The sequence below is a fragment of the Janthinobacterium sp. SUN137 genome (assembly GCF_030587265.1).
Lineage (GTDB): Bacteria > Pseudomonadota > Gammaproteobacteria > Burkholderiales > Burkholderiaceae_D > Janthinobacterium > Janthinobacterium kumbetense.
This window is the reverse complement of sequence record NZ_JAPWHZ010000001.1, coordinates 1,142,302-1,198,636: the sequence shown is the minus strand read 5'-3', so window position 1 is coordinate 1,198,636 and position 56,335 is coordinate 1,142,302. Positions and strand designations below refer to the sequence as shown.

52 protein-coding genes and 2 tRNA genes (2 of these 54 running past the window's edge) are annotated in these 56,335 nt (G+C 64.2%); 32 read left to right on the top strand and 22 right to left on the bottom strand.

Annotation, left to right across the window (positions count from 1 at the left end):
* The 3 genes in view from O3298_RS05440 to O3298_RS05430 are tightly spaced (at most 45 nt apart) and all read left to right on the top strand, a layout consistent with a single transcriptional unit that may run on beyond the window.
* Positions 1-137, top strand: the final stretch of a protein-coding gene (locus tag O3298_RS05440) for a YeeE/YedE family protein (protein ID WP_289913225.1). Its footprint begins 289 nt before the window's first position; only the last 137 of its 426 coding nucleotides appear in the window; its start codon lies off the left edge, out of view; the stop codon is at positions 135-137.
* Between the two features lie 8 nt (positions 138-145).
* Positions 146-577 (top strand): YeeE/YedE family protein, encoded by a 432-nt coding sequence (locus O3298_RS05435; RefSeq protein ID WP_305058708.1) that lies wholly within the window; start codon positions 146-148, stop codon positions 575-577.
* Between the two features lie 45 nt (positions 578-622).
* A complete protein-coding gene (locus tag O3298_RS05430; RefSeq protein WP_305058707.1) occupies positions 623-1,480 on the top strand; it encodes a ChaN family lipoprotein in 858 nt (285 codons plus the stop codon).
* A 17-nt stretch (positions 1,481-1,497) separates the two neighbouring features.
* Here the strand turns inward: O3298_RS05430 and O3298_RS05425 are convergent, their stop codons facing one another.
* A complete protein-coding gene (locus O3298_RS05425; RefSeq protein WP_251350313.1) occupies positions 1,498-2,325 on the bottom strand; it encodes an IclR family transcriptional regulator C-terminal domain-containing protein in 828 nt (275 codons plus the stop codon).
* A 166-nt stretch (positions 2,326-2,491) separates the two neighbouring features.
* Here O3298_RS05425 and O3298_RS05420 point away from each other — a divergent pair, with 166 nt between their 5' ends.
* From O3298_RS05420 to O3298_RS05335, 18 genes are all read left to right on the top strand, one after another.
* Positions 2,492-3,190, top strand: coding sequence for a 3-oxoacid CoA-transferase subunit A (locus tag O3298_RS05420; RefSeq protein WP_077408447.1), 699 nt, complete (start codon positions 2,492-2,494; stop codon positions 3,188-3,190).
* 10 nt (positions 3,191-3,200) lie between these two features.
* The gene (locus O3298_RS05415) at positions 3,201-3,842 is read left to right on the top strand and encodes a 3-oxoacid CoA-transferase subunit B (RefSeq protein WP_289903580.1); all 642 of its coding nucleotides are present in this window, start codon (positions 3,201-3,203) and stop codon (positions 3,840-3,842) included.
* A 39-nt stretch (positions 3,843-3,881) separates the two neighbouring features.
* Positions 3,882-5,084, top strand: coding sequence for a 3-oxoadipyl-CoA thiolase (gene pcaF, locus O3298_RS05410; RefSeq protein ID WP_305058706.1), 1,203 nt, complete (start codon positions 3,882-3,884; stop codon positions 5,082-5,084).
* 152 nt (positions 5,085-5,236) lie between these two features.
* Complete coding sequence (locus O3298_RS05405; RefSeq protein ID WP_099666574.1) at positions 5,237-6,532, top strand: MFS family transporter; 1,296 nt, start codon at positions 5,237-5,239, stop codon at positions 6,530-6,532.
* A 78-nt stretch (positions 6,533-6,610) separates the two neighbouring features.
* Positions 6,611-7,306 (top strand): fumarylacetoacetate hydrolase family protein, encoded by a 696-nt coding sequence (locus O3298_RS05400; RefSeq protein ID WP_289913231.1) that lies wholly within the window; start codon positions 6,611-6,613, stop codon positions 7,304-7,306.
* An 18-nt stretch (positions 7,307-7,324) separates the two neighbouring features.
* The gene (locus tag O3298_RS05395) at positions 7,325-7,648 is read left to right on the top strand and encodes a thioredoxin family protein (RefSeq protein ID WP_289913233.1); all 324 of its coding nucleotides are present in this window, start codon (positions 7,325-7,327) and stop codon (positions 7,646-7,648) included.
* 519 nt (positions 7,649-8,167) lie between these two features.
* Positions 8,168-9,454 carry an MFS transporter gene (locus O3298_RS05390; RefSeq protein ID WP_099376599.1) on the top strand — a complete coding sequence of 429 codons (1,287 nt, stop codon included), beginning with the start codon at positions 8,168-8,170 and terminating at the stop codon, positions 9,452-9,454.
* 245 nt (positions 9,455-9,699) lie between these two features.
* Entirely contained in the window at positions 9,700-10,719 is a 1,020-nt protein-coding gene (locus tag O3298_RS05385; RefSeq protein ID WP_099666577.1) for an ABC transporter substrate-binding protein, read from the top strand.
* Between the two features lie 83 nt (positions 10,720-10,802).
* Complete coding sequence (locus O3298_RS05380) at positions 10,803-12,977, top strand: iron ABC transporter permease (RefSeq protein WP_289913234.1); 2,175 nt, start codon at positions 10,803-10,805, stop codon at positions 12,975-12,977.
* The gene (locus O3298_RS05375) at positions 12,974-14,059 is read left to right on the top strand and encodes an ABC transporter ATP-binding protein (RefSeq protein ID WP_099666579.1); all 1,086 of its coding nucleotides are present in this window, start codon (positions 12,974-12,976) and stop codon (positions 14,057-14,059) included. Before O3298_RS05380 ends, O3298_RS05375 begins: the two co-directional genes overlap by 4 nt.
* Positions 14,056-14,889 carry an inositol monophosphatase gene (locus tag O3298_RS05370; RefSeq protein ID WP_099666580.1) on the top strand — a complete coding sequence of 278 codons (834 nt, stop codon included), beginning with the start codon at positions 14,056-14,058 and terminating at the stop codon, positions 14,887-14,889. Before O3298_RS05375 ends, O3298_RS05370 begins: the two co-directional genes overlap by 4 nt.
* Before the next feature lie 111 nt (positions 14,890-15,000).
* Positions 15,001-16,107, top strand: coding sequence for a porin (locus tag O3298_RS05365; RefSeq protein ID WP_099666581.1), 1,107 nt, complete (start codon positions 15,001-15,003; stop codon positions 16,105-16,107).
* Positions 16,108-16,177: 70 nt separating this feature from the next.
* Positions 16,178-17,167 (top strand): inositol 2-dehydrogenase, encoded by a 990-nt coding sequence (gene iolG, locus O3298_RS05360; RefSeq protein WP_305058705.1) that lies wholly within the window; start codon positions 16,178-16,180, stop codon positions 17,165-17,167.
* 12 nt (positions 17,168-17,179) lie between these two features.
* Complete coding sequence (gene iolC / locus O3298_RS05355) at positions 17,180-19,126, top strand: 5-dehydro-2-deoxygluconokinase (RefSeq protein WP_305058704.1); 1,947 nt, start codon at positions 17,180-17,182, stop codon at positions 19,124-19,126.
* Positions 19,123-20,964, top strand: coding sequence for a 3D-(3,5/4)-trihydroxycyclohexane-1,2-dione acylhydrolase (decyclizing) (gene iolD / locus O3298_RS05350; RefSeq protein WP_305058703.1), 1,842 nt, complete (start codon positions 19,123-19,125; stop codon positions 20,962-20,964). Before iolC ends, iolD begins: the two co-directional genes overlap by 4 nt.
* On the top strand, positions 20,961-21,875 hold the full coding sequence (gene iolE, locus O3298_RS05345) for a myo-inosose-2 dehydratase (RefSeq protein WP_305058702.1): 915 nt from the start codon (positions 20,961-20,963) through the stop codon (positions 21,873-21,875). Before iolD ends, iolE begins: the two co-directional genes overlap by 4 nt.
* Entirely contained in the window at positions 21,872-22,666 is a 795-nt protein-coding gene (gene iolB / locus O3298_RS05340) for a 5-deoxy-glucuronate isomerase (RefSeq protein WP_305058701.1), read from the top strand. Before iolE ends, iolB begins: the two co-directional genes overlap by 4 nt.
* Before the next feature lie 13 nt (positions 22,667-22,679).
* A complete protein-coding gene (locus O3298_RS05335; protein ID WP_305058700.1) occupies positions 22,680-24,179 on the top strand; it encodes a CoA-acylating methylmalonate-semialdehyde dehydrogenase in 1,500 nt (499 codons plus the stop codon).
* 22 nt (positions 24,180-24,201) lie between these two features.
* Here the strand turns inward: O3298_RS05335 and O3298_RS05330 are convergent, their stop codons facing one another.
* The 12 genes from O3298_RS05330 to O3298_RS05275 form a co-directional block, all read right to left on the bottom strand.
* Complete coding sequence (locus tag O3298_RS05330) at positions 24,202-25,770, bottom strand: histidine-type phosphatase (RefSeq protein ID WP_305058699.1); 1,569 nt, start codon at positions 25,768-25,770, stop codon at positions 24,202-24,204.
* A gap of 91 nt (positions 25,771-25,861) precedes the next feature.
* Positions 25,862-27,481, bottom strand: coding sequence for a histidine-type phosphatase (locus tag O3298_RS05325; RefSeq protein ID WP_305058698.1), 1,620 nt, complete (start codon positions 27,479-27,481; stop codon positions 25,862-25,864).
* Positions 27,482-27,560: 79 nt separating this feature from the next.
* Positions 27,561-28,961, bottom strand: a complete 1,401-nt coding sequence (locus O3298_RS05320) for an alkaline phosphatase family protein (RefSeq protein WP_305058697.1) — start codon at positions 28,959-28,961, stop codon at positions 27,561-27,563.
* A 232-nt stretch (positions 28,962-29,193) separates the two neighbouring features.
* Complete coding sequence (locus O3298_RS05315; protein WP_354004636.1) at positions 29,194-30,180, bottom strand: LacI family DNA-binding transcriptional regulator; 987 nt, start codon at positions 30,178-30,180, stop codon at positions 29,194-29,196.
* A 182-nt stretch (positions 30,181-30,362) separates the two neighbouring features.
* The gene (locus tag O3298_RS05310) at positions 30,363-32,843 is read right to left on the bottom strand and encodes a TonB-dependent receptor (RefSeq protein ID WP_305058696.1); all 2,481 of its coding nucleotides are present in this window, start codon (positions 32,841-32,843) and stop codon (positions 30,363-30,365) included.
* 78 nt (positions 32,844-32,921) lie between these two features.
* Positions 32,922-33,926 (bottom strand): FecR domain-containing protein, encoded by a 1,005-nt coding sequence (locus tag O3298_RS05305; protein ID WP_305058695.1) that lies wholly within the window; start codon positions 33,924-33,926, stop codon positions 32,922-32,924.
* Positions 33,923-34,450: a sigma-70 family RNA polymerase sigma factor gene (locus O3298_RS05300; protein ID WP_251351776.1), complete on the bottom strand. Its 528-nt coding sequence runs from the start codon at positions 34,448-34,450 to the stop codon at positions 33,923-33,925. Before O3298_RS05300 ends, O3298_RS05305 begins: the two co-directional genes overlap by 4 nt.
* A 183-nt stretch (positions 34,451-34,633) precedes the next feature.
* Positions 34,634-34,710: transfer RNA gene (locus O3298_RS05295), tRNA-Met, on the bottom strand.
* 59 nt (positions 34,711-34,769) lie between these two features.
* Positions 34,770-34,846 (bottom strand) — tRNA-Met (locus tag O3298_RS05290).
* Positions 34,847-34,937: 91 nt separating this feature from the next.
* Entirely contained in the window at positions 34,938-35,897 is a 960-nt protein-coding gene (gene miaA, locus O3298_RS05285) for a tRNA (adenosine(37)-N6)-dimethylallyltransferase MiaA (protein WP_289898879.1), read from the bottom strand.
* Positions 35,898-35,961: 64 nt separating this feature from the next.
* Entirely contained in the window at positions 35,962-37,869 is a 1,908-nt protein-coding gene (gene mutL, locus O3298_RS05280) for a DNA mismatch repair endonuclease MutL (RefSeq protein WP_305058694.1), read from the bottom strand.
* A 38-nt stretch (positions 37,870-37,907) separates the two neighbouring features.
* The gene (locus O3298_RS05275) at positions 37,908-38,846 is read right to left on the bottom strand and encodes a peptidylprolyl isomerase (protein WP_099666596.1); all 939 of its coding nucleotides are present in this window, start codon (positions 38,844-38,846) and stop codon (positions 37,908-37,910) included.
* 248 nt (positions 38,847-39,094) lie between these two features.
* Here O3298_RS05275 and O3298_RS05270 point away from each other — a divergent pair, with 248 nt between their 5' ends.
* Positions 39,095-39,745, top strand: a complete 651-nt coding sequence (locus O3298_RS05270; RefSeq protein WP_071075583.1) for a VTT domain-containing protein — start codon at positions 39,095-39,097, stop codon at positions 39,743-39,745.
* A 99-nt stretch (positions 39,746-39,844) separates the two neighbouring features.
* On the opposite strand, the gene O3298_RS05265 is transcribed toward O3298_RS05270, so the two are convergent.
* The gene (locus O3298_RS05265; RefSeq protein ID WP_251351786.1) at positions 39,845-40,036 is read right to left on the bottom strand and encodes a hypothetical protein; all 192 of its coding nucleotides are present in this window, start codon (positions 40,034-40,036) and stop codon (positions 39,845-39,847) included.
* On the opposite strand from O3298_RS05265, the gene O3298_RS05260 reads away from it, so the two are divergent.
* Positions 40,035-40,934 carry a carbonic anhydrase gene (locus O3298_RS05260; protein ID WP_369811472.1) on the top strand — a complete coding sequence of 300 codons (900 nt, stop codon included), beginning with the start codon at positions 40,035-40,037 and terminating at the stop codon, positions 40,932-40,934. The two genes, O3298_RS05265 and O3298_RS05260, sit on opposite strands and share 2 nt — an antisense overlap.
* A 98-nt stretch (positions 40,935-41,032) precedes the next feature.
* Here O3298_RS05260 and O3298_RS05255 read toward each other — a convergent pair whose 3' ends face one another.
* The 3 genes from O3298_RS05255 to tsaE are packed head-to-tail and all read right to left on the bottom strand — an operon-like array spanning position 41,033 to position 43,736.
* A complete protein-coding gene (locus tag O3298_RS05255; RefSeq protein WP_305058692.1) occupies positions 41,033-41,869 on the bottom strand; it encodes a D-hexose-6-phosphate mutarotase in 837 nt (278 codons plus the stop codon).
* A 14-nt stretch (positions 41,870-41,883) separates the two neighbouring features.
* On the bottom strand, positions 41,884-43,284 hold the full coding sequence (locus O3298_RS05250; RefSeq protein ID WP_305058691.1) for an N-acetylmuramoyl-L-alanine amidase: 1,401 nt from the start codon (positions 43,282-43,284) through the stop codon (positions 41,884-41,886).
* On the bottom strand, positions 43,248-43,736 hold the full coding sequence (gene tsaE, locus O3298_RS05245) for a tRNA (adenosine(37)-N6)-threonylcarbamoyltransferase complex ATPase subunit type 1 TsaE (RefSeq protein ID WP_225242536.1): 489 nt from the start codon (positions 43,734-43,736) through the stop codon (positions 43,248-43,250). The genes O3298_RS05250 and tsaE overlap by 37 nt, the downstream gene beginning before the upstream one ends.
* A gap of 78 nt (positions 43,737-43,814) precedes the next feature.
* Between tsaE and queG the strand changes: the two genes are divergently transcribed.
* A complete protein-coding gene (gene queG / locus O3298_RS05240; protein WP_099666599.1) occupies positions 43,815-44,906 on the top strand; it encodes a tRNA epoxyqueuosine(34) reductase QueG in 1,092 nt (363 codons plus the stop codon).
* 7 nt (positions 44,907-44,913) lie between these two features.
* Here the strand turns inward: queG and O3298_RS05235 are convergent, their stop codons facing one another.
* A complete protein-coding gene (locus tag O3298_RS05235; protein ID WP_305058690.1) occupies positions 44,914-45,258 on the bottom strand; it encodes a DUF3052 family protein in 345 nt (114 codons plus the stop codon).
* A 146-nt stretch (positions 45,259-45,404) separates the two neighbouring features.
* Here O3298_RS05235 and O3298_RS05230 point away from each other — a divergent pair, with 146 nt between their 5' ends.
* Positions 45,405-46,058, top strand: a complete 654-nt coding sequence (locus O3298_RS05230; RefSeq protein ID WP_305058689.1) for a PadR family transcriptional regulator — start codon at positions 45,405-45,407, stop codon at positions 46,056-46,058.
* Between the two features lie 23 nt (positions 46,059-46,081).
* Positions 46,082-46,918: a siderophore-interacting protein gene (locus O3298_RS05225; protein WP_305058688.1), complete on the top strand. Its 837-nt coding sequence runs from the start codon at positions 46,082-46,084 to the stop codon at positions 46,916-46,918.
* A gap of 46 nt (positions 46,919-46,964) precedes the next feature.
* Here O3298_RS05225 and O3298_RS05220 read toward each other — a convergent pair whose 3' ends face one another.
* Positions 46,965-47,549 (bottom strand): response regulator transcription factor, encoded by a 585-nt coding sequence (locus O3298_RS05220; RefSeq protein WP_034780029.1) that lies wholly within the window; start codon positions 47,547-47,549, stop codon positions 46,965-46,967.
* A gap of 32 nt (positions 47,550-47,581) precedes the next feature.
* Positions 47,582-49,600 (bottom strand): PAS domain S-box protein, encoded by a 2,019-nt coding sequence (locus O3298_RS05215; protein ID WP_305058687.1) that lies wholly within the window; start codon positions 49,598-49,600, stop codon positions 47,582-47,584.
* A gap of 145 nt (positions 49,601-49,745) precedes the next feature.
* Between O3298_RS05215 and O3298_RS05210 the strand changes: the two genes are divergently transcribed.
* The 6 genes from O3298_RS05210 (at position 49,746) to O3298_RS05185 (ending at position 54,850) form a co-directional block, all read left to right on the top strand.
* Positions 49,746-50,738 (top strand): TRAP transporter substrate-binding protein, encoded by a 993-nt coding sequence (locus tag O3298_RS05210; RefSeq protein ID WP_305058972.1) that lies wholly within the window; start codon positions 49,746-49,748, stop codon positions 50,736-50,738.
* A 123-nt stretch (positions 50,739-50,861) separates the two neighbouring features.
* Complete coding sequence (locus O3298_RS05205) at positions 50,862-51,434, top strand: TRAP transporter small permease (RefSeq protein ID WP_305058686.1); 573 nt, start codon at positions 50,862-50,864, stop codon at positions 51,432-51,434.
* A complete protein-coding gene (locus O3298_RS05200; protein ID WP_305058685.1) occupies positions 51,431-52,711 on the top strand; it encodes a TRAP transporter large permease in 1,281 nt (426 codons plus the stop codon). The genes O3298_RS05205 and O3298_RS05200 overlap by 4 nt, the downstream gene beginning before the upstream one ends.
* A gap of 425 nt (positions 52,712-53,136) precedes the next feature.
* Positions 53,137-53,649, top strand: coding sequence for a methylated-DNA--[protein]-cysteine S-methyltransferase (locus O3298_RS05195; RefSeq protein ID WP_305058684.1), 513 nt, complete (start codon positions 53,137-53,139; stop codon positions 53,647-53,649).
* Positions 53,646-54,563 carry a site-specific tyrosine recombinase XerD gene (xerD, locus tag O3298_RS05190; protein ID WP_251351763.1) on the top strand — a complete coding sequence of 306 codons (918 nt, stop codon included), beginning with the start codon at positions 53,646-53,648 and terminating at the stop codon, positions 54,561-54,563. The genes O3298_RS05195 and xerD overlap by 4 nt, the downstream gene beginning before the upstream one ends.
* Positions 54,564-54,643: 80 nt before the next feature.
* A complete protein-coding gene (locus O3298_RS05185; RefSeq protein WP_070257461.1) occupies positions 54,644-54,850 on the top strand; it encodes a hypothetical protein in 207 nt (68 codons plus the stop codon).
* Between the two features lie 65 nt (positions 54,851-54,915).
* On the opposite strand, the gene O3298_RS05180 is transcribed toward O3298_RS05185, so the two are convergent.
* Both O3298_RS05180 and O3298_RS05175 read right to left on the bottom strand, forming a co-directional pair.
* Positions 54,916-56,193 (bottom strand): TolC family protein, encoded by a 1,278-nt coding sequence (locus tag O3298_RS05180; protein WP_305058683.1) that lies wholly within the window; start codon positions 56,191-56,193, stop codon positions 54,916-54,918.
* Positions 56,180-56,335, bottom strand: partial view of an efflux RND transporter permease subunit gene (locus O3298_RS05175; protein ID WP_305058682.1) — the 3' end only. 2,949 nt of this gene lie beyond the right edge of the window; 156 of the gene's 3,105 nt are visible here — the last part of the coding sequence; its start codon lies beyond the right edge, outside the window; it ends in the stop codon at positions 56,180-56,182. The genes O3298_RS05180 and O3298_RS05175 overlap by 14 nt, the downstream gene beginning before the upstream one ends.

The window sequence follows — 56,335 nt, the reverse complement described above, 5'->3', positions numbered from 1 at the left end:
GCGTGCGCTATGGCGCCGGCTGCACCAGCGGCCACGGCGTGTGCGGCCTGTCGCGCCTGTCACTGCGTTCGCTGGCGGCCACCATCGCCTTCATGGCGGCCGGTTTCCTCACCGTCTATCTGTTGCGCCATCTGTGAGCAAGCTTATGAGCAAGCTGATCCTTTCCCTGTTGAGCGGCCTCGTCTTCGGCCTGGGCCTGATCGTTTCCGGCATGAGCAACCCGGCCAAGGTGCTCGGCTTCCTCGACCTGGCCGGCGCCTGGGACCCGTCGCTGGCGCTGGTGATGGGCGGCGCCATCGGCGTGGCCATGCCTGCCTTCTGGCTGGCGCGGCGGCGCAGCACGGCGCTGCTGGGCGAACCCATGCAATTGCCAGTATCGCGGCGCATCGACCGGCGCCTGCTGCTGGGCAGCTTGGCCTTTGGCGCGGGCTGGGGCATCGCCGGTTTCTGTCCCGGCCCCGCCCTCGTCTCCCTGCTGGCGGGCCAGCCGAAGGCGTGGCTGTTTACCGGCGCCATGCTGGCCGGCATGCTTCTCTTTGAAGTGCTGGAGCGCCGCAAGCTGCCGGCGCCGGCCTGAGACGGTACAATCTGGCGCATCGCCACTTGAAGATACCCGCCTGACATGAAAACCGTGATTTTCCGCGCCGGCGCGCGCGCCGCCCTGTTGTGCAGCGTGCTGGCGCTGGCCGCCTGCGGCAGCTTGCTGAAGAAAGACGCTCCGCCCGCTCCCGTGCCCGTGGCCGACACCTTGCCCAATCCGCAAGTGTTGCTGCTGGGCGAAGTCCATGACAATGCACAAGGCCAGCGCCTGCGCGTCGAGGAATTGCGCCGCCGCCTGGCGACCGGCTGGCGTCCCGTGATTGTCATGGAACAGTTCGACCGCGAAAACCAGGCCTTGCTGACGCGCGCCGCGCGCGATTGCGCCGACCCCGACTGCATCATCCGCGTGATGGAACAGCCGCGCTGGGACTGGAGCTTGTACCGGCCCGTGCTGGACCTCGTCATCAGCTACCAGCTGAGCCTGGTCGCCGGCAACCTGTCGCCCGCCGATGCCTCGCGCATCGTGCGCGACGGCATCCAGTGGGCCATGCCGCCGGCCATGGTGGCCACGTACCTGGCCGCGCCCGTGCCGGCCGATATCCTGGACGGGCAAGAGAAGGAAGTCCAGGCGGCCCGCTGCAATATGCTGCCCGACATGATGATCAAAGGTGTCGTCAACGCCCAGGTGGCGCGCGATATCTGGATGGCCAAGCTGATCCGTGACCAGGCGCCGCGCGACGTGGTGTTGATCGCCGGCAACGACCACGTGCGCAAGGATATCGGCGTGCCCCGCTGGCTGAAGCTGGCCGACCCGCAGCTGAACGTGCGCAGCATCGGTTACCTGGAGCAGGGCGGCAGCGGCTACAAGGGCACGTTTGACCTGACGCAAACGATGCCCGCGCAACCGCGCCCGGACCCGTGCGCCAAATTCAAGAAATAAGGTTCAAGCAATAAGCGCTACTGCTGCACCCGCACCAGGGCGCTGACCCGGCTTGCCGTATCGAGCAGTTTCGGCAAGCTGTGTTCCAGCAGGTGCGCGACGGACGGCCCCGCCGTCTGGCCGCTGACGTTGATGGCCGCCACCACCTTGCCGGCCCGGTCGAACACGGGCGCGGCGAGGGCGATCAAGCCCTGTTCCAGCTCTTCCTGCACCAGGCACCAGCCCTGGCGCCGCACTTGCGCAATCTCTTCCATCAAGACGTCGATATCGACCTTGGTCGCCGGCGTGATTTTCAGCAGCGCCATCTTCGACAGCCGTTCGCGCAGCACCTCGGGCGCCAGGCCCGCCAGCAAAACCCGTCCCATCGAGGTGCAGTAGGCGGGCAGGCGGCTGCCGATGCCCAGGTTGATCGACATGGTGCGGTGCGCGGACAGGCGCACCACATACACGATGTCGTCGCCGTCGAGCACGGTGGCCGAGCACGACTGGCGCAAGGTCTGCATCAATTCTTCCAGCAGCGGCTGCGCCTGCGTCCACACGGGCAGCGACGACAAATAGGCATAGCCGAGGTCGAGCACCTTCGGCGTCAGGCGGAACAGCCGCCCATCCGCTTCCACGTAGCCAAGATGCAACAAGGTGTGCAGGATGCGCCGCGCGCCCGCGCGCGTCAACTGCGCCCGCTCCGCCACTTCGCTCAGGGTCTGTTGCGGCGCGTCCGCGCCAAAACTGCGCAGCACGGCCAGGCCCCGCGCGAACGATTGCACATAGCTGTCGCCAGGGCGGGGCGCGCCGTCGGCATCGAGGGTTTCTTCGGCGGAAAGGGGCGTGCTGCTGCGTGCGGTCATGGCGATTCCAATTGATCAAGGTGGCAATTATAGCCATGGCGCTAGCGAAAACGGCAAATTGACAAGCGCCCCGATCAGGCATATTCTCACGAATAAGTTCTAAATACGAATATTTGTTCGCTATACGAACAAATGTCTGATGAGTTTGATTTGAAGGGGACAGGCAATGATCGACAAACTGCGTTCCAGCGTGCTTGATGCGCTGGCCGATATCCACGATGGCGCCACCGTCATGATTGGCGGCTTCGGCGGCGCGGGCCAGCCGGCCGAGCTGATCGACGGCTTGATTGCTCAGGGCGCGCGCGACCTCGTCATCGTCAACAACAATGCGGGCAATGGCGACACGGGCCTGGCCGCCCTGCTGAAAAACGGGCAAGTGCGCAAGATCATCTGCTCGTTCCCCCGTCAGGCCGATTCCCACGTGTTCGACGCGCTGTACCGCGCGGGCAAGCTGGAGCTGGAGCTGGTGCCGCAGGGCAATCTGGCCGAGCGCATCCGCGCCGCCGGCGCCGGCATCGGCGGCTTTTTCACGCCCACGGGTTACGGTACGGATTTGGCGAAGGGCAAGGAAACGCGCGAGATCGACGGCCGCATGTATGTGTTCGAGTCGCCGATCCACGCCGACTTCGCCCTGATCAAGGCGGAGCAGGGCGACCGCTGGGGCAACCTGACTTACCGCAAGACGGCGCGCAACTTCGGCCCCATCATGGCCATGGCCGCGAAAGTCAGCATTGCTTCCGTGCATGAAGTTGCCGAGCTGGGCAGCATCGATCCCGAGCACGTCATCACGCCGGGCCTGTTCGTGCAGCGCCTGGTGCAAGTGCCGCGCACGGCCACCGGCCCCGCCGGCTTCAAAGCTGCCTGAGGAATATCAAGTGAATAAATGGAATCGAGATCAAATGGCGGCCCGCGTGGCGGCGGACATCCATGAAGGCAATGTCGTCAACCTGGGCATCGGCTTGCCGACCCTGGTGGCGAACCACTTGCCGGCCGGCGCGGACATCATCTTGCACAGCGAAAACGGCGTGATCGGCATGGGCCCCGCGCCCGCGCCGGGCGAAGAAGACTACGACCTGATCAATGCGGGCAAGCAGCCCGTCACCCTGCTGGCGGGCGGCAGTTACTTCCACCACGCCGACAGCTTCGCCATGATGCGCGGCGGCCACCTGGACATCTGCGTGCTGGGCGCGTTTCAAGTCTCCGCCACGGGCGACCTGGCCAATTGGCACACGGGCGCGTCCGACGCCATTCCCGCCGTGGGCGGGGCCATGGACCTGGCCATCGGCGCGAAAAAAACCTGGGTCATGATGGAATTGCTGACCAAGACGGGTGAAAGCAAGCTGGTGCAGGCATGCACGTATCCGCTGACGGGCATCGCCTGCGTCAGCCGCATCTACAGCGACCTGGCCGTGCTCGACCTGTCGCCCGCCGGCGCCACGGTCGTCGAACTGGTGGATGGCTTGAGTTTCGAGCAGTTGCAAGCGTTGACGGCCGTGCCGCTGGCGGACGGACGTTAATTCACCGCCCATTCAATACACTTTCTTGGAGGAAAGAACATGACCCATGCTTACATTTGCGACGCGCAGCGCACGCCGTTTGGCCGCTATGGCGGAGGACTTGCCGGCGTGCGCGCCGACGACCTGGGCGCTGTGCCCATCCGCGCCTTGATGGCGCGCAACCCGAATGTGGACTGGAACGCCGTCACCGACGTGCTGTACGGCTGCGCCAACCAGGCGGGCGAGGACAACCGCAACGTGGCGCGCATGGCGGCCCTGCTGGCGGGCTTGCCCGACAGCGTGCCGGGCGCCACCCTGAACCGCCTGTGCGGCTCGGGCCTGGACGCCATCGGCAGCGCCGCCCGCTTCATCAAGAGCGGCGAAGCGGGCTTGCTGATCGCCGGCGGCGTGGAAAGCATGAGCCGCGCGCCGTTTGTCATGGGCAAGGCGGACAGCGCCTTTTCGCGCGGCATGAAAATGGAAGACACGACCATCGGCTGGCGCTTCATCAATCCCTTGATGAAGGCGCAGTACGGCGTCGATTCGATGCCGGAAACGGCGGAAAACGTAGCGTCGGACTTCGGCATCAGCCGTCTTGATCAGGATGCGTTCGCCCTGGCCAGCCAGGTGAAAGCGCTGGCGGCGCAGCAGGCGGGCGTGTTCGACAGTGAAATCTGCCCCGTCAGCATCGCCCAGAAGAAGGGCGACCCTGTCATCGTTGCCCGCGACGAGCATCCACGCGCCACCACGCTGGATACCCTGGCCAAATTGAAACCCGTCGTGCGCGCGGACGGCACGATCACGGCCGGCAACGCGTCCGGCGTCAACGATGGCGCGGCGGCCCTGCTGCTGGCCGACGAAGCCAACGCGGCCCGCTTTGGCCTGACACCCCGCGCGCGGGTCGTGGCCATGGCGACGGCCGGCGTGGCGCCCCGCATCATGGGCATCGGGCCCGCGCCCGCCACCCTGAAAGTGCTGGCCATGACGGGCTTGACCATGGCCGACTTCGACGTCATCGAATTGAACGAAGCATTCGCCGCCCAGGGCCTGGCCGTGCTGCGCCAGCTGGGTTTACCCGACGACGACCCGCGCGTGAACCCGAATGGCGGCGCCATCGCCCTGGGCCACCCGCTGGGCGCGTCGGGCGCGCGCCTGGCCATGACGGCCGTCAACCAGCTGCACCGCACGGGCGGGCGCTATGCCTTGTGCACCATGTGCATCGGCGTGGGCCAGGGCATCGCGCTGGTGCTGGAACGGGTCTGATTCCGCCCGCCCGCAGGTGAAAAAAGTTGCCGGCGATACGTATTAACGCGTATGCCGGCCGGCTTTTTGACCCTGATCAAGGGCGTATGATGCAAAACCAGCCTGGGCAACCCGGCTGGCGTTGGCTTTTTCACACGAACAAGAAGACTGATATGACATCCCACGATACTCCGCATGACGTTGCGCAGCTGACATCCCAGCAGCGCATCAAGGCCATCATTGGCGCTTCCTCCGGTAACCTGGTCGAATGGTTCGACTTCTATATTTACTCGTTCTGCGCGCTGTACTTCTCGCACGCCTTCTTCCCTTCCGGTAACCCGACGACGCAGCTGCTGCAGACGGCCGGCATCTTTGCCGCCGGCTTCCTCATGCGTCCCGTGGGCGGCTGGCTGTTCGGCCGCATCGCCGACAAATACGGCCGCCGCCAGTCGATGATGATTTCCGTGCTGATGATGTGCGGCGGCTCGCTGATGATCGCCGTGCTGCCTACGTATGAAACCATCGGCGCTTTCGCCCCGTTCCTGCTGCTGGTGGCGCGCCTGTTCCAGGGCTTGTCCGTGGGCGGCGAATACGGTACCAGCGCCACTTACATGAGCGAAGTGTCGGAATCGGGCAAGCGCGGTTTCTTCGCCTCGTTCCAGTACGTGACCCTGATCGGCGGCCAGTTGCTGGCCTTGCTGGTGCTGGTGGTCTTGCAGCAATTGCTGACCCTGGAAGAATTGCGTGCCTGGGGCTGGCGCATCCCGTTCGTCTTCGGCGCCCTGGCGGCCCTCGTGTCGCTGAACCTGCGTAAATCCCTGACGGAAACGACCACCGCCAGCGAGCGCAAGGACAAGGACGCTGGCAGCTTGCGCGGCTTGCTCAAGCACAAGCGCGCTTTCATCACCGTGCTCGGCTTTACGGCCGGCGGCTCGCTCGTGTTCTACACGTTTACCACCTACATGCAGAAATACCTGGTCAACACGGCCGGCATGGATACCAAGACGGCCAGCGCTGTCATGACGTGCGCCTTGCTCGTCTACATGATTTTGCAGCCCGTGTTCGGCGCCTTGTCGGACCGCATCGGCCGCCGCACCTCGATGCTGTTCTTCGGCGGCCTGGCCACCCTGTGCGTGTTGCCGATCATGCATGCCTTGAAAGACATCACCAGCCCGTACGCGGCGTTTGGCCTGATCATCATCGCGCTGGCCATCATCAGCTTCTATACGTCGATCAGCGGTTTGATCAAGGCGGAAATGTTCCCCGTCGAAGTGCGCGCGCTGGGCGTGGGCCTGTCGTATGCGGTCGCCAACGCCATGTTCGGCGGTTCGGCCGAATACGTGGCGCTGCAGTTCAAGGCCTGGCACGTGGAAGAGTATTTCTATTGGTACGTGACCATCATGTGCCTGATTTCCTTCATCGTGGCCATCCGCATGCCGGACCCGAGCCGCTCGGGACTGCTGAAGTAAGCTTGCCGTAAAATAAGGGGACACTGCGGTGTCCCCTTTTTCATCACCGCCTTTTTATCGTGCCGAACAGGAGTTTCCATGTCGTATGTCATTGCCGCAGCCATCCAGCCCAGCGTTCCCGTCAGCGGCAGCGTTGATACTTTTCCCGTTCACCGCATCTATTGCGTGGGCCGCAACTATGTCGACCATGCCCAGGAAATGGGCCACACGGGCCGCGAGGCGCCGTTTTTCTTCATGAAACCTGCCGACGCCGTGCTGCCCGTGCCTGCCGGCACGACGGGCGAGTTGCCGTATCCGGCGCAGACGCAGGATTTCCAACACGAGATGGAACTGGTGGTGGCCATCGGCAAGGGCGGCAGCGATATCGGCGTGGCCGATGCGCTGGATCACGTGTGGGGCTATGCGATCGGCCTGGACATGACGCGCCGCGACGTGCAGGGCGCGGCGAAAAAGCAGGGCCGTCCGTGGGAGACGGGCAAGGCGTTCGAGCACTCGGCGCCCATCGGTTCCATCACCCCGGCCGCGCAGGCGGGCGACGTCAGCCATGCCGCCATCACCCTGCACGTGAATGGCGAGTTGCGCCAGGGCAGCAGCATCGACATGCTGATCTGGAATGTGGCGGAAACCATCGCCGACCTGTCGACCTACTTTACCTTGCAGCCCGGCGATCTGATCTACACGGGCACGCCGGCCGGCGTGGCGGCCGTGCAGCGCGGCGACGAGCTGGTGGGGGCCATCGATGGCCTGGAGACCTTGCGCGTGAAAGTGGTCTAAGTTGTCAAGGAGACTGGCATGATGAATGACACGTATGCTGTGGCGCAACCCACGCGGGCCGGGATCGACGCCCTGGCGGGGCCGGCCCTGCTGGAATTTGGCACGGGCTGGTGCGGCCACTGCCGCGCCACCCAGGCGCCGCTGGCTGCCGCCTTTGCACAGCACCCCGAGGTGCCGCACCTGCGCGTGGAAGACGGCCCCGGCCGCGCCCTGGGACGTTACTTCCGGGTGAAACTGTGGCCGACCTTGATTTTCCTCAAGGATGGCCAGGAAGTGGCGCGCCTCGTGCGCCCGCTCGACAGCGCGGAGATCGCCAAGGCGTTCGCCCTGATCGACGCGTAGGCGGTTTCCATCATTTCTTGCCGCACCGCACCACTGCGCGTATCATAAGCCGCTTACAGCAAGATCAACCGCATCCTTCGTGATGCAGGCGCGATCATCGCCGGCCCGCTCCACCCGGAGGGGCCGCAGGCAAGGATTCACCACAAATGACCGATGCCGCGATGCCGACGCGCGGGTCTGGTACGGAATGCCTGGCGATACGCCGGGCCTGATACACGTCGCCCATCCCCTGACGCCTTTCCTGCCGTGCCCCGGGTAACCGGATGGCGCACGACCGTTGTTTCTCTAAATCAGCACTGATCGCAGCGCGATAGCGCGCGTTTGTTCACCGTTGTCTGCCGTTAACAACGGCGTGTTGCTGCGTGGAATTTGTTTGCGAATTTAATAGCAAATTCACAGCAAATACGTCCGCGCACGGCTATGATATGTGAACCGCGCGCCTAGACAACGTGCTGTGCTGCTGCCTGAAAAAACATCCAGAGAATGGCCTTTAGACACCCTCCCCAAGGAGCGCAGTAAATGAGCACCCCCCCCAAGAAAAATTCCCCCGGCACGGTGCTGTTCGCCAGCCTGATCGGCACCACCATCGAGTTCTTTGACTTTTATATCTACGCCACCGCCGCCGTGCTGGTGTTTCCGAAACTGTTCTTCCCCGCCGGCGACCCGTCGGCCGCCGTGCTGCAGTCGCTGGCCACGTTCGCCATCGCCTTCTTCGCCCGTCCCATCGGTTCGGCCGTGTTCGGCCACTTCGGCGACCGCATCGGCCGCAAGGCGACCCTCGTGGCCGCCTTGCTGACCATGGGTATCTCCACCGTCATCATCGGCTTGCTGCCGACGTATGCCGCCATCGGCACCCTGGCGCCGCTGCTGCTGGCGCTGTGCCGTTTCGGCCAGGGCCTGGGCCTGGGCGGCGAGTGGGGCGGCGCGGTACTGCTGGCCACGGAAAACGCGCCACCGGGCAAGCGCGCCTGGTACGGCATGTTCCCGCAGCTGGGCGCGCCGATCGGCTTCTTCCTGTCGGGCGGCATCTTCCTGCTGCTGAGCGAAACCATGACCGATGAGCAATTCTTCAGCTACGGCTGGCGCATCCCGTTCCTCGCCAGCGCGCTGCTGGTCATTGTCGGCCTGTACGTGCGTCTGAAGATCACGGAAACGCCGGACTTCCAGAAAGTCATCGACAAGAACGAGGTCGTCAAACTGCCGGTGGCCACCGTGTTCCGCCAGCATGGCCGCATGTTGTTCCTGGGCACCATCATCGCCCTGGCCACTTTCGTGCTGTTCTACCTGATGACGGTGTTCGCGCTGAGCTGGGGTACGACCAAGCTGGGTTTCACGCGCAAGGAATTCCTCGTCGTGCAGCTGTTTGCCGTGCTGTTCTTCGCCCTGACGATTCCATTCTCGGCCGTGCTGGCCGACCGCCGCGGCCGCCGCGCCACCCTGATCTGGGTCTCCGTCGCCATTGCCATCTTCGGCCTGGTGCTCGCGCCCATGTTCGGTTCGGGCGTGACGTGGGAAGTGACGGTCTTCATGGCCGTCGGCCTGGGCCTGATGGGCATGACCTACGGACCGCTGGGCACGATGTTGTCCGAACTGTTCCCGCCCGAAGTGCGCTACACGGGCGCGTCGCTGACGTTCAACCTGGCCGGCATCCTGGGCGCCTCGCTGGCGCCGTACATCGCCACCTGGCTGGCCACGAACTATGGCTTGCAGTACGTGGGCTATTACCTGTCGCTGGCAGCCGTGCTGACCCTGGGCGCGCTGCTGATGGTAGGCAAGCCACGCGAGGGCAAGGAAGCCTGGCAGTAACACCCCTCTGACCCCAGCGGTCCCGAAAGCCGCCAGCTGCAACGCTGGCGGCTTTTTTTGTCGGTAAAACACCACGCCGCCCGCCTGCCGAGATTCTTGTTGACAGTCAAAATCGGCTGGTGGTAAGGTGTGCACACGTGTGCAATGCAGTGCAAGTCTTGAAAAAGCACATCCCTGGACAGTGACACCGCAAGATAGCGGTGCGGTCTGAAGTACCACAACGACAACAAACTTGGAGTGAGACGATGAAGATGCGCAATGTTGCGATTGCTATAAGCCTGGCCCTGCCGATGACGGCCATGGCCGCCGAGGAACGCCTGTCCGTGCTGTGTTCGGCCGACATGGAGTGGTGCCAGCTGATGAAGAACCGCTTCGAGGCGGAAAGCAAGATCAAGGTATCGATGATCAGGAAGAGCGCCGGCGAGGCCTACGCGAAGATCCGCGCCGAAGCGTCGAACCCGAAATCGGACATCTGGTGGGGCGGCACGGGCGACCCGCACCTGCAAGCGGCCGCCGAAGGCTATACGGAAGAATACAAGTCGCCCACCCTGCCCAAGCTGCAGCCGTGGGCGCTCAAGCAGGCCGAGACGGCCAAATACCGCACCGTCGGCATCTACATCGGCATCCTGGGCCTGGCCTACAACGAAAACGTGCTGAAGAAGAAAAACCTGCCGCCGCCGCAATGCTGGAAAGACCTCGTCAAGCCCGCCTACAAGGGCGAGATCGAGATGGCCAACCCGAACTCCTCGGGCGCTGCCTACAACGCGCTGGCCACCGTGGTGCAGCTGTTCGGCGAAGAGGAAGCCTTCGATTTCCTGGCGAAAATGGGCCAGAACGTCAGCAAGTATCCGAACGCGGGCGTGGCGCCCGGCGAGGACGTGGGCCGCGGCGAAGCGGGCGTGGCCATCGGTTTCATGCATGACCTGATGAAGCTCACCGTGGCCGGTTTCCCCGTGAAAGTCTTGCCGCCCTGCGAAGGCACGGGTTACGAGATCGGCTCGATGAGCATCGTCAAGGGCGCGAAAAACATGGAGCAGGCAAAGAAATTCTATGAATTCGCCCTGCGTCCCGACGTGCAGAGCGAAGCCGTGAAAGCGCTGGCGTTCCAGATCCCGTCCAATGTGGCCGCCACCATTCCCGCCGCCTCGCCCCGCCTGGAAAACATCAAGACCATCAACTACGACTTCGCCAAGTATGGCGCCTCGGACACGCGCAAGCGCTTATTACAGCGCTGGACGACGCAGATTTATTCTGCCGGCAATTAAGGCGTAAAGACTGTCATCGTACCGAACCTGCCGCATGCCGCAATGGCCATGCCGGCGGGTCTACTTAGCTGGATAGAGACCTCATGAAAAAGATATTTTACGGCTGGCTGCTGGCCGCCCTGGCAGCGTTGTGCCTGTTGCCCTGGCAGCAACAGGAAGCGGGATTGTTTGCCGGCGAATGGTTGCGCGACGGCCAGTTCTTCAGTGACCGTGGCGCACCGGCCGTGCTGCACCTGCTGTCGTTCGGCGCCTGGCCGCTGAGCGTGTTCTTCGCCCTGATCGCCGCCAGCGCCGCGCTGGTGGCCGGCAATGTGCCGCGCAAGACCCTGGGCCTGGGCCAGATCGCCATCGGCGGCGCCGGCTTGCTGTGGCTGGCATGGCTGGGCTGGGGGCCGCTGGCCGCCAGCACGGGCCTGGGCTTTGGCGCGCTGCTGCTGGCGCTGTGCCTGCTGTTCCTCCTCACCTCGGGCGCCGCAGCCTGCGGCGTCTGCCGCGGCGACGCCTTCGTCGCCGGCGCCATCGGCCTCATTATTTGCCTGATCTCCCTGTTCGTGCTGTTCCCCGTCGCGCTGATCCTCGTCAGCGCCGGCCAGCCCATGGATGATGGCGGCACGGGTGCCGCGGCCCTGGCGCGCCGCCTGGCGGACCCCGGCATCTGGAGCCTCAATTGCGTGTCCGGTCCCGGCCGCTGCGGCGTGGCCTGGAATACCCTGGCGCTGGCGCTGCTGACGGGCGTGTCGGCCACCTTCCTCGGTCTCGTGTTCGCCCTCTTGGTGACGCGCACCAATGGCCGCTGGGTACGCCCGATGCGCGCCATTACGATACTCCCCATCGTCACGCCGCCCTTCGTGCTGGGCCTGGCCCTGATCCTGCTGTTCGGTCGCAACGGCGCCATCACGGGCCTCGTCGGCGACCTGTTCGGTATCGAGCAGAGCCGCTGGCTGTACGGCATGACGGGCGTGTGGCTGTCGCAGATGCTGGCCTTTGCGCCGATCGCCTTTATGACATTAATTGGTGTGGTGGAGGGCGTCAGCCCTTCGCTGGAAGAAGCGTCGGGCACCCTGGGCGCCAGCAGCTGGCAAACCTTCGTCAAGGTGTCGCTGCCCTTGATGCGTCCCGGCATCGCCAATGCCTTTTTGCTGTGCTTTATCGAAAGCATGGCCGACTTCGGCAACCCGATGGTGCTGGGCGGCAATTTCCACGTGCTGTCGACGGAAATCTTCTTTTCCGTGGTGGGCGCCTCGAACGACCAGGGCCGTGCCGCCACCCTGGCCATCGTGCTGCTGACCTTTGCCGTGGGCGCCTTCTTCATCCAGAACTTGTGGCTGGGCAAGAAATCGTATGTGACGGTGACGGGCAAGGCCGACCACGGCGGCCACGCCTCGCTCAACCCGCGCCTGAAAACCACGCTGTGGACCATCGCCCTGCCATGGTTCGCCTTTACGGCCCTGATCTACGGCACGGTAGTGGCGGGCGGCTTCGTGAATAACTGGGGCCAGGACAATGCCTTCACCTTGCGCCACTACATCGACGCCTTCGGCATCACGGCGGGCGCTTCCGGCTGGCACTGGACGGGCCAGGCCTGGCCGTCGCTGTTCACCACCTTGACGATTTCGGCCATCGCCGCGCCCTTGACGGCCTTTGTCGGCATCCTCTCGGCCTGGCTGCTGGTACGCCAGCAATTCGCCCTGAAAAGCGCGTTCGAGTTCGGCACCATGCTCAGCTTTGCCATTCCCGGCACCGTCATCGGCATCAGCTACATTCTGGCGTTCAACTCGGCGCCCATCGAGTTGACGGGCACGGCCACGATTTTGATCCTGTGCTTTGTCTTCCGCAACATGCCGATGGGATTGCGTACGGGCATCGCCGCCATGCGCCAGCTCGACGGCAGCCTGGACGAGGCCTCGATCACCCTGGGCGCCAGCAGCTGGACCACCATGCGCAAGGTCATCCTGCCGCTGTTGCGCCCGGCCATTGCCTCGGCCCTCGTGTATGGCTTCGTGCGCTCGATCACGTCGATCTCGGCTGTCGTCTTCCTCGTCAGCGCCGACTATGACATGGCCACGTCCTACATCATCGGCCTGGTGTCGAACGGCAACTACGGCACGGCGATTGCCTACGCCACGGTCTTGATCGTCGTCATCCTGCTGTGCATCCAATTGATCCACCTGCTGGTCGGCAAGCGCCGCCTTCGCCGCGTCAGCGCCGAAAAAACGCTGCCGGCCGCCGTTCCCAACCTGGAAAAGAGCTACGCATGAACCACTTTACTACCCAAGCAACAGAGCTTGCCGCGCTGGAATTCGACGGCGTCACCAAGCGCTACGGCAAGGCCCTGGCCGTGAACGACGTCTCGTTCACCATCGCGCCGCGCACCATGGTCACCTTGCTGGGTCCCAGCGGCTGCGGCAAGACCTCGACCCTGCGCCTGATCGCCGGCCTGGAACGCGTCAGCGCCGGACGCATCCTGCTCGCCGGCGAGGACGTCACCTTGACCTCGGCCGCCGAGCGCGACGTCAGCATGGTGTTCCAGTCCTACGCCCTGTTTCCGCACATGACGGTGCTCGACAACGTGTGCTACGGCCTCATCGTGTCCGGTGAAACCAAGCCGCGCGCCGTGGAACGGGCGCAGGAAAGCTTGCGCCTAGTGGGCCTGGCCGACTTTGCCGCGCGCTTCCCGAACGAGTTGTCGGGCGGCCAGCAGCAGCGCGTGGCCGTGGCCCGTTCGCTGGTGCTGCAGCCCAAGGTGCTGCTGCTGGACGAGCCGCTGTCGAACCTCGACACGAAACTGCGCCGCCGCGTGCGCGACGAGATCCGCGACATCCAGGTCAAGCTGGGCTTGACGGCCGTGTATGTCACGCATGACCAGGAAGAGGCGCTGGCCATTTCCGACCAGATCATCGTGATGAACCGGCAAGTGATCGCGCAAAAGGGCACGCCGCACGAGCTGTTCGAATCGCCGGCCGACAAATTCGTCGCCGACTTCATCTGTAACGCCAACATCGTCGATGGCGTGATCGAAGCGGTGGCCGACGGCAAGGCCACCTGCGTCATGGGCAAGTTGCGGCTGCGTCTGCCATGCCGCAGCCAGCGCAGCGGCGAAGCGAGTTTCGCCGTGCGTCCGGAAGCAATCCTGCTGTCGCCCGCGCAGCCCGACAGCGCCATGGTGGTGCGCGTGGCGCGCGCCACTTACCTGGGACGCGAAATGCAATACACGCTCGACACGCCGGTCGGCGAACTGTTTGCCGTCTCGCACGACTTGAGCCAGGTTTTCACGCAAGGCACATCGGTCGCCATGACCGTACACGAACATGGCGCAGCCATCATTGGAGGACAAGCATGACAGATATGACACAGGCAGCGGTACTGGCCGACGCGGCTACCCTGGAGCGCTATGCCTACGCCCGGCACATCATCCGCCAGGCGGGCGAGATTGCGCTGGGCATGTTTCACCGCCGCACGGAACTGGTGATCGAGGAAAAAGGCTTGCAGGACATGGTCAGTATCGCCGATCGCATGGTGGAAGACTATGTGCGCGCGCAAATCGCCGCGCGTTTTCCTGACGACGCCGTGGTGGGCGAGGAGCGCGGCGGCGGGGCGTCGGACGCGCGCTGCGTGTGGGTCATCGATCCCATCGACGGCACGGCCTGCTTCGTCAACGGTATGCTGGCCTGGTGCGTGTCGATTGGCGTGCTGGTCGACGGCAAGCCGGCCATCGGCGCCGTGTACGACCCGAATGCGGACGAGCTGTTCCACGCCTGCCAGGGGCAGGGCGCCTACGTGGCGGCGAAGGCCGGCGAAACGCGGCTGCGCGTCAACGACGTGGCCAGCCTGCAGGGCGGCGTGCTGGGCGTGGGCTTTTCGCACCGCGTGGGCACCGATACCTTTTTACCGTTCCTGCTCGATGTGCTGGAAGAGGGTGGCATGTTCATCCGCAACGGTTCCGGCGCGCTGATGATCGCCTATGTGGCGGCCGGACGCCTGATCGGTTATTTCGAGCCGCACATCAATTCCTGGGATTGCCTGGCCGGTATCGTGCTCGTCAACGAGGCGGGCGGGCGCTGCAATGATTTCCTGGCCGATAACGGCCTGGAAAAGGGCAATCCCATCCTGGTGGGCGGCCCCCGCCTGTATCCGCAACTGGCGGCGCTGGCCTTGCCGCGCTGTGCCTGAGCACATTTTATTGAAAGGGAGGACAGGCGTCCGGCGAGGGACGCGCGGAGTGGCAACACACTGTTGAGCATCATGAGTAATCCACCACCATAAAAACAAGCAGGAGACAAAATGAAAAACGGGATGAAAAACGAGATGAACACCATGCAGTTGAACAAGATCGCCGCCGTATTCTTGCTGGCCGTGCCAGGCTGCGTGCTGGCCGAATCGAGCGTCGTCGTGTACGGCCGCATCCATGCGGGATTCGACCGTATCGAAACGTCAAGCTCGGCCACGGCGCCGAATGGCGAATCCATTTCTCGCGTATCGGACAATTCCTCGAAGATCGGCTTCCGGGGAAGGGAAGACTTGGGCAATGGCAACACGGCCTTCTTCCAGATCGAGGGCAATGCCAAGCTGGACGATGGAACGGGCGCCATCAATAGCAAGGATACCTTTGTCGGGCTGGAAAATCCCGCCTATGGCCGCATCGCGCTGGGCCGCTTTGCCACGCCGATTCGCCAGATCAACGGCTACACCAACCGTTTCGTGGGCGAAGGCATCCAGGATGACGCCAACATCTCCCAGCTGGGCGGCGAAGGCTTCAACCGCCGCAGTTCGAACGCCGTCAGCTACCGCACGCCCGTGCTGCAAGGCTTCAGCGCCACGATTTACCGCGCCAGCGAAAACGAGGCATCGAACGGCGACCGCATCTATTCGGGCATCGTGCAATACGTGAACGGCCCCATCAAGGGCGCCGTCGGCTATGAAAAGCACAAGGACTTGCGTCCCGGCTTCAGCGAAAAGATGTTCCGCGCCGTGGGCAATTACAACTTCGGCGGCGGCGACGTGGGCGTGGCCTGGAACCGCATGGTGTATGACGTGGCCGGCGGCGACTTGCAGCGCGACTACTTCACCATCACGGGCGCCTACAAGGCGGGCGGCGGTTCCTTCATCGGCAGGTTCGGCGTGGCGGGCGACGTGTCCGGCAGCGCGCCCAACGGCAGCAGCGTGACCATCAAGGCGACCACCCTGGTGCGCGGCGACGACAGCGGCGCCAAGCAGGCCACCCTGGGCTACGAGTATTACCTGTCCAAGCGCAGCACCGTCTACGCCTATTACACGCAAACGAATAACGACAGGAACGCCAACTACACGTTTGGCGGCAATGCCTTCGCCGCCACCAAGAAGGGGGCCAAGCTCAGCGGTGTGATGCTGGGCGTCATCCACCTGTTTTAACCTTTTTTGCCCGGATTTGCACACGTGTGCATTTCCGGGCGGCATTATTTCGACTATCAAGGAGATGGAAATGATTCAAGTGGCATTGTTCGGCGCCGGGCGCATCGGCCGCATTCACGCCGGCAATCTGGTGCGCCAGCCTGGCGTGCGCCTGAAATACGTGGTCGACGTGCATGCGGGCGCGGCGGCGGAAGTGGCGGCCCTGCATGGCGCCAGCGTCGCCAGCGTGGAAGCGGCGCTGGCCGACCCTGAAGTCAAGGCCGTGCTGATCGCGTCGAGCACGGATACGCATGCGGACCTGATTGTGCGCGCAGCGGCCGCCGGCAAGGCCATCTTTTGCGAAAAACCCGTCGACCTGACCCTGGAGCGTGCGCGCGCCGCCGCCGTTGCCGTCAAGGATGCTGGCGTGCTGTGCATGATCGGTTTCCAGCGCCGCTACGACCCCACATTTGCCGCCGTCAGGCAGCGCATCGCGGCGGGCGAGATCGGTGCGCCTGAGTTGCTTATCGTCACCAGCCGCGATCCGGGCCCGCCGCCCGTCAGCTATATCCAGGTATCGGGCGGCATCTTCAAGGATATGCTGATCCACGATTTCGACATTTTCCGCTGGATACTCGACGATGAAGCCGTCAGCGTGCACGCCACGGGCAGCTGCCTCGTCGACCCCGCCATCGGTGCGGCGGGAGACCTGGACACGGCCGTCGTCACCATCCGCACGGCGAAAGGACGTTTGTGCCAGATCAATGCCTCGCGCCGCGCCGCCTACGGCTACGACCAGCGCTTCGAAGTGCTGGGCAGCCTGGGTATGCTGCAGGCGGGCAACCACAAGCCGACGGAAGTGACGGCCTATGGCTCAGTGAACGTCAGCGTCGACAAGCCGGAAGACTTTTTCCTGGAACGCTACCGCGCCGCCTACGCCAGCGAAATGGCGCACTTTTTCGAGGCCTTTGCCCATGGCGCGCCCTTGCGCACCACCGTCCACGATGGCTTGAAGGCACTGGAACTGGCCGAGGCGGCCACCATGTCATGGCGCGAACAGCGCATCGTGCAATTGTCATAAGGAATGCATGTCATGAAGAATACGACTGAATTTGCCCAGGGCCGCGCGCTGGACGTCATCTGCCTGGGCCGCCTGGCGGTGGACCTGTACGCGCAGCAGATCGGCAGCACCCTGGAAGACGCGACCAGTTTCGCCAAGTACCTGGGCGGCTCGTCGGCGAATATCGCCTTCGGCACGGCCCGCCTGGGCTTGAAGTCCGCCATGCTGTCGAAGGTGGGCGACGACCACATGGGGCGTTTCTTGACGGACACGTTATCGAAAGAGGGTTGCGACGTCAGCCATGTCGGCATCGACCGCGACCGCCTGACGGCCCTCGTCATGCTGGGCATCAAGGATAAAAACACGTTTCCCCTGATTTTCTACCGTGAAAATTGCGCCGACATGGCCATCGAGCCATCCGCCGTCGACGCCGCCTTTATCGCTTCCAGCAAGGCGCTGTTGATCACCGGCACGCATTTTTCGACGGCTGCCATGCACGCCGTCAGCACGCAGGCCCTGAAATTGGCGCGCGCCAACAACGTGCGCACCGTGCTCGACATCGATTACCGGCCCGTGCTGTGGGGACTCTCCGGCAAGGCGGACGGCGAAACGCGCTTCGTTTCCAACGACAGCGTGACGCGCCACCTGCAGGCGATCTTGCCGCAATTCGACTTGATCGTCGGCACGGAAGAGGAATTCATGATCGCCGGCGGTGGCGCCGACATCATGGCGTCCTTGCGCGCCGTGCGGGCCGTGAGCGGTGCCACGCTGGTCGTCAAGCGGGGGCCGCTGGGCTGCGCCGTCATCGACGCGGCCATTCCAGCCGGTCTCGATGTGGCTTTCAACTATCAGGGCGTGCGCGTCGAAGTGCTGAACGTGCTGGGCGCCGGGGACGCGTTTCTCTCGGGCTTTTTGAAAGGCTGGCTGCGCGGCGAGGATTACGAGGCGTGCTGCCGCTATGCAAATGGCTGCGGCGCCCTCGTCGTGTCGCGCCACGGTTGCGCGCCGGCCATGCCGTCGCCTGTGGAGCTCGATTATTTCCTCGCCAATGCGGCGAAACTGACGCAACCGGACCAGGACGCCACCTTGTCGCGCCTGCACCGCACGACGGTGGCGCGCTCGCAGTGGGACGAGCTGTGCGTGTTCGCGTTTGATCATCGCACGCAATTCTTTGAGCTGGCGCAACAGGGCGTTAGTGATGAAGCGCGGATTTCAACGCTGAAGCAACTGTTCGTGCAAGCCGTGGGCCAGACGGAAGCGGCGCGTGGCTTGCAGGGCGGCACGGGCGTGCTGATCGATGACCGTTATGGCGTCGATGCGCTCAACGATGCGACCGGGCGCGGCTGGTGGATCGGCCGTCCTGTCGAGATGCCGGGATCGAACCCGCTGCAATTCGACTGGGGCCGCTCGCTGGCGTCGCGCCTGACGCAGTGGCCCAAGGAACACGTGATCAAGTGCCTGGTGCAGTTGCACCCCGACGATACGCCGGAAAACCGCCTGGAACAGGAAGCGCAGATCAAGGGCTTGTACGACGCGGCGCAGATCACGGGGCATGAGTTGCTGCTGGAAATTATTCCTGCGAAGTCCTTGCCGCAGCACGACGATACCGTGTACCGCGCGGTGAAACGGCTGTACAACCTGGGCATTTACCCGGAATGGTGGAAGCTGGAAAGCATGTCAGCCCAGCAATGGCAAGCCATCGATGCCCTCGTGCACGAGCGCGATCCGTATTGCCGCGGCGTCGTCCTGCTGGGCTTGAACGCGCCGATTGCCGCCCTGGCCGCCAGTTTTGAGCAAGCCAGTGCCAGCACGACGTGCCGCGGCTTCATGGTGGGACGCACCATCTTCCAGGAGCCGAGCCGCCGCTGGCTGGCGGGCGAACTCGACGATGCGGGCCTGATCGCCGCAGTGCGCGCCAACTTCGAGCAGCTCATTGCCCTGTGGCAGCGCACGCGCAACCGCCTGGAGCGTGCAGCATGAGCGCCACGATCAGATTGACCATGGCGCAGGCTTTAGTCCGCTACCTGGCCGCCTTGCGCACGGAAGAGGGCGATGGTTCCTTGATCCCCCTGTTCGGCGGCGCCTTCGCCATCTTTGGCCACGGCAATGTGGCGGGCCTGGGCGAGGCGCTGTACCAATATCGGGACAGTTTCCCCACGTACCGCGCCCACAACGAGCAGGCGATGGCGCACTCTGCCATTGCCTATGCGAAAGCCCACATGCGCCGGCGCATGCTGGCCGTCACCAGTTCCATTGGCCCCGGCGCCACCAATTTGCTGACGGCCGCCGCGCTGGCGCACGTGAATCGCTTGCCGGTCTTGCTGTTGCCCGGCGACGTGTTCGTCTCGCGCGCGCCGGACCCCGTATTGCAGCAGCTGGAAGACGCCACGGATGGCAGCGTGTCGGTGAATGATACCTTTAAACCTTTATCGCGCTATTTCGACCGCATCGTGTATCCGGAGCAATTGCTGACGGCCTTGCCGCGCGCCATCGCCGCCTTGACGGACCCGGCCGCCTGCGGTCCCGTCACGTTATCTCTGCCGCAAGACGTGCAGACGATGGCGTATGACTATCCGGCCGACTTTTTCGAGCCGCGCACCGTGCGTTTCCGCGCCGTGCCGCCCGTCGAGCAGGAACTGGAAGAGGCGGCCGCCTTGCTGAAACACGCGAAACAGCCGCTGATCGTGGCCGGCGGCGGCGTGCTGTACGGCCAGGCCAGCGCCGCCTTGCAGGCGTTTGCCGAGCGCCACGGCATCCCCGTGGCGGAAACCCAGGCCGGTAAAAGTTCCCTGCCGTGGGACCATCCGCTGCAGCTGGGCGCCATCGGCGTCACCGGCTCGCCCGCAGCGAATGCCCTGGCAGCGCAGGCGGACGTGGTGCTGGCCGTGGGCACGCGCTTGCAGGATTTTACGACGGGATCGAATTCCCTGTTTGCGCAAGCGCAACTGGTCAGCCTGAACGTCAACGCTTTCGATGCGCTGAAACGCCGTGGCCTGGGCGTGCAGGCGGACGCGACACTTGGTTTGCAGGGCTTGTCGCGGTACTTGCCTAATTGGAACAGCGCGGGCCACTGGCTGGACCGCGCGCAGCAGGCGGGCCAAGCCTGGCGTGCGACGGTAGCCACGATTACGGGTCTGCGCGACGTGGCCGGCTTGCCGTATGACGGCGAAGTCATCGGCGCCGTGCAGCGCTCTTCTGCTGACTCCACTGCCCGCGACATCGTCGTCTGCGCGGCGGGGACGCTGCCGGCCGAACTGCACAAACTGTGGCGCACCAGCACGCCGGGCGGCTACCACATGGAATACGGCTATTCGTGCATGGGCTATGAAATCGCCGGCGGCCTCGGCGTCAAGATGGCGAAACCGGATGCCGAGGTCATCGTCATGGTGGGCGACGGCAGTTATCTGATGATGAATTCGGAAATCGCCACCTCCGTCATGCTGGATAAAAAACTCATCATCGTCGTGCTCGACAACCGGGGTTACGGTTGCATCAACCGATTGCAGCAGGCGTGCGGCAACGCGTCATTCAACAATATGTTGCCCGACAGCGCACCCGCCATCGACTTCGCCCTGCATGCACGGTCGCTGGGCGCGCTCTCCGAACACGTGGCCAACATTGCCGAGCTGGAACAGGCGATGCTGCGTGCCCGCGCCGCATCGCGCACCTACTTGATCTGCATCAATACGGACGCCACGCGCACGACCGAGGAGGGCGGTTGCTGGTGGGAAGTGGCCGTGCCCGAAGTCTCGACGCAAGCCGGTGTGCAAGCGGCGCGCGCCCGTTATGAACTTGACCGCCAAGGACAACAAAAATGACTACATGGAATGTGAAGATCGGCATCAACCCGATCTCGTGGATGAACGACGATTTACCCAGCCTGGGCGGCGAAACGCCGCTGGAAACAGCCCTCAAGGAAGGCGCCCAGATCGGCTACGTGGGTTTTGAGCTGGGCAACAAGTTTCCCAAGGATGCCCCGGCCCTGAACGCCGTGCTGGGCAAATACAATCTCGCCTGCGTGTCCGGCTGGTATTCGGGACGGCTGGCGCACCGGTCCGTGGAAGAGGAAATTGCCGCCGTCGGGCCGCATCTGCGCTTGCTGGCCGACAGCGGCGCCACCGTCATGGTGTACGGCGAAGTGGCCGACGCCATCCAGGGCGAAGCCCGCCCGTTGTATAAACGTCCGCGCTTCCAGTCGCCGCAGCAATGGCAGGCGTACGCGGACAAATTGACGGCGTTCGCGAAACACTTGCTCGACCACGGCGTGCGCCTGGCCTACCACCATCACATGGGCGCCTACGTGGAAACGCCCGCCGACGTGGACCAGTTGATGGCCTTGACGGGGCCGCAAGTGGGCTTGCTGTTCGACACGGGCCACATCACCTTTGCCGGCGGCGACGCGCTGGCAGTCTTGAACAAGCACATCGATCGCATCTGCCACGTGCATTGCAAGGACGTGCGCCCCAACGTGGTGAAACTGGCGAGAAATGGCCACTGGAGTTTCCTGCAGGCCGTCATCAATGGCGCCTTCAGCGTGCCGGGCGACGGCAGCATCGACTTTCCTGCCATCCTCACGCGCCTGTATCTGCACGGCTACGAGGGCTGGCTGGTGGTGGAAGCGGAGCAAGATCCGGCCGTGGCCCCCAGTTATCAGTATGCCAAGATGGGCCACGATTACCTGGCACGCCTGGTCGACGCCATCCCGCGATTGAAACGGGAGGCGGCATGAGCCCGCTGCTGGTCAAGGCCCGGCCCGGTTCGGCCATCGTCGAAGTGACGCCAGAGTCGGCCGGCTGGACGCACGTGGGCTTTGCCGCGCACCGTCTGGCGGCAGGCGAACAGCTGACGTTGGAGACGGGTAGCCGCGAACTGTGCCTCGTCGTGCTGACGGGCACGGTGACGGTGCAGGCGGGCGGGCAGACCTGGGAAGCGATCGGCAATCGCCAGAGCGTGTTTGAAGACGTCTCGCCCTACGCCGTGTATGTGCCGCTGGAAACCACGGTCGGCATCACGGCCGTGAGCAACGCGGAAGTGGCGCTGTGCAGTGCGCCGGCCACCACCCATCGCCCGGCGCGCCTGATCGACCCGCAGTCGATGACGCGTTCCGTGCGCGGCAAGGGGGCCAATACCCGCTATGTGTGCGACATCCTGCCGCAGACGGCCGAGGCCGATGGCTTGCTGGTGGTCGAGGTGGTCACGCCGTCCGGCCATTCGTCCAGCTATCCGCCGCACAAGCACGACAGCGACAATATCCCGCTGGAAAGTTCGCTGGAAGAAACGTACTACCACCGCCTGAACCCCGAGCAGGGCTTTGCGTACCAACGCGTCTACACGGACGACCGCAGCATCGACGAAGCCATGGCCGTGGAAAACCACGATGTGGTGATGGTGCCCAGGGGTTACCACCCCGTCACCGTGCCGTATGGCTACGACGGCTATTACCTGAACGTGATGGCCGGCCCGAAACGCGTGTGGCACTTTAAAAACGACCCGGCCCATGACTGGCTGATGACGAAATAACAAGGACAAGACAATGACTACCCCGATGATCGGCCACTTTATTGGTGGCAACCCCATGGCGTCGCGCTCCGAGCGCACCAGCGACGTTTTTAACCCCGCCACGGGCGCGGTGACCGCCAAGGTGGCCCTGGCCACTGCCGCCGAGCTGAACGCGGCCGTGGCCGCCGCCCACGCGGCCTTTCCTGCCTGGTCGCAAACCTCGCCCCTGCGCCGCGCTAGAGTCATGTTCAAGTTCAAGGAGTTGCTGGAAGAACATGCGGATCAATTGGCGGCCCTGATCACGGCCGAGCACGGCAAGGTGTTCACGGATGCCAAAGGGGAAGTGACGCGCGGCATCGAAGTGGTGGAATTTGCCTGCGGCATTCCGCAGCTGATGAAGGGCGAATATTCGGAGCAGGTGGCCGGCGGCATCGACGCCTGGTCGATCCGCCAGGCATTGGGCGTCTGCGTCGGCATCACGCCGTTCAATTTCCCCGTGATGGTGCCGATGTGGATGTTTCCGATGGCGATCGCCTGCGGCAATACCTTCGTCTTGAAACCGTCCGAGCGCGACCCGTCGGCCAGCCTGCTGCTGGCGCAGCTGTTGACGGACGCCGGTTTGCCGGACGGCGTCTTCAACGTGGTGCAGGGAGATAAAGAAGCCGTGGACGGCTTGCTGCACCACCCGGACGTGCGCGCCGTCAGTTTCGTCGGTTCCACGCCGATCGCCGAGTATATCTATGCCACCGGCTGCGCCCAGGGCAAGCGCGTGCAAGCCTTGGGCGGCGCGAAAAACCACATGGTCGTCATGCCGGACGCGGACATTCCCCAGACGGTCGACGCCCTGATGGGCGCGGCGTTCGGTTCGGCGGGCGAGCGCTGCATGGCCATTTCCGTCGTCGTGGCGGTCGGCAATGTGGCGGATCAATTGGTCGAGGCGCTGGTGCCCCGCATCGCCGCCCTGAAAATCACGCAAGGCATGGATTTAACAGCGGAAATGGGCCCCGTAGTGACGCAAGTGCACAAGGACAAAATTGCCGGCTACATCGCCACGGGCGTCAAGGAAGGCGCCAAGCTGGTCAGTGACGGGCGCGGTTTCGTCTTGCCCGGCCACGAAAAGGGCTTTTTCCTTGGCGGCAGCCTGTTCGACCATGTCACGCCGGAGATGACGATCTATAAAGAGGAAATCTTCGGCCCCGTCCTCTGCATCGTGCGCGTGCCCGATTTCGCTACCGCGCTGGACCTGGTCAATGCGCACGAGTATGGCAACGGCACGGCTATTTATACGCGCGACGGCAACACGGCGCGCGAATACACGCACCGGGTACAAGTCGGCATGGTGGGCGTGAATGTCCCGATCCCCGTGCCGATGGCCTTCCACAGCTTCGGCGGCTGGAAGCGCAGCCTGTTCGGCGACCACCACGCGCATGGCCCGGAATCGGTGCGTTTCTACACGAAACAGAAGGCCATCACCCAGCGCTGGCCGGCCTCGACGGCGGCGGGGGCGGAATTTGCCATGCCGACCTTGAAGTAAGGTGCGATGGCGGCGCGCAGCGTCAGCGCGCCGCCACGTGGCCGTAGCAGGTTTTCAGTTTCGCATAGTCGTAGAAGACGCTGCCGGGCGCGATGCGGGCGCCGTCGCAGGCGGCCTGGAAGTCGGTTTCCTTTTCGTTGTACAGCAGGCGCACGATCAGCTGGCCTGTGTCGTTGCGGTACACATCCCACTGCATGTTGGCCGCCAGCGGCGAGACGTTCTGGCCGCGCCATGGATTGTTGGCATAGCTGTAGGGCGTCGATGCCGGCAGCGGCGCCAGCGCCTGCTGCAAGCCCATGGCCGAAGCGAGCGGAATGATCATCTCGGCGTGCGTGAAACGCAGCTTGGCCGCGTGGTGCAAATCTCCCCTGGCCAGCGCATCGACTTCCCTGAAAAAATCGTCGCGCAAGGCCAGCGCGAAGCGCCAGGTCACGCCGCTGCTTTCCGTGGTGGCCGGCCCTTTCTGGTAAAAATCCTCGTGGTCGGCGATATAAGCGTAGTAGCGCGCATCCTCGGCGGGCATGTAGCGGCTGAAATCGGCCGGCACTTCATGGCGCATGCCGGCGGCGATCGCGTACAGCTCATACAGTTTCGTCGCGGCTGCATTCAGGCTGCGGATGACGGTCTTGCCGCTGCCCGTCATGGTGCGCGTGAGCTGGCCGTCCGCGCTGGTGAAAGTGTAGCTGCCCGTATCCGCAAAACTGGCGGCGCCGCGCTCAAGCTGGTCGAGGAAGGCGGGCGCAAACAGCCGTTCGAGCACGTGGCGCGCATGCGCGGCCGCTTCCGGTTTTCTGGCCGGGGCGTCCATCAGGGCGTGCAGCTGCTTGGTTCTTTCATAGTACTGGTAGGCCTGGCTGGCGGCATAGGTGGCGTAATGCGGGTTGGCGCGATCGGCGACAAAATCCGTCTGCGGCGCCAGCTTGTGCGCATACAGCAGGAAGCGGTTCACGCCATCGGACTGCGCCACTGCCTTGCGTCCCTGCGGATACGGCGCCGGCGCGGGCGGCAGGTATAGCAAGGGCGCCAGCGCGGGCGCGTGCTCCAGCAGCGACTGCGTAAAAAAGCGCGCACTGTCGCGCGCGCGGTCCACGCCGGAATGGATGGTAACGAGCTGGCGCGGCGCCGTCGCGGCGTCTTGCCCCACTTGCGCGAACAGGGTGGGCAGGCGCGCCAGCATGCGCACGGCCAGTTGCCGGTGTTCCTCGATGCCAGTCCGCGACAGATTGCCGTAGCCGGGCCGCTCGATGCCGGCCACGCCGTAACCGAGCAAGGCGTTCGCCTGCATCAGGGCCAGGATGTCGGGACCCAGTTCGCGCCCCAAAGGTGTGAGCGCATCCTGCGCGGCAGCCTGCCGCCACATCGCATACAGGGCTGCGTCGCTTTTCATGCCGGTTAATCCGCGCGCGCCGTGGCGCGCCACCAACTGCGTGAAGATGGGCTGGAAACCGGCGGGTGGCGCGGCATAGGTGGCCGGGTCCTGCTGCGGCGCATACGGCGTCTTGGTCTGGTAATGGCCTTCCGCGGCCTGGGCGGGAGCGGCGCAGATGGTGAGGGCCAGCAGCATGCTGGACATGGGGAGCGGTGGGGGCATGGCGATCCGTAAGTGACGTGATTGGTTCTTACGTGCAAGCCTAGCAGCAAACGTCCAACAGGCGGGCACGGCTGCCCGCCTGCATTCGTACTTACTGCGCCACGTGGCCGTAGCAGGTCTTCAGCTTCGCATACACATAGAAATGGCTGCCGGCGGCAAAGCGGGCGCCATCGCAGGCGGCCTGGAAGTCCGTTTCCTTTTCGTTGTACAGCATTTTCACGAGCACATTGCCGCCGGCGTCGCGGTACACATCCCACTGCATGTTGGCCGCCATCGGCGCCACGTACAGGCCGCGCCAGGTGCTGTTGTCATAGCTGTAGGTCTGCGCCGCAGGCAGCGCGCCGACGACGCTCTTCAGGCCCATGGCCGTCGCCAGCGGAATGATGGCTTCCGCATGCGTGAAGCGCAGCTTGGCGCCGTGGGACAGGTCGCCGCGCGCGATGGCGTCCACTTCCGTGAAGAAGTCGTCGCGCAGCGCGCGCACGTAGTTCCAGGTGATGCCGGCGCTTTCCGTGGTGCCGGGGCCCTTGTTGTAAAAATCCTGGTAATCCTGCACGAAGGCCTGGTACTTGGCCGCGTCCGACGGCATGTATTGCACGAAGTCGGCTTTCACTTCGTTCGTCATGCCGGCCATGATGGCGTACAGGTTGTACAGCACCGAGGCGGCATCGGCCAGGCCCTTGATGGTGGTGCCGCCGTCGCCCGTGACGGTGTTGGTGAACTTGCCGTCGTCGCTGGTAAAACTGTAGGTACCCGTGTTGGCGAAGCGGTAAGTGCCGTTGTCGATCTTGTCGACGAAGGTCTTGGTGAACAAGCGTTCCAGTACTTCGCGGCCCAGGGTACGCGCCGTGGCATCCGTGTCGATGGCCGTGTATTTGGCCAGGAAACCGGGACTTTCCAGGTAGGCCTGGTAGGCCTGGCTATCCTGGTAAGTCTGGTAATGGCTGTCGAGGGTATCGGTGACGAGGTCCGTCTTCGGCACCAGCTTGTGCGCATACAGCAGGAAGCGGTTGGTGCCATCGGGCTGCGCCACGGGCTTGCCGGCCGGGTAGCCGGTCGGGGCGGGCGGCAGGGTAATCAGCGGCGCGACGTTTGGTGCCGTGGCGGCCAGCGACTGCGCAAAGTACGCGGCGCTGTCCTTGGCGCGGTCCACGCCGGAACTGACGGTGACGATCTGGCGCGGTGCGCTGGCGGCATTGCTACCCAGTTGCGTGAACAGGGCAGGCAGGCGCGCCAGCATGCGCACGGCCAGCTGCTTGTGTTCATTGATGCCCGTCTGCGACAGGTTGCCGTAGCCTGGCGCCGTGATGCCGTCCACGCCGTAGCCGAGCAGCGCGTTGGCCTTCATCAGTTTCAGGATGTCGGCGCCCAGCTTTTGCCCCAGCGGCGTGAGCGCATCGTCGGCTGCAGCCCGTTGCCAGACGTTGTAGAAGGCGGCGTCATACTTCATGCTCGACAGGCCGCGCGAACCGTGGCGGGCCACCAGTTCGGTGAACACGGGCGCGTAGCCGGCAGGTGCCGCTTCATACGTGGCCGCATCCTGCTGCGGCGTGTAGGGCGTCTTGGTCTGGTAGTAGGTGGCGGGGGCGGCCGGCGTCACGGGCGGCGTTACCGGGGGCGTGACGGGGACGGGCGGTGTATCGTCGCCGCCGCCACAGGCGGCCAGGGAAAGCATCAGGAGGGACAGGGGGAGATGGCGTGCGCGCAGCATGGTGTTTCCTTCAGGTGTGGTTAGCCCAGGCGCGCCGTGCAGATGGCGCACCCAGGACAGACAGGCAGGGGAATGGGTATTACAGCTTGAGGGCTTTGGCCAGGCTGTTGGCGCGCGCATCGCGCTCGCTCAAGGGCGCCAGGCCATGGCGTTCCTCGATGAACTTCAGGATCGACACGGTTTCATACTCGGTATGGTCGATATGCCCGCCTTCGCTGAAGGGCGAGATGACCAGTGCGGGGATGCGCGTGGCCGGGCCGAATCGGTCGCCTTTCGGTGGCGCCACGTGGTCCCAGAAACCGCCGTTTTCATCGGTGGTGACGATGATGACGGTGTCCTTCCATTGCGGGCCTTCCATGATGGCGCTGATGATGGCCACGCCTTCGTCGTCGCCGGCCGCCACGCTCGATTTATCCATCCCCGGATGCATGTTCTTCTTGCCCATGGGCTTGTAGAACGAGACGGGCGGCAGCTTGCCTGCCTGGACGTCGGCGAGCATGTCGGAGCGGTCCTTCAGGTGCGTGGCGCGCTGCTGCGGGCTGTCGATGAAGCGCTTGAAGTAGGTGAACGGCTGGTGGTGATATGAGAAATCGTCGGCCTTCTTGCCCGATTTGGTCGAGGCGACGGCGATGTCGTAGCCGTCCGCATAATAGACCCAGGAGATGCCCTTGTCCGTCAGGCGGTCGCCGATGGTGGGCATGGTTTGCGGCGGCAGGAACGTCTGTTTTTTTGTCGGATCGAACAGCAGCGGGCCCTGCATGGTGTTGACGGCGTAGCCGTCCTGCGTCACTTCCGCTTCCTCGCCCTTCTTGTGGCCCGTGCCGCGCTCATCCTGGGCGACGATGGACTTGGGCGCATTCGGGAACACGGGCGTGCAGGCGCAGGTCAGCCACATGTGGTTGAGGAAGGAGCCGCCGTAGGCGGACTGGAAGAAGCGGTCGGCCAAGGTGTAGCGTTGCGCCAGCGCCCACAGTTTGAGCTTGCTGCCGTCGAAATAGCCCATGGGCAGGGCACCCGTATTGCCCTCGACGACGAAGCGGTCATTCTTGCCGTCGTTGATCTGGCGCTTGTGCGTCCAGAACGCGTGGACGGGACTGGCCGTCTTGTCGCCCAGCGAGACGCTCGGCTCCATGCGGAAGGGCGCGTTGGCGATGTCGGCCTTGAAGCGCTGGTCCAGGCCGCCCTTGTCGAGTGCCACGGCGGGCAGCATGGCATAGGGCTTGCCATCGGGGGCGGTCTGCGTGGTGGTGTCGGGCGCGTGGCCATTGGCGATGCCGTCGGCACCGGGGAAGGTGCCGAACAGGTGGTCGAAGCTGCGGTTTTCCATGTACACGACGACGATCTGGCCGATCTTCGCCAGCTTCGGATCGGCGGCGACTGCGGCGGCCATATTGTGCTGCGTGCCGACTGGGGTGGTGCAGGCCGCCAGACCGATGGCCCCGGCGCCGAACAGGGCGATTCTTAGAACGTGGTTCAACATAACAGTCTCCTTGATGGCGCCTCCGTGGATGGGGCGCTTTTTTAGTGGTATGGCCAGAACTGGCCTGTTTGAAGAAATTGCACACGTGTGCAGCACGCGTGTGCAAACAGTAACCCGGATTTTTTTTGATGTCAACAAGTACAGGCGGGGGACGAAAAAGTGTGGAAAACGGGGAACGGCGGGCCGTGGCGGGCGGGTAGACGGCGTTGCGCCATCTGCCGCATTGAATGGCTTAGCGCGTCGTGCCGCGCCGCACCAGGGTGACGGGCACTTCCTTCAATCGGCCCGGCATGGCAAATTTTTCCATGCGCTCGACCAGGCTCTTGACGGCGCGGCGCGCCAGTTCGCCCGCGTCCTGGCGGATGGTGGTCAGCTGGTAGGCGTCCAGCGCGGCCATGGGAATGTCGTCGAAGCCGATCACCTGCAGTTGTGCGGGCACGTCGATGCCATACTTGCTGCGCGCCGCGTCGATGAAGCCGCAGGCGATCAGGTCGGTGGCGCAAAAGACGCCGTCAGGCAGCTTGCCCGAGGCGAGCAGGGCGTCGGCCGCTTCCTGGCCCGCCTGGTAGCCGATGGCGTCGGCCAGGTATTCGCCGGCCGTGCAGCGCTTCTTCGCCACGGCCGGCGCCAGGTGGTCGAGGAAGGCCTGGCCGCGCGCGATGCCGCTGAAACTGCTGGCGCGCGTGTTGATGAAGGCCAGCCGTTTGGCGCCGCTGTCGAGCAGGGTGCTGGCCGCCAGTTCGCCGCCGTGGCGGTTGTCACTGTTGACCACGTCCACGCCTTTCAGGTCGCGCGCGCGGTTGATCATGGCCACCGGCACTTGCCGCTGCAGGTATTCCGTGGCGACGGCGGACGGCGGCGAGCCGGACGTCATGATGACGCCGGAAATCTTGTAGCTGAGGAGGATGCGCAGCAATTCGCTGAGGCGCTCGGGGTCTTCCGCATTCATCAGCAGCGGCACCAGCGCATGTTCGCTCAGGCTGCGCGTGACTTCGCCCAGCAGGGCCACGCGGAACGGGTCCGTGAAGCCCGTGATGACGACGCCCACCAGGTTGCTTTGTCCCTGGTTCATGCTGCGCGCCAGGATGTTGACCTGGTAGCCCAGCGATTGTGCGGCTTCCATCACGCGGGCCCGCGTTTCGGGCGCCACGCTGGCGCCGGGCGTGAACGTGCGCGAGACGGCGGAGCGGGAGACGCCGGCCCGTTTGGCGACGTCCACCGAAGTGACCCAAGACTTGTCTTTTTGTTCCATTGACGGTGTAGATGAATGAGAGGCCGATGCACGATGCGGTGCGGCGCAATGCCGCGCCATCATCTTAGCCGAAAATCCCGGCCGCGGCGCAAACTGAATGCCAGTCCAGCGCCATGGCCAGCGTGCCGGTGCTCAGCCTCTCGATCGTCTTACCACTTCGGCGTGTACTTCAGGGTGAACTGCACGTTGCGCGGGTCGCCATAGTAGTTATTCGACCCGGTGGTGTTGTAGGCCGGGATGATGTAGCGCTTGTCGAAGACGTTGTTGACGTTCAGCGACAGGGCCACTTGCGGCGTGGCTTGCCAGGCCATGCGTGCATTCCAGATCGATACGCCGGCAACCTTGAAGGTGCTATTGGTATCGAGCGTATGGCTTTGCGTGTTGACGCCGGCGCCCACGCTGAATTTGTCCCAGGCGCCGGGCAGCGTGTAGCTGGACCACACGCGCAGCATGTGCTTGGGCGTCCAGGTGGAAAAGACCTTGCCCTGCTCGTCCGGGTCGTTCAGATAGGTCGTCGTCGTATAGGCGTAGCCGGCCGACAGCTGCAAGCCGCGCGCCACTTCGCCCGACACTTCCGCTTCCAGGCCCTGGCTGCGCACCTTGCCCGAGGCGCGCGAGCAGTACCCGTTGGGGCACACCATGCCCGCAGCATAGTCGGTGACGGCACGGTTCTTGTGGTCGTAGCGGAACACAGCCAGCGAGGTGTTGAGCTTGCCATCCATCAGCTCCCCCTTGATGCCCGCCTCGTAGTTGCTGCCCGTGATGGGCTTGAGGACCTTGTCTTGCGCATCGCGGACGCTTTGCGGCGTGAAGATGTCGGCATAGCTGGCGTAGGCCGACCATTGCTGATCGAGCGCGTAGATCAGTGCCGCCGATGGCGTGAACTTGGCGGTGGCGTTGAGCTGTTCTTCAGGACCTTTGGGCGTCGCATACACGAAGTCGTACCAGCTGAAGCGTCCACCCAGCACGGCTTTCAGCTGGCTGGTCAGCTGGCCGTTCCAGCTGCCATACAGGCCTTTCTGGCGTATTTCATAGGTGCTAACGGGACGCACGCCCTTCGGGCGCGCGGCGATGCTGTCGAGGTCTTGCCATGGGCGGTTGTGCCTGATGTTGAAGACGTCCGCACCAGATTCCCAGACGCGGGCGTAGACGTCGTCCGACGCCATCGTGACATAGCTGGCGCCCACGAGGACTTCCTGCGCGATGCCCAGGCCGTCGAATTTGCCGCGCACGTAGGTATCGATGCCGCGCTTGCGGTTGTCGAAATCCATGCCAAAGTCGGCATAGCTCGCGCCGCTGCCGTCGGGATTGATGGGCAAGGCCACGCGCTGGTGCACGGAGCCGGTGTTTTCCTTCATGTTCACGGCGGATGCCTTCAGGCTCCACTGGCTGTTGAAATGGTGTTCCAGATCGAGATACACGTTGGTTTGTTTGGCCTCGCTGCGGTTCCAGTCGGCGCCCGTGAAGGTGGAGCGGGGCAGGTTCAGCGCGCTGCCGTCCGCGTAGCGGGGCAGGCCGATAAAGGTGGGACGGCCGTGGTCGTTGACGTTGCTGATGGCCAGGCCCAGGGTGGTGGCCGGTCCCAGGTCGTAGTCGAGCGCCGCGTACAGGGTGCGGTTCTGGCTCCATACCTGGTCGACGAAGGAATGGGTATCGTCTTCATCGACGATGGCGCGTCCGCGCAGGCTGCCGTCCGCATTCAGGGGCATGCTGACGTCGAGCTGGGCGCCGTAATGGTCCCACGAGCCGGCGCGCGCCGTCATGCTGACACTGCGCTCGGCGGTCGGGCGCTTGCGCACCAGGCTGACGGAGCCGCCGGGACTGCCCGTGCCGACCAGCATGCCCGAGGCGCCGCGCAGCACTTCCAGGCGGTCGTAGATGACCATGTTTTCCTGGCCCCAGTTGCCCAGCGCATAGGTGTTGCGGTCGATGGGCACGCCATCGTACTGCCATTGGTCGATCTGGAAGCCGCGCGCCGTGATCACCACGCCCGGTCCCACGCCATGCACGCCTACCACGCCGGTGACGTTGTTGACGGCTTCGCGCAAGTCCGTGATGCCCTGGTCGTCCAGGCGCTGGCGCGTCAGCACGCTCACGGATTGGGGGATGTCCTTCATCGATTGCTCGCCCTTGCCGATGGTGAGCTTGCGCGCCGTGTAGGAGCCGCTGCCTTCCGTGGTGGCGCCTTGCTCGGCCTGGCCAACGATGGTAATCGAGGGCATGGTGCGTTCGGCCGCTGAAGCAGCGCTGATCGCCGCCGTGGGCGGGGACGCCGGCGCGGCCACCAGCACATAGCCGGTCGGCGTCTTGCCGATGGCGTAGCCGCTGCCGCGCAGCAGCACGGCGAAACCGTCATTGATGGCGTAGCTGCCTTGCAAGCCTGCACTGGTCAAGCCCTGCACCCGGGATGCATCGATGACGATGGACACGCCCGCCTGCTGCGCATAGCGGTTCAGGGCGCCGGCCAGCGGGCCGGCGGGGATGGCGTAGCTGGCGACAGCCGGGGCGGTCTGGGCGACTGCCTGGGCGTGCAGGCCGGCGCTTGCCAGCAGCATGGCCGCCAGGGCGAGCGGGCGCAGACGCGTGCGCAGGGTGTTCGGGGAGGAAACGGCAACGACTTGAGCGTACATGGGGACAGCCTTTTTTGAATGATCTCAGCTGCCTTGACGCACGAGATGCGCAAAGTGGAACCGCGAACGCACAATTTCTTATTTATTTTTTGCGGGGCCGCTGGCGGGGACATCGACCATCACCAGGTAGCGCGTCAGCATGCGGATGCGCAGTTGCGGGAAATTGTCGATCAACAGCTGCAGCGCCTTGTCCGTGTCGTCCAGCGGCAGCACGGCGGCCACACGGATGTCGGCGATCTGCGCGCGGTCGTAATGCAGCTGGCCGGGACGGTGGCGCGCCAGCTCGTCGAGCACCTCGGCCAGCGGCAGGTCGTCGACCACCAACTGGTGCGCGCGCCACGCTTCCTGCACGCTGGCCGCATCGATGGCCGTGATCGGCCCCACTCCATCGTCCGTGATGCGCGTGCGTTGGCCCGCCTGCACCACGACGGCCGGATGTTGCGGCACTTGCGCCAGCACTTTGGACTCCAGCATGCTCAAGATGGTGGCGCCGTCTTCCCTGCGCACGCTGAAACGCGTGCCCAGGGCGCGGATCGCCGCCTGTCGGCTGTCGACGATGAAGGGGCGCTGCGCATCCTTGGCCACGTCGACGAGAATGTCGCCCTGCACCAGTTCCACATGCCGTTCGCCCGCATTGAAGTGCACGTTGACGGCGCTGTTGCCGGCCAGGGTGATCCGGCTGCCATCGGCCAGGGTGTACGTGGACCATTGTCCCGTGGGGCTGCGCAGGTCGGCCAGCAGGTAGGCGGGGCGTTCGCTGAAGGCCAGCGCCCCGGTCAGCGTCAACACGGCCACGGCGCTGGCCGCGGCCAGCTGGCGCAGACGCTGGCGGGGCTTGGGTGCGATGGCGGCCAGGGCGGCGCGCGCGGGGCGATGGTCGCCGCCGGCCGGCTCGCGCACGGCGTTCAATTGACGCAGCAGGTTTTCCATGCCGGCGGCCGCCGTCGCGTGCAGCGGGTCGGCGGCCTTCCATGCGGCGAAGCCGGCCTGCGCGGTGTCGCGTTCGGCCGGGTCGTCGGCGCTCAGGCGCACGATCCACCGTGCGGCCTGTTCGGCGGCGATATCCGTGCGTGGGCTATTCATGCCGCCAGGGCCGGGCAGGCGTGGCGGCAGGCCAACAAGGCTTGCACCAGGTATTTTTGCACCATGCGCGTGGAGACGTTCAGTTGTGCGGCAACGGCGGCCTGCGGCTGTTCTTCCAGGTAGTGCAGCAAAAAGGCGTCGCGCGCCTTGGCGGACAAGCCGGCCAGCGCCGTGGCGATCTGCTCGAGCGCCTGCACGGCCATCAGGACTTCATCCGGCGAGGGCGCGCCGGGCAGGCTGTCGGCCAGCAGGGCCAGTTCCGCCAGGTAGCTGCGCTCGAGTATCTGGCGGCGCGCGCGGTCGAGCAGCAAGCGCTTTGCCGTCGTCGACAGGTAGGCGCGCGGCTCGCGCATGCCGAACAGCGCGTCGCGCGAGGCGATGATGCGCACAAATGTATCTTGCGCCACGTCGGCCGCGCCATGCGGGCAACTGAGTTTTTTGCGCAGCCAGCCGACCAGCCAGCCGTGATGCTCGCTGTAGAGCGACTGCACTTGCTGCTGCAGGCTGGGCTGGATGGCGGACATGGGCGATGAATAATATAAATGAGAATTATTCTCATTGTAAGCGCCAGCGGCGGATTGCCACAATCCCCGATTGCATGTGGATGGGGCTGGTGTTGCGTACAGGCCGCACGCGAGGCGGCGCCGGAAATGAAAAAACCCGCCGCTGCACGGGGCAGAGGCGGGTTCTTCAATACTACAAATTCTTGGTGGTGATAGGTGGACTTGAACCACCGACCCCAGCATTATGAATGCTGTGCTCTAACCAACTGAGCTATATCACCAAACAGACCGGTCAAACCGGATGCTCGTTTTGACCAGGGGAAACCTGATCGATGTTCTTTGGTGGTGATAGGTGGACTTGAACCACCGACCCCAGCATTATGAATGCTGTGCTCTAACCAACTGAGCTATATCACCCAACAGCCGAGCATTATCCAGTCTTCCCTTTTTCTTGTCAATGGTGGCGCAAAAAAATGTGCGTTTTTTTCACGCGCCGGCGCTGGCGTGATTATTTTTGTAACGCCGTCAGCAAGGGCTGGATTTGCGCCAGCATGGCCGCGGCCGGATCGGGTCCCAGGCAATCGATGACGAGGCGTTCCGGCATGGAGCGCAGCCACGTCAGCTGACGCTTGGCCAGCTGGCGCGTGGCGATGATGCCCGTCTCGCGCAAGGCGGCGCGGTCGATGCGGCCGTCCAGGTAATCCCAGGCCTGGCGGTAGCCCACGCAGCGCATCGAGGGCAAGCCCGGATGCAGGTCGCCGCGGCGGCGCAGCTGCTCCACTTCATCGAGCAGGGCGTCGTTTTTCAGCATGAGGTCGAAGCGCGTGGCGATGCGCGCGTGCAGCACGGCGCGGTCCGACGGTTCCAGCGCGAACGACTGCAATTGAAATGGCAGCACGGTTTTTTCGCGCCGGTCCAGCAGGGCCGACATGGGCTGGCCGGACAGGGCGATGATTTCCAGCGCGCGGCCGATGCGCTGCGCGTCCTGCGGCGCCAGGCGCGCGGCCGTGACGGGGTCCTGCTGCGCCAGGCGCGCATGCATGGCGGGCCAGCCGATGGCGGCCGCGTCCTCTTCCAGCTGGGCGCGCAAGGCAGGATCGGCGCCGGGCAAGTCGTCGAGGCCATCGGCCAGGCCCTTGAAGTACAACATGGTGCCGCCGACGAGCAGCGGCAGCTTGCCGCGCGCCGTGATCTCGGCCACCAGGCGCAGGGTATCGTTGCGGAACTGCGCCACGGAGTACGCGTCGAGCGGGTCGATGATGTCGATCAAATGATGCGGTACCTGGGCCAGTTCTTCCTTCGACGGCTTGGCCGTGCCGATATCCATGCCCCGGTAGACGAGGGCGGAATCGACGGAGATGATCTCGGACGGGATGGCTTGCGCGATGGCCAGCGCACTGGCCGTCTTGCCGCTGGCCGTGGGGCCCATGATGGCGACGGCCAGGGGGAGGTGTGGGGTGTTTTTCATGATACTTTTTGATGTACTTGCGATGGGAACCCCAAGGCAAAGGCTAGGGTCTGACCCCAGAATATTATTGGCCGCGCAGGAACAGTTTATCGAGCGCGTTGATCTCGACCTGCACCCACGTCGGCCGGCCATGGTTGCACTGGTCTGCGCGTTCCGTGCTTTCCATCTGGCGCAGCAGGGCATTCATTTCCTGTACCGATAAAATCCGGTTGGCGCGCACGGCCGTGTGGCAGGCCAGGGTGCCCAGCAATTCGTTCTGGCGCTCGATCAGCACGCGCGAGCCGCCGTATTCGCGCACGTCGCGCAGCACGTCGCGCGCCAGCGTTTGCGCATCGGCGTTTTTCAGCAACGTCGGCACGGAGCGCACGGCCAGGGTGGTGGGCGACAGGGCGGCGATGTCGAAGCCCAGCGCCTTCAAGGTGTCCTGGTTTTCATTCGCCGTCGACACTTCGATGGCGTCCGCATAAAACGTCACGGGGATCAGCAAGGATTGCACCTGCATGTCCTGGCCCGAGACTTGCGCCTGCAGCGCGTTTTTCAGCTGTTCATAGAGGATGCGCTCGTGCGCGGCGTGCATGTCGACCAGCACCAGGCCCTTGGTATTTTGCGCCAATATATAAATGCCGTGCAGCTGGGCCAGGGCAAAACCCAGCGGATATTCTTCGCGCGCCATCGCTTCGGGCGAGGCGATGTAGGGCTCCGCCTGCGTGATGGGAGAACTGGCAGCGCCGCCGCCGAACAGGGCGCCGTAGGCCGCCGTGTCCTGGGCTACGCCTGGTGCGTCGGCAAAAAAGGGGCGGGCCGCGCCGGGCGAGGCGGGCGCGAAGGTATTCGTAAATTGCGCGCCGAACGACGTTTGCGTCTGTTCGCGGCGCCAGATGCCAGGTCCACCCAAACCTGCGCCCGCGGTATCACCGCCGAGGCTGGAGGCGGCCGGCAGGGGCGCCGGCACGCTGCCGAAGGCCGTGGCCGACGTTTGCGCCAGCGCGCGCTGCACGGCGTGGAAAACGAATTGGTGCACGGAGCGGCTGTCGCGGAAACGCACTTCGATCTTCGACGGGTGCACGTTGACGTCGACCAGCGCCGGGTCGAGGTCGAGCGCCAGCACGTAGGAGGGAAAACGGTCGCCATGCAGCACGTCCTGGTAGGCCATGCGCACGGCGTGCACCAGCAGCTTGTCGCGCACGAAGCGCCCGTTGACATAAAAGAACTGGCCGTCGGCGCGCGCCTTGGATGCCGTCGGCAAGCCGGCAAAGCCGTGAATGCGCAAGGTGCCGGCCGATTCGTCCAGCGCCAGGCGGGCTTCGGCGAAGTCATTGCCCAGGATGTGGGCGCTGCGCTTGGCCAGTTCGCTGATATTCCACTGGTCGATGGTGCGGCCATTGTGCGACAGCGAGAACGATACGTCCGGCCGCGCCAGGGCGATGCGGCGCACGACTTCGGCGCAGTGGCCATACTCCGTCTGTTCCGATTTGAGGAATTTGCGCCGCGCGGGCGTGTTGAAATACAGGTCTTGCACGTCTACCGTGGTGCCGTGCGCGCCTGACGACGGCGAGACGCTGCCATTGTGCGAGCCGACGATTTCCCACGCGTGGGCCGCGTCGGCCGTGCGTGACGTCACGGTGACGGCGGCCACCGAGGCGATCGAGGCCAGCGCCTCGCCGCGAAAGCCCAGGGTACCCACGTTTTCCAGGTCGTGCAGGGACGCGATCTTCGACGTGGCGTGGCGTGCCAAGGCCAGCGGCAGCTGATCTTTATCAATGCCGCGCCCGTTATCGGTAATCGCGATGCGTTTCACGCCCCCTTCTTCCAGCCGCACCGTGATCTGCGTGGCGCCCGAGTCGAGCGCGTTTTCCAGCAACTCCTTGACGACAGCGGATGGCCGTTCGACCACCTCGCCGGCGGCGATTTGCGAAATCAACTGGTCAGGCAGGGCCTGGATCGGGCGGTGGGGCGTGATGGGAGCGTTCATCCCCTGATTATAACGGGTTGCGAATTGCCGGGCACCGGCTACTTCGCCACCTCCCGCACCGGTATCGGCGCATTGCACACGTCGACATGGCCGGCCGTGACCTTGCTCCACGGGCCGCCGCGGTGGCGCTGGGCTTCCAGCACGGCCTGGTAGGCGGCGCTGTCGGTGCGCATCACTTCCAGGTTGCTGCGCTGCGCCAAAGGCACGCTGGCAGCCAGGCGGATGGCCTTGATCGGCACGTTTTTCTCGGGGCTGTCATAAAAGCCCATGGGGCCCGTGCCGCGGGGCAGGGTGGACAGCAATGGCATGCCGGAGACGACTCTGCCGACGACGGTGATGTCGCGGTCCAGGTGGCGCGGCGACTGGCCGATGACGGCGTACAGCTCCGTGCCGCCGCCGCTGTCGCTGGCGCTGTCGCGCCCCACGCCCACGGTGGCATAGCAGTGCGTGAGCCAGGCCGTGCCGGTTTTCGGATCGCGCGCGGACGGGAAACCGTTCGAATGGCCGACTTGCGGCGCATAGCCGTCGACGTCCGGCAGGCGCGTGAAGCTCTTGACGTTTGTCAAAGGTACCGTAAATTCGCCGGGCAGGGTGCGCTGGGCATGCTGGATCGGTTTTGGATTTTTCTCGTTCGGATCGCCCCACTGCGCCACCCAGTTGTCCTGCGCGCGCGTGATGGCCAGGCCGTCGTAATACTGCTCGGCCACCAGGGCCTTGATGTTGGCCACGTGTTTCGGCGCGAAGTCCGGCGCCAGTTCGATCACCACGCGGCCGGCGGGAATGTCCAGGTACAGGGTGTTGTCCGGGTCCAGCGCACGCCAGTCGGACGGCTTCGAAGCCTTGATCACGTCGGCCAAGGTCGCCTTGGCGGGCAGTTCGGCGGGCGCCTTGATCTGGACGGGCGCCGCGTGGGCAGTCAGATGTGCAAGGCCCAGTACGGTGGCCATGGTCAGGCCGCTCAGTGGGTGTCGATACATGTTTTCTCCTGGTCGGCGCGGGTTGCGCCGTGCAGAAAGTGTATACCGGAATGCCAATATTTCGTTGGAAAAACATTGCATATGGCAATCCTGGCAGTTGCCTGCCGATAAGGCGTTTCCTTAACCTTTACTTAAAATGCCACGCCGCCAAGGGCGCTGCCGAATTAATCACGAAATATCGGCCTGGGGACTGCCGTTGCGCTGGCTGGGTGGTGTATGATTCCGCCGCTACCTTTAGGGAAAAATATATGGATTTTGTGCAATTCCTCGACATGATCGTGCATGTCGACAAGACGCTGGGTCTCTTGATCGAGCAGTACGGTACCCTCGTGTATGCGGTGCTGTTTGCCATTATTTTTTGCGAGACAGGCCTCGTGGTGCTGTTTTTCTTCCCTGGGGATACCTTATTGTTTATCGCCGGCGCGTTTTGCGCGACGGGACAGATGCACCTGGGCTTGCTGATAGCCTTGCTGGTGACGGCCGCCGTCACGGGCAACACGCTCAATTACTGGATAGGCGAGGCCATCGGGCAAAGGGTGTTTACCCACGATTACCGCTGGATCAACAAGGATGCCATGCGCCGCACGCATGAATTCTTTGAAAAGCACGGCGGCAAGACCATCATCCTGGCCCGTTTCGTACCGGTGGTGCGCACCTTCGCGCCGTTCGTGGCTGGCATTTCCGACATGACGCATGCGCGCTTCCAGATGTACAACGTGACGGGCGCCCTGTTGTGGGTGGTCGGTCTGGTGACGGCCGGTTACTTCTTCGGCAATATCCCATGGATCCGCGACCACCTGACCTTGATCGTGCTGATCGGAGTCGGCGCCGCCGTCGTGCCGGTGGTGCTGGGCGGTATGTGGAAACTCTACAAGCGCATGGTCGGCAAGTCGGCGTAAGGCCGCATGGATCCGGGGCCAGCGCGCTGCGGCACAGCCCGCAGCCGGCCCCGGATCCCGTTTTTCTCTGTCTTGTTTCTGTTTTACTCCCGCCCTGATTCAAGTTTTGTTGCTTTCCAGCCGTAAACCAGAGGGTATTCTCACTTTCTGGATTTCCATGCGACATTTGAGCGCCCTGTTAGCTTGCAGCCTTGCCGCGATGGCGGCCATGGCAAGCGCCAAAGATGCCCCCGCTTCGGCGAGCGCCGCTGCATCCGCGCCCATGTCGGCGTCGGCGCGTGCGGCCGCCATGAAAACCCTGACCGAATCGGTGAAGGGCAAGGAGGCCAAGGCGTCTGTCGTCGTCGCGCCGACGGCGCGCGAGAAGGAAGAAGCGGCCGAAGTCGACCTGTCCGAACGCATCGCGGCGCGCCTGGCGGAAATGCGCGCCACCCAGGCGGCCCGCGCCGCCGCCCGCGCCAAGCGCGCCGCCGTGGTGAAGGCCGCGCCGCCGCCACCGCCACCCGTGCCGCGCGGCACGCACTGGTCGTACGAGGGCGACAGCGGCCCGTCCAACTGGAGCAAGATCAATGTCGACTGGGCCAAGTGCGGCAATGGCAGCCGCCAGTCGCCGATCGATATCCGCGATGGCATGAAGGTGGAGCTTGAGCAGATCAGCTTTGACTACCACCCGTCGTCGTTCAATGTGGTCGACAATGGCCACACGGTGCAGGTGGGCGTCAGCGGCGGCAATTACATCACGGTGCAGAACCGCATGTTCGAGCTGCAGCAATTCCATTTCCATCGTCCGTCCGAAGAGCGCATCAATGGCAAGGCATTCGAGATGGTGGTGCATCTGGTGCACCGCGATGCGGAAGGCCGGCAAGCCGTGCTGGCGCTGCTGCTGGAGCGGGGAGCGCCGCAGGCGACCATCCAGACCGTGTGGAACAATCTGCCGCTGGAAAAATTCGAGACCATGCAGCCGACCATCCTGCTCGACCCGGCCGAGATGCTGCCGACGCGGCGCGATTACTACACCTACATGGGATCGATGACGGAGCCGCCTTGCAGCGAAGGCGTGCTGTGGATGGTGATGAAGCAGCCGGTGCAGGCTTCGCCGGCGCAGATGGCGCTGTTCAGCCGTCTGTATCCCTTGAATGCGCGCCCGATCCAGCCTGCCAACGGCCGCATCATCAAGGAGTCGAATTAAGAGCGCCTGAGAAAAGCCCATGGCGTTGTTACCCCGCCTCGTCGTACATGCGTACTGCCTTCGGCGAGGCGCCTAGCCCTGGACTTGTTCAGTCGCTCTTATGTAAATTCAAGGCGCTGGCGGCCGGTCCATTCGGCGCCGGCAGCCAGCAGGTCGGGCTGGATCAGGGCCGGCTCGATGCAGAGGAAGCGCTGGTACTCGTCGTCGTCCAGGTCGGACAGGGCGGCCGCGTCTTGCGCGCCCGGGTTCCACACGACGGCATCCGTAAAGCCCTGCTGTTCCAGGCGCAGGGTATGGCTGCCGGATTGCAGGCTCAAGGCGCCCGGCAACTGGTAGTAGATGCGGTCCAGCTTGTCCGCGAATTGCAGCACCTCTTCCGCCTGCAAGGCGTCTTGCGGCGTCTCGTCCGAATAGCGCACGCGCTGCAAGCCGCCAATGCGCGCCTCGCTCAATTGATCAATCGCAAAATAGCTGTGCAGGGCGGCCGAGAACGGAAACGCCTGTTCGCCCGTGTTGTGCACGGACAGGTGCAGTTCCAGCGATTGCGCCTTGACGGCCACGCGCAGGCGCAGGGTGAAGGCATAAGGCCAGGCGGCGGCGATCGCTTCCGGCAAGTCAGTCTGGGTCAGGACAAATTGCGCCCAGGCTGCGCCATCGGCGTCGCCCGTCGATTCCAGCTGCCACGTCGCCACGCGCGCAAAGCCGTGGCGCATGCCCGTGCCGCGCGCGCCGAACTGGGGGAAGATCACGGGCACGCCGCCACGGATGGCGCGGCTGCCATCGAGGCTCGATGCGCGGCTGCAGAACAGGCGCTCCTGGCCATCGCTGGTCCGCCACGAGACCAGGTGGCCGCCGTACAGGGTGACGGTCGCCTGCGCGCCGTCTGCGGCGCGGATGGTCACGGCCGGCAGCAGGCCAAAAGTGCTGTTGCTCATGCTAGGCTTTCATGTCAGGTCAGGCGGCTTTTCGCCAGCGGCGGATTCTTGGCAAAGTAATTCTTGATGCCCGTGACGATGGCGTCGGCCATCTGGTCCTGGTAGCCGTTGTCGGTCAGCTTGGCTTCTTCTTCCGGGTTCGAGATGAACGCCGTCTCGATCAGGATGGAGGGAATGTCGGGCGCCTTCAGCACGGCGAAGCCGGCCTGCTCGACGGAACCCTTGTGCAGGCGGTTGATTCCGCCGATTTCGCGCAGCACGGCCTTGCCCAGCTTCATGCTGTCATTGATCTGCGCCGTCGTCGACAGGTCGAGCAGCACGCTGGCCAGCTGCTTGTCGTGGTTCTTCACGTTGACGCCGCCGATCAGGTCGGCCTGGTTTTCCTTGTTGGCCAGCCAGCGCGCGGCCGTCGAGGTGGCGCCCTTTTCGGACAGCACGAACACGGACGAGCCACGCGCCGTCGGCTGGATGAAGGCGTCGGCGTGGATGGAGACGAACAGGTCGGCCTGCACCTTGCGCGCCTTTTCCACGCGCATGCCCAGCGGGACAAAGAAGTCGGCGTCGCGCGTGAGCATGACGCGCATGTTACTCTGCAGTTCCAGCTTGGTCTTGAGGCGCTTGGCGATGGCCAGTACCACGTCTTTTTCGCGGCTGCCCCGGCTGCCCATGGCGCCCGGGTCTTCGCCGCCGTGGCCGGGATCGAGCGCGATGGTAATCATGCGCACCACTTTCTGGCCCGGCAGCGGGCGCGCTTCGGGGCGCTGCTCCGGACGGATATCGGGTACGGGCGGCACGATGGGCGCTACCGGCGGCGCCACGGCGGCCACGGGCGGCTTGCCGCTCTCGGGCAGGGGCAGCGCGGGCGGCGGCGTGTGCGTGCCGGCCATGGGCGGCTTGGCCGGGTCGCTCGACCAGTCGCCCTTTTCGATCATCTGCGCGATCAGGTCCGGCTCGCGCACGGGATACAGGTCGAAGATCAAACGGTGGTTGTAGGAGCCGGCCGGCGGCAGGGTAAACAGCTGCGGCGTGACTTCTTCCTTCAGGTCGAACACCAGGCGCACCACGTTGGGCCGGTTCTGGCCCACGCGCACCTGCTTGATATACGGGTCGTTCGACTGGATCTTCGCCACCAGGCCCTTCAGGGTGGGATTGAGTTCCAGGCCTTCGATGTCGACCACCAGCCGTTCCGGATCCTTGACGATGAAGTGGGTCGCCTTGAGGATGCTGTCATTTTCCAGGGTGACGCGGGTGTAGTCCTCGGCCGGCCAGACGCGCACGGCGAGAATTTGCGCCGCCATCGCCGACATGGGCGCGAACACGGACAACAGCAGGGTGCCGCCGGCCTTGAGCACCGTGCGCCGGGTGATGGGCGAGGCGATCAAAGGTTCGGGGCGAATTTGAGACGGTGAAGGCATGACAGACCCAATTCAGAAGACGCTTGCAATTCTACATCACGTCCTGTACCCGCAACGTTCAAATAAATATTCAGGTCCGCCGGCGGCAGCACCGGTTCGGCTTTCTCCGGCCATTCGACGATGCAGATATTGCGGCCGTTGAAGTCTTCGCGAAAACCCGCGTCGAGAAATTCCTCGGCACTGCCCATGCGGTACAGGTCGAAGTGGATGACGTTGACGCTCTGGCCATCGAGCTGCACCGTGTACGGTTCGGACAGGGTATACGTGGGGCTCTTGACGTGGCCCGCATGGCCGGCCGCGTGCAGCAGGGCGCGCGTGAGGGCCGTCTTGCCGGCGCCCAGGTCGCCGTGCAGGTAGATGGCCAGGCCCGGCGCCAGCGCGCGCGCCAGCGCGGCGCCCAGCGCGGCGGTACCGGCTTCGTCGTGGAGGTGGGCTTTGAAGTGTTCGGTCATTATCTTCTGTATCGCATAAAATGGAGGCTGCTGTCATTGTAACCGCCCGCGCGCCTGCCGTTTTCCGTAAAGTCCCCTATGTCCGCCACCGTCACCGATCTCGCCGCCCTGGCGCGCACCATTAAAGAATGGGGGCGCGAGCTGGGTTTTGCCGAGGTGCGCATCGCCGACGTGGACCTGTCGCACATGGAAGCGCCCTTGCAAGCCTGGCTCGATGCAGGGTATCACGGCGAAATGGATTACATGGCCAGCCACGGCATGAAGCGCGCCCGCCCGGCCGAACTGGTGCCGGGCACGGTGCGCGCCATCAGCGCGCGCATGAATTATTTGCCGCCGGCGCTGGGGCCCGACTGGCGCGAACGCGAGGCGGCGCGCGACGCCGATCCCGCAGCGGCCGTGATTTCCGTGTATGCGCGGGGCCGCGACTACCACAAGGTCATGCGTTCGCGCCTGCAGCAGCTGGCCGAGCGCATCAAGGGCGAGATCGGCGACTTCGGTTACCGCGTCTTCAGCGATTCGGCGCCCGTGATGGAAGTCGAGCTGGCGCAAAAAGGGGGCTTGGGCTGGCGCGGCAAGCACACCTTGCTGATCAACCGCCAGGGCGGCTCCTTCTTTTTCCTCGGCGAGATCCTCATCGACGTGCCGCTGCCGGTCGACCCGCCGGAAACGCCACGCTGCGGCCAGTGCTCGGCATGCATCACGGTGTGCCCCACGCAAGCCATCCTGGGGCCGCACAAGCTCGATGCGCGCCGCTGCATCTCCTACCTGACCATCGAATTGAAGGGTGCCATTCCCGTCGAGATGCGGCCTTTGATCGGCAACAAGGTGTACGGCTGCGACGATTGCCAGACCGTCTGCCCGTGGAACAAGTTCGCTCAGCGCGCCGTGGTGCCCGATTTCGACGAGCGCCACAGCCTGGGCAGCGCCGGCATGGTGGAGCTGTTCGCCTGGACGGAAGAAGAATTCAACCGCCGCATGGAAGGCAGCGCGATTCGCCGCATCGGCCACGAACGCTGGCTGCGCAACCTGGCCGTCGGCATGGGCAACGCGGCCGCCAAGGCCCGGGGCCAGGCCGACATCGTCGCGGCCCTGCTGTCGCGCCGCGAGCACCCGTCGGCCATCGTGCGGGAGCACGTCGAGTGGGCGCTGGCCTTGCACGGCGTCGTTTAACCCCCTCTCAAGCCTGCTTCAGGCGCAGCGCCGACCAGTTTGCGTCGATGGCGATCATTGCCACGCTGTCGAGTCCCATGGTTTGCGCAAAATTGCGGATATCGTCGCGGTGGATGTCGCTGCCCGCCTTCACGCCACCCTTGCGGTACGCCACCCAGACCGCGCCGCCGGGCGCCAGGCGCGCCTGCGCCACCGGCAGGAATTGCTCCAGTTCCGCGCGGCTGCGCGCGAACAGCACGATCCAGTCGGCGCTTTCTCCTTCACTCACCCGCCGCTCGGCCGGCAGCTGCGCCAGCAGGGCATCGTGCTCGCCGCCGTCATTGAGCACGGCCAGGGCTTTGGCATTTTTCACATACATTTTTTCAGCGGTGGTTTTGTCAGGCATGGCAGGGGCGTGTCGATTGGAGAAAGACGAGCATAACAAATTTCCCCTTGACTTATCGATATATCGTTATAAAATGGCGATACCTACTAACGATATATCTTTAAAGAGAAAACATGAGAAACTCACACCACGCAGAACACGGCCACGGTGGCCATCATCATCACGGCCATTGTGGCCAGCACCACCATCACGGCGAACACCGCCACGAACACTACCTGCACGGCCGCGGTCCGCGCGGCTTCGACGAGCGCGGCGACGGCATGAGCCCTGGCGGCCCCGGTGGCCGGGGTGGGCGCGGCGAACGGGCCGAGCGCGTCTTCGGCCGCGGCGACCTGCCGCTGATCGTGCTGGCGCTGATCGAGATCAGCCCCCGTCACGGCTATGAAATCATCAAGGCCATCGAAGAGCGTTGCGGCGGCGCCTATGCCCCCAGCCCGGGCGCCGTGTATCCGACCCTGACCCTGCTGGAAGAGCAGGACCACGTGACGTCAAGCGAAAGCGCCAGCGGCAAAAAGCTCTACACGATCACGGACCTGGGCCGCGCCTACCTCGACGAGAACCGTGCCCAGGTGGACGGCATCCTGGCCCGCCTCGACATGTTTGCCCGCGTCCAGGCGCGCAACGCCTTGCCCGAGCGCGTGCGCCAGGCCATGCACACCCTCAAGCATGCGCTGTTGCTGAACAAGACCAACTGGAGCGACGCGGAAGCCGAGCGCGTCTCGGCCGTGCTGGAACAGGCGGCGAATGCCATCGTCGATGGCCACTGAGCCTACTTTACAAGGATAAGCACATGACTACCGCCTCTCCAGCATCACCTGCATCACCACGTCCGCATGCCATCGAGCGCGTGCGGCATGACTTGAAACTGCGCGTGCTCACCGTCGTGCGCACCGAGCAGCTGACGCCGCACATGCGCCGCATCACCCTGGTCGGCGACGACCTGGACGGCTTTGTCTCGCCGGCGCACGACGACCACGTGAAGCTGTTCTTCCCCGCTCCCGGCGAAACGGTGCCCGTGTTTCCCGTGCTGGGCAATGGCGCGAATCCCATCCAGTACGCGGAAGGCGCGCGTCCCATCGCTCGCAACTACACGCCGCGCCGCTACGACGCGGCGCGGCGCGAGCTGGAAATCGACTTCGTGCTGCATGGCGACGGCCCCGCAGCCAGCTGGGCGGCGCAAGCTGCACCCGGCCAGACCCTGGGCGTGGGCGGACCGCGCGGCTCGATGCTGGTGCCGCTTGATTTCGACTGGTATGTGCTGGTGGGCGACCAGACGGCCTTGCCGGCCATTGCCCGCCGCCTGGAGCAGCTGCCGGCCACGGCGCGCGCGACGGCCGTGATCGAGATCGTCGAAGACGGCGAACAGATCGCGTTGGACAGCGCGGCGCAGCTGGACGTGCGCTGGGTGGCGCGCCATGGCCGCAAGGGACCGCTGCTGCTGGAGGAATTGGCGCAGGTCGCCTTGCCGCAGGATGGCGATGGCTACGTGTGGGTGGCGTGCGAGCATGCGCAGGTGCAGGGCTTGCGCGGGCATTTCATCGACGCCGGGGTGCCGAAGCAGCATCTGCACGTGGCCAGCTACTGGAAGCATGGCGTGGAAGAGCACCATGAGCATCACGACGACTGATTAGATACTTGAAACCTCGATCCGGGGTCTGACCCCGGATTTCATTCTACTTCAACAACCCCGCCAGCTCCACTGCCGTCTTGACCTGCATCTTGTCGAAGATATGCGCGCGGTGGACTTCCACGGTGCGCATGCTGATGCCCAGCTTGTCGGCCACCACCTTGTTCATCTTCCCCGCCAGAATCAGGTCCAGCACTTCGCGTTCGCGCGTCGACAGGGTGGCCAGGCGCGCGTGCACGGCGGCCAGTTCGCCCGCCTGGCGCGAGTTGGCCAGTCCCTGCTGCACGCGGTCCATCAGGTCGTTGTCGTTGAACGGCTTTTCAAAGAAATCGAAAGCGCCCCGTTTCAGGCTGTCGACGGCCATCGGCACGTCGCCGTGACCGGTGAGGAAAATCACGGGCAGGCGCGCCGTCAGGTCGCGCTTGACCAGTTGGTCGAACAGGGCGATGCCGTTCATGTCGGGCATGCGCACGTCGAGCAGCACGCAGTCGCCGGCGGCGTCGAAGCTGCCGTCCAGGCTATCGAGGAATTGCTGGGCGCTGGCGTAGTTGCGCGCCTCGATGCTGCGCGAGGCAGCCAGCCAGGACAGGGAGTCGCGTACGACCTCTTCGTCGTCAATGATGTGCAGCATGGTGTCTCCGGATTGTCGTTATGCGTTATTCGTTAAGGCGAGTGCGGTGCTTGCGGCGCGGCCGGCACGCTGAATGTAAAGATCGTACCGCCAGCGGGGTTGGCGCCGAAGGTCAGTGCGCCGCCGTGAAATTCGATGGCGGTGCGGCAGATGTTCAGCCCCATGCCCATGCCTTCGGACTTGGTCGAGAAAAACGGCGAAAACAGCCGCTCGGCCACGTCCTGCGGGATGCCATGTCCATGGTCGATCACGTCCACCGTCACCATGCCTTGCTGCGCATCGTGGCTGGCCCGCAGGCGCATGATACGCCGTCCCGGCGCCGCATCCTGCATGGCTTCGATGGCGTTGCGCGTCAGGTTCAGCAGCACTTGCTCGATCATCACGGGATCGGCGCGCAGCAGCGGCAGGTCCGGCGGCAGTTCTTCCTGGATGGTGACATAGTATTTGCGCGCCTGCAGGTCGATCAGCGCGCGGATGCCGTCGATCAGGGTGCGGATGGCGATATCCTGGCGCTGCGGCTCGCTCTTGCGCACGAAATCGTGCACGCTGCGGATGATCTGGCCGGCCCGCTGCGCCTGCGCGCTGGCCTGTTCCAGCGCCGGCTTCAGGGTGCCCGGATCGACGGGGGCGTCATGCTCGATGGCGCGGCGAATCAGGTTCAGTGCGCCCGTCGTGTAGCTGGAAATGGCCGCCAGCGGCTGATTTAATTCATGCGCCAGCATCGACGCCAGCTCGCCCATGGTGGCCAGGCGCGAACTCGTTTGCAGCTTTTCCTGCTGCTGGCGATTCAATTCCTCGACCCGCTTGCGGTCCGAGATGTCGAGCACGGAACCCATCCAGCCCGTCTGCTGGCCGTTCTTGTCCACCAGCGGGGCCTCGAAGATCAGCACGGGCACGCGCGTGCCGTCCGGGCGCTGGAAATAGGTCTCGAACTGCGGTGTGGGATTGCCGGCCAGCGCCTTGACGAAGCGCTGCTGGTATTCCTCCAGCGCCTCGGGCACCCAGTAGGGCATGGGCGGCAAACGGCCCAGGATTTCCTCGGGCGGATAGCCGACGATCTGGCAGAACGCGGGATTCACGTACGTGACGCGGCCTTCCAGGTCGCGCGCGCGCATGCCCGTTACCAGCGAGTTTTCCATCGCCGTGCGAAACAGCATCTGCTGGCGCAACGCTCCCTCGGCCACCAGGCGGCGAGAAATATGCCGCCACAGGGCCAGCAAGCTCCACAGCAGTCCCAGCGACAGGGCGATGACGGAGCCGACCAGCAGATTGGGCAGCAGCTTGGGCTGGCTTTTCACGCTGTCGGTAAACAGGGTGATGGTGGCGCCGGGCACGTCGAGCGCGCGCTTGTGCGTGTACACGCCGTGGCCGGGGCCGGCCGCGGCGCGCCGCGCCAGCACCTTGTCGTCGCGGTCGATCAAGGAGATCTGGTTATCCTGCGCAAACCACCACGGCACCATTTCATCGAGCAGGCTGCTGATCTGGTAGGTGGCCACCAGGCTGCCCACATAGCGCTGGCCATCGAACAGGGGCTGGTGGTAATCCATCAGCATGGCGCCGGGCGGCGCATCGGGAAAGCCGCTTTGCTGCGAAGGCTGGGCATATTGGCCCCGGTGCAGGCGGCGTGCATTGTCGGCCGCCGTCAGCGAGGCCGCCGAAAACGACAGCGCATGCGGCAGGCTGTTGTCGCTGGTGGCCAGCACCTTGCCGCTGGTGTCGAGCCACAGCACGCGCTGCAGTTCGCGGCCATTGCGCAGCATCTGCTGCAGCCGTTCGTGCACTTTTTCCGCGCCCAGAGAGGCGCTGGCGATGTCCACGCCCAGGTTGAACAGGCTTTCCTCGTTGCGCGCCAGCTGGAAGCGGATGGTTTGCTCCACCCACAGGGTGTCGGCGATCAGTTGCTCCTGGCGCTCGTTGCTTTCCATCTGGCGCGCCTGCCAGGGCAGCCAGAACAGGATGGACAGGAACAGCAGCAGCAGGATGACGGGCAGCAGCCAGCGCATCGGGCTCGATAGCTTGAAGCGGCGCGCAAAGGTGGGGGAAGTCGGCATGGCTGGCAGGGTAGCGGCTTATCGGGAGCCGGCTATTGTGGTTAACCACAATAGCCGGAGTAGTTTCTTTGGCACAATATCCAAGTAGACAAAAAATAAAGTTTTTTAAAAAACCACTCAGGAGACAAAAATGCAACTGCCGCCAATGAAAACCCTGTTCGTCGCGCTGTGCGCCGCCATCGGCGCCACCGCCGGCGTCCACGCCTATGCGCAAGCGCCGATCGTCATCAAATTCAGCCACGTCGTGGCCACCGATACGCCGAAAGGCCAGGCCGCCGAGCGCTTCAAGCAGCTGGCCGAGAAAGCCACGAATGGCAAGGTCAAGGTCGAACTCTACCCGAACAGCCAGCTGTACAAGGACAAGGAAGAACTTGAAGCCCTGCAGCTGGGCGCCGTGCAGATGCTGGCGCCGTCGCTGGCCAAGTTCGGCCCCCTGGGCGTAAAGGAATTCGAAGCGTTCGACCTGCCCTACATCTTCCCCACCAAGACGGCGCTGTACAACGTCACCGAAGGCGAAATCGGCAAGAGCCTGCTGAAAAAACTGGAACCCAAGGGTATCACGGGCCTGGCCTACTGGGATAACGGCTTCAAGGTGATGTCGGCCAACAAGCCGCTGCATACGCCGGCCGATTTCAAGGGCCTGAAAATGCGCATCCAGTCGTCCAAGGTGCTCGACGCGCAGATGCGCGCGCTGGGCGCCAACCCGCAGGTGCTGGCCTTCTCGGAAGTGTATCAGGCGCTGCAGACGGGCGTGGTCGACGGGACGGAAAATCCGCCATCGAATATGTACACGCAAAAGATGCATGAAGTGCAAAAGCACGTGACCGTGTCGAACCACGGCTACCTGGGCTATGCCGTCATCGTCAACAAGAAATTCTGGGATGGCTTGCCGCCCGAAATCCGCGGCCAGCTGGAAAAAGCCATGCGCGAGGCGACCACGTTTGAAAAAGCCATCGCCCAGCGCGACAACGACCAGGCCCTCGACGCCATCAAGAAAGCGGGCAGGACGCAGATCTATACCCTGACGGTGCAGGAGCAGGTCGAGTGGCGCAAGGCGCTGGCGCCCGTGCAGAAGGCCATGGAAGCGCGCATCGGCAAGGATCTGATCTCGGCCATCAACAAGGAAAGCGCGAAGTAAGCCGCAGGCTGTAGCGCGCCGCGCCGCCTGGCGCGGCAGGCAGGGCACCCTGCCAGTCCGTTTGAACGGCTCCTGCGCGTCCTGCGCGGGAGTGCGTGTACCCGCATTCTTTGAAAGTCCACCATGAAATTTCTGGATCACCTGGAAGAGTGGCTGATCGCGACCCTGATGGGCGCGGCCACCTTCATCATCTTCGTCGCGGTCGTGCACCGCTACCTGGCCGGCTTGCCTATCCCCGGCCTGCAAGACTTCCTGATTCAAATCAATACCAGCTGGGCCCAGGAACTGTGCATCTACATGTTCGTCTGGATGGCCAAGTTCGGCGCCGCCTACGGCGTGCGCACGGGCATCCACGTGGGCGTCGACGTGCTGATCAACCGCATGAATCCCCGCTGGCGCGACCGTTTCATCGTTTTCGGCCTGGCCGCCGGCGCCCTGTTTACCGGCGTCGTGGGCACCCTGGGCGCCAGCTTCGTGTGGTCGATAGGCCACACGGACCAGACCTCGGCCGACATGGAAGTGCCGATGTGGCTGGTCTACCTGGCCGTGCCGCTGGGTTCCTACCTGATGTGCTTCCGCTTCCTGCAGGTGATGGTGCATTTCATCAAGACGGGCGCCTTGCCGAAACACGACCACTCGCATGTCGAGGGGCTGGAAGATGAATTGACGGCTGAAGAAAAAGGAGCCAAGGCATGAACGCGCTGATCATCTTTGTATTGCTGCTGGCGCTGATGCTGACCGGCATGCCCATTTCCATTTCGCTGGGCCTGACGGTACTGACGTTCCTGTTTACCATGACCAGCGTGCCCATCGAATCGGTGGCCCTGAAAATTTTCACGGGCATCGAAAAATTCGAAATCATGGCCATCCCGTTCTTTATTTTGGCGGGTAACTTCCTCACGCATGGCGGGGTGGCGCGGCGCATGATCAATTTCGCCAGCTCCATGGTGGGTCACTGGCATGGCGGCCTGGCGCTGGCCGGCGTGATGGCGTGCGCGCTGTTTGCCGCCGTCTCCGGTTCCAGCCCCGCCACGGTGGTGGCGATCGGCTCCATCATCCTGCCGGCCATGGTCAAGCAGGGCTATCCGCGCGGTTTCGGCGCCGGCGTCATCACCACCTCGGGCGCCCTGGGCATCTTGATACCGCCATCGATCGTGATGGTGATGTATTCCGTCAGCACCAACACGTCCGTTGGCAAACTGTTCATGGCGGGTGTGATTCCCGGCATGATGCTGGCCATGCTGCTGGGCCTGACCACGTGGTTCTTGGCGCGCAAACACAATTATCCACGCATGAAAAAGGCCAGCTGGAGCGAGCGTTTCGTGACGTTCAAGAAGAGCGCCTGGGGCTTGCTGCTGATCGTCATCGTCATGGGCGGCATCTATTCGGGCGCCTTCACGCCGACGGAAGCGGCCGCCATGGCTGCCGTGTACGCCTTCATCATCGCCGTCTTCGTCTACAAGGACTTGAAGATCAAGCAAGTGGGCAAGGTCTTGCTCGATTCGGCCGCCATGTCGGCGATGCTGTTGTACATCATCACGAATGCCGTGCTGTTCTCGTTCCTGATGACCAGCGAAAACATCCCGCAAGCGATGGCTGAATGGATTACGGGCAAGGGCCTGGGCGTGATCAGCTTCTTGTTGGTGGTCAACGTGCTGCTGTTGTTGGCTGGTAACGTCATGGAACCGTCGTCCATCGTGCTGATCATGGCGCCGATTCTGTTCCCCGTCGCCATGAAGCTGGGCATCGACCCTGTGCACTTCGGCATCTTGATCGTGGTCAATATGGAGGTCGGCATGTGCCATCCGCCCGTGGGCCTGAACCTGTACGTGGCGTCCGGCATCACGAAGATGGGCATTTCGGAGCTGACCGTGGCCGTGATGCCGTGGCTGCTGACGATGCTGGGTTTCCTCGTGCTGATTACCTACGTACCACAAATCTCGCTGTGGTTGCCAAATTTAATTTACAACTAAAACAGTTGTCCCCGTCATGGTGCAAAAAAAGTCGATCCGGCCGAATAAATGCGCTATGATGGGCAGCCTTAAGGGGAAACACGTATATGCATATGCGCCCTGGTAGCAAGGCTGAAAGACAGAATTGGTAACAAGGTTAGTGGGGGAGTGGTCTATAAAAACGGTATTGATACCGGGGATATATTGAGGAGACACACGTTTCACAGAAGTTGTTGAGTCATAGCTGTCTGCGGCCACAAGCCGGCACCGGCGGACCCAAACGACCGGGAACGTGAAGCAATATTTGAAGCGCACCGACTGGTGCGCTTTTTTTTCGTGCGGGGGAAACGTCCGCCGGCACGCCCAAAGTCGGTGCATAATCACCGGGGCGCAGCCAGATGCGCCGGCAGGTTGTATATATGCCACACTTGAAATTTGATCAGCAGATGAAAAAACAACAGGGCAGTGAACTGTTCAGCGCCATCGTGGCCGCGCCGTTCGGCGCCATGGGCGTGCGCGCGCAGGATGGCCGGGTATGCGAACTGGTGTATTTGCCGCCGCACTTCGCGGAAAAAGATGCGCAGGATGCCGTCTCCGAGCGGGCGTGCCAGCAACTGGCGCGCTATTTCCTTGATCCCGATTATGTCTTCGACCTGCCACTGGCAGACGCGGGCAGCGCCTACCAGCAGCGCGTATGGGCGGCGATTGCCGGCATTCCGCGCGGCCAGGTGCGCACGTATGGCGACGTGGCGCGCCTGATCGGCTCGGCCCCGCGCGCCGTGGGCCAGGCTTGCGGCGCCAACTGGTTTCCCGTGGTCATACCGTGCCACCGGGTCACGGCCGCTGGCGGCCTGGGCGGCTTTGCCCACCACGACGATGCGGCGGGCTTCCACCTGGGCGTCAAGCGCTGGCTGCTGGCGCATGAAGGCGTCGAGGGCATGGGATGGTCCAAACGATGATGAACAGCCTGCTGGCGCCCGACAACACTACCCTGATCGATGAATTTTGCGACAGCCTGTGGCTGGAAGACGGCTTGTCGAAGAACTCGCTCGACGCCTACCGGCGCGACATGCGTCTGTTCGCGCGCTGGCTGGAAGTGAACCGGCCCGGGCGCGAGGGCCTGTACGAAGTATCCACGGCTGATATCGACGCGTATTTCGCGGCCCGCCACGACGAGAGCAAGGCGACGTCGTCGAACCGGCGCTTGTCCGTGCTCAAGCGCTTTTACCAGCTGGCCTTGCGGCACAAGCATATCGCGGCCGATCCGTGCCTGAAGATGGTCTCGGCCAAGCAGCCGGCGCGCTTCGTGCACACCTTGAGCGAAGCGCAAGTGGAAGCCTTGCTGGCGGCGCCCGACGTCAGCACGCCGCTGGGCCTGCGCGAGCGCACCATGCTGGAGCTCATGTATGCGAGCGGCTTGCGCGTGTCGGAGCTGGTGGACTTGAAATCGGTGGAACTGAGCCTGAACGATGGCGTGCTGCGCATCACGGGCAAGGGCAGCAAGACGCGCCTGGTGCCGTTCGGCGAGCAGGCGCGGCTGTGGATTGAGCGCTACCTGAAGGAAGCGCGCGGCGTCATCCTCGATGGGCAGATGGACGATGCGCTGTTCGTCACGCGGCGCGGCGGCGCCATGACGCGGCAAATGTTCTGGGTCATCATCAAGAAACACGCGCTGAGCGCCGGCATCACGGCACCGCTGTCGCCGCATACCTTGCGCCATGCGTTCGCCACGCATTTGCTCAACCATGGCGCGGACTTGCGTGTTGTGCAATTGTTACTGGGGCACTCCGATATTTCCACCACGCAGATTTACACGCATGTGGCCCGCGAACGGCTGAAACTGCTGCATGCGCAGCATCATCCGCGCGGCTAAAAATTTTGTATTTGCTCCAACTGCGTCATAATGTGCCCTATGTGCTTATCTGTAACAATAAAAAACTAAAGAGGTAGTAAATGGCCAAGACAAATTTCCAATACGAAAAACGGCAAAAAGAGCTGGAAAAGAAGAAGAAAGCCGAGGAAAAAGCCAGACGCAAGCTGGAAGCGAAGAACAATCCGAAGCCGGCCGACGGCGGCGAAGGCGATGAGCCGGAAGCGGACGACGCCGACGTCGATGCAGATCCGGCCGCCGAAGGCGACGCACCCGCCCAGCCCCAGTAACTCCCCGTTCCTGACGACCGGTGCGGCATCGCCGCGCCGGTATCTCCTCGTTTCCCCTTCCCCCGCTACAAGTGCGGCCGCTGGCCAAGCGCCAGTTGCAGCTGCGTGCTGGCCATGGCCGCATCGGCGCGCGCCTGCACATAGCCCTGGTACGCGTCATCGGCCGAGCGCTGCGCCGCCAGCCATTCCAGCAGCGAGGCATTGCCGCTGAAGTAAGACAGGCGCATGCCGTCGACCACCTTTTGCGCATCGACCAGCACGCCGTCTCGGTAGCGCGCCAGCCTGTCCTGCGCCGCATGCAGCTGCCGCTGCGCCGTGCGCACTTGCGTCTCCGCCTGTAATTCGGCCTGGCGCAGGGCCAGCATCGCTTGCGTGACCCCCGCTTCGGCTTGCACCACGTCGCCCTTGTCACGCCGCGACAGGGGGATGGGGATGGCCAGCGAGATGGACAGCGCACGGGAGCGGGGCGCGCCATCGACGGGATTGCCGCTGGCGTCGATGCCGTCATGGTAGCCGCGCGCGGCGGCCAGGCCTACGGTCACGGTCGGGTCGACGGCGCGGTTGGCGCGCACCAGCGCCGCACCGTCGCGCAGGTTGTCCAGCGTGGCGCGGGCGATGCGCACGTCGTTGCGGGCCTCGAGCGCCTGCGGCACCAGCACGCCGGCGTCGCCGCCCTCGTACGCGGCGAAGTCGCACGCCAGCTGCGCTTGCGGAAACAGACCATCGAACTGGCGCCCCAGCGGCGGCGACAGGGCCAGCATGGCGCTATCGGCCTCGCTGCGCGCCTGCGCCAGGTCGGCCTGGAACTGGTCGCGTTCCACGCGCGACTGCAGCAGCTCGATGCCGCCTACGTCGCCCGCCTTGCGCCGCACGGTATTCGCCTCGACTACCTTCGACAGGGCCGCCATGGTCTGCTCCTTGCGCGCGAGGACCTCGCGCGTGCGGCAAGCTTCCGTGAACGCGGCGGCGGCCGTGCCATACAGCTCGCTCCTGAAGCCTGCCACCGTTTCCTCGGCCAGCGCGACATTGCTGTGCGCCGCCTTCAAGCGCGCGGTGCGCTTGCCGCCCGTCTCGATGGCCATGCTGATGGCCGGATTCCACGTGACGGGACGGTGTTCGACGCTGCGCACGGTTTCGCGCGTGGCGCCCAGCGTGAATTCCGGGTCGGGACGCAGGCCGGCGATGCCGATGCCGGCCTTGGCCGAGGTGATGCCTTCCTGCTGCGCCTGCAATTCCAGACTGTGGCTTTCCACGGCGGACAGATAGGTTTCAAAGCTCAAGGGCGCGGCGAAGGCGCAGGGGGCCAGCAGCCAGGCCGCCAGCAGCACATTAAAACGTGTCATGGGTCTCTCCTTCGGTGTCGATCCGGCGTTTTTGCAGGTGCGCCTCGATCAGGTAATACAGGGCCGGCAACAGCAGCAAGGTCAGTGCGGTCGCCGTCACCAGGCCGCCCACCACCACGGTGGCCAGCGGGCGTTGCACGTC

Excerpts from the sequence above, each read along its gene's own strand:
- iolC (WP_305058704.1), top strand. The coding sequence starts at position 17,180 with ATGAAGAATACGACTGAATTTGCCCAGGGCCGCGCGCTGGACGTCATC.
- O3298_RS05215 (WP_305058687.1), bottom strand. The coding sequence starts at position 49,600 with ATGCCGACTTCCCCCACCTTTGCGCGCCGCTTCAAGCTATCGAGCCCG.
- O3298_RS05380 (WP_289913234.1), top strand. The coding sequence starts at position 10,803 with ATGAAAAAGATATTTTACGGCTGGCTGCTGGCCGCCCTGGCAGCGTTG.
- O3298_RS05230 (WP_305058689.1), top strand. The coding sequence starts at position 45,405 with ATGAGAAACTCACACCACGCAGAACACGGCCACGGTGGCCATCATCAT.
- O3298_RS05250 (WP_305058691.1), bottom strand. The coding sequence starts at position 43,284 with ATGCCTTCACCGTCTCAAATTCGCCCCGAACCTTTGATCGCCTCGCCC.
- O3298_RS05185 (WP_070257461.1), top strand. The coding sequence starts at position 54,644 with ATGGCCAAGACAAATTTCCAATACGAAAAACGGCAAAAAGAGCTGGAA.
- O3298_RS05325 (WP_305058698.1), bottom strand. The coding sequence starts at position 27,481 with ATGCTGCGCGCACGCCATCTCCCCCTGTCCCTCCTGATGCTTTCCCTG.
- O3298_RS05320 (WP_305058697.1), bottom strand. The coding sequence starts at position 28,961 with ATGTTGAACCACGTTCTAAGAATCGCCCTGTTCGGCGCCGGGGCCATC.
- O3298_RS05195 (WP_305058684.1), top strand. The coding sequence starts at position 53,137 with ATGAAAAAACAACAGGGCAGTGAACTGTTCAGCGCCATCGTGGCCGCG.
- O3298_RS05225 (WP_305058688.1), top strand. The coding sequence starts at position 46,082 with ATGACTACCGCCTCTCCAGCATCACCTGCATCACCACGTCCGCATGCC.
- O3298_RS05275 (WP_099666596.1), bottom strand. The coding sequence starts at position 38,846 with ATGTATCGACACCCACTGAGCGGCCTGACCATGGCCACCGTACTGGGC.
- O3298_RS05300 (WP_251351776.1), bottom strand. The coding sequence starts at position 34,450 with ATGTCCGCCATCCAGCCCAGCCTGCAGCAGCAAGTGCAGTCGCTCTAC.
- O3298_RS05205 (WP_305058686.1), top strand. The coding sequence starts at position 50,862 with ATGAAATTTCTGGATCACCTGGAAGAGTGGCTGATCGCGACCCTGATG.
- iolG (WP_305058705.1), top strand. The coding sequence starts at position 16,178 with ATGATTCAAGTGGCATTGTTCGGCGCCGGGCGCATCGGCCGCATTCAC.
- O3298_RS05180 (WP_305058683.1), bottom strand. The coding sequence starts at position 56,193 with ATGACACGTTTTAATGTGCTGCTGGCGGCCTGGCTGCTGGCCCCCTGC.
- O3298_RS05395 (WP_289913233.1), top strand. The coding sequence starts at position 7,325 with ATGATGAATGACACGTATGCTGTGGCGCAACCCACGCGGGCCGGGATC.
- xerD (WP_251351763.1), top strand. The coding sequence starts at position 53,646 with ATGATGAACAGCCTGCTGGCGCCCGACAACACTACCCTGATCGATGAA.
- O3298_RS05335 (WP_305058700.1), top strand. The coding sequence starts at position 22,680 with ATGACTACCCCGATGATCGGCCACTTTATTGGTGGCAACCCCATGGCG.
- iolE (WP_305058702.1), top strand. The coding sequence starts at position 20,961 with ATGACTACATGGAATGTGAAGATCGGCATCAACCCGATCTCGTGGATG.
- iolD (WP_305058703.1), top strand. The coding sequence starts at position 19,123 with ATGAGCGCCACGATCAGATTGACCATGGCGCAGGCTTTAGTCCGCTAC.
- O3298_RS05305 (WP_305058695.1), bottom strand. The coding sequence starts at position 33,926 with ATGAATAGCCCACGCACGGATATCGCCGCCGAACAGGCCGCACGGTGG.
- O3298_RS05330 (WP_305058699.1), bottom strand. The coding sequence starts at position 25,770 with ATGCCCCCACCGCTCCCCATGTCCAGCATGCTGCTGGCCCTCACCATC.
- pcaF (WP_305058706.1), top strand. The coding sequence starts at position 3,882 with ATGACCCATGCTTACATTTGCGACGCGCAGCGCACGCCGTTTGGCCGC.
- O3298_RS05430 (WP_305058707.1), top strand. The coding sequence starts at position 623 with ATGAAAACCGTGATTTTCCGCGCCGGCGCGCGCGCCGCCCTGTTGTGC.
- O3298_RS05220 (WP_034780029.1), bottom strand. The coding sequence starts at position 47,549 with ATGCTGCACATCATTGACGACGAAGAGGTCGTACGCGACTCCCTGTCC.
- O3298_RS05310 (WP_305058696.1), bottom strand. The coding sequence starts at position 32,843 with ATGTACGCTCAAGTCGTTGCCGTTTCCTCCCCGAACACCCTGCGCACG.
- O3298_RS05200 (WP_305058685.1), top strand. The coding sequence starts at position 51,431 with ATGAACGCGCTGATCATCTTTGTATTGCTGCTGGCGCTGATGCTGACC.
- O3298_RS05265 (WP_251351786.1), bottom strand. The coding sequence starts at position 40,036 with ATGGCGGCCGCACGCGCCGACGCCGACATGGGCGCGGATGCAGCGGCG.
- queG (WP_099666599.1), top strand. The coding sequence starts at position 43,815 with ATGTCCGCCACCGTCACCGATCTCGCCGCCCTGGCGCGCACCATTAAA.
- O3298_RS05405 (WP_099666574.1), top strand. The coding sequence starts at position 5,237 with ATGACATCCCACGATACTCCGCATGACGTTGCGCAGCTGACATCCCAG.
- O3298_RS05270 (WP_071075583.1), top strand. The coding sequence starts at position 39,095 with ATGGATTTTGTGCAATTCCTCGACATGATCGTGCATGTCGACAAGACG.
- O3298_RS05370 (WP_099666580.1), top strand. The coding sequence starts at position 14,056 with ATGACAGATATGACACAGGCAGCGGTACTGGCCGACGCGGCTACCCTG.
- O3298_RS05260 (WP_369811472.1), top strand. The coding sequence starts at position 40,035 with ATGAAAACCCTGACCGAATCGGTGAAGGGCAAGGAGGCCAAGGCGTCT.
- mutL (WP_305058694.1), bottom strand. The coding sequence starts at position 37,869 with ATGAACGCTCCCATCACGCCCCACCGCCCGATCCAGGCCCTGCCTGAC.
- O3298_RS05385 (WP_099666577.1), top strand. The coding sequence starts at position 9,700 with ATGAAGATGCGCAATGTTGCGATTGCTATAAGCCTGGCCCTGCCGATG.
- O3298_RS05425 (WP_251350313.1), bottom strand. The coding sequence starts at position 2,325 with ATGACCGCACGCAGCAGCACGCCCCTTTCCGCCGAAGAAACCCTCGAT.
- O3298_RS05255 (WP_305058692.1), bottom strand. The coding sequence starts at position 41,869 with ATGAGCAACAGCACTTTTGGCCTGCTGCCGGCCGTGACCATCCGCGCC.
- O3298_RS05435 (WP_305058708.1), top strand. The coding sequence starts at position 146 with ATGAGCAAGCTGATCCTTTCCCTGTTGAGCGGCCTCGTCTTCGGCCTG.
- tsaE (WP_225242536.1), bottom strand. The coding sequence starts at position 43,736 with ATGACCGAACACTTCAAAGCCCACCTCCACGACGAAGCCGGTACCGCC.
- O3298_RS05400 (WP_289913231.1), top strand. The coding sequence starts at position 6,611 with ATGTCGTATGTCATTGCCGCAGCCATCCAGCCCAGCGTTCCCGTCAGC.
- O3298_RS05210 (WP_305058972.1), top strand. The coding sequence starts at position 49,746 with ATGAAAACCCTGTTCGTCGCGCTGTGCGCCGCCATCGGCGCCACCGCC.
- O3298_RS05390 (WP_099376599.1), top strand. The coding sequence starts at position 8,168 with ATGAGCACCCCCCCCAAGAAAAATTCCCCCGGCACGGTGCTGTTCGCC.
- miaA (WP_289898879.1), bottom strand. The coding sequence starts at position 35,897 with ATGAAAAACACCCCACACCTCCCCCTGGCCGTCGCCATCATGGGCCCC.
- O3298_RS05375 (WP_099666579.1), top strand. The coding sequence starts at position 12,974 with ATGAACCACTTTACTACCCAAGCAACAGAGCTTGCCGCGCTGGAATTC.
- O3298_RS05365 (WP_099666581.1), top strand. The coding sequence starts at position 15,001 with ATGAAAAACGGGATGAAAAACGAGATGAACACCATGCAGTTGAACAAG.
- O3298_RS05420 (WP_077408447.1), top strand. The coding sequence starts at position 2,492 with ATGATCGACAAACTGCGTTCCAGCGTGCTTGATGCGCTGGCCGATATC.
- iolB (WP_305058701.1), top strand. The coding sequence starts at position 21,872 with ATGAGCCCGCTGCTGGTCAAGGCCCGGCCCGGTTCGGCCATCGTCGAA.